This is a genomic window from Kitasatospora sp. NPDC101108, assembly GCF_055584725.1.
This window is the reverse complement of record NZ_JBVJLM010000012.1, coordinates 152283-208820: the sequence shown is the minus strand read 5'-3', so window position 1 is coordinate 208820 and position 56538 is coordinate 152283. Positions and strand designations below refer to the sequence as shown.

The window sequence follows — 56538 nt, the reverse complement described above, 5'->3', positions numbered from 1 at the left end:
GCGGCACGGTGGCGATCGGCTTCATCGCGGCGCGCACCCGCAGCACCTCACCGGTGGTCAGGCCGCCCTCGGTGCCGCCGGAGCGGCCGGAGGTGCGCTTGACGCCCTCGGGGGTCGGGACGATCTCGTCGTGCGCCTTGGAGCCCGGCACCCGGGCCAGCTCGAAGCCGTCGCCGACCTCGACGCCCTTGATCGCCTGGATGCCCATCAGCGCGGCGGCCAGCCGGGCGTCCAGCCGGCGGTCCCAGTGCACGTGCGAGCCGAGGCCCACCGGCACGCCGTACGCGAGCACCTCGACCACGCCGCCGAGGGTGTCGCCGTCCTTGTGGGCCTGGTCGATCTCGGCGACCATCGCCTTCGAGGCGTCCGCGTCCAGGCAGCGCACCGGGTCGGCGTCCAGCCGGGCCTCGTCCGAGGGCACCGGCACCACACCGGCCGGCGCCTTGGCGGCGGCCAGCTCGACCACGTGGCTGACGATCTCGATCCCGGCCACCTCGCGCAGGTACGCGCGGGCGACGGCGCCCAGCGCGACCCGGGCGGCCGTCTCCCGGGCGCTGGCGCGCTCCAGGATCGGCCGGGCCTCGTCGATCGAGTACTTCTGCATGCCGGCCAGGTCGGCGTGGCCGGGCCGGGGGCGGGTCAGCGCCTCGTTGCGGGCCAGGCCCGCCAGCACCTCGGGGTCGACCGGGTCGGCCGACATGACCTGCTCCCACTTCGGCCACTCGGTGTTACCGACCATGATCGCGACCGGGCTGCCCATGGTCAGGCCGTGCCGGACGCCGCCGAGGAAGGTCACCTCGTCCTGTTCGAACTTCATCCGCGCCCCGCGGCCGTAACCGAGCCGGCGGCGCGCCAGCGCGTCGGCCACCACGTCGGTGGTGACCGGTACACCGGCGGGCAGGCCTTCCAGCGTCGCGACGAGTGCGGGGCCGTGCGACTCCCCCGCCGTCAGCCAGCGCAACGTACCCAACGGAGCTCCTTCATCAGCGGACCGGCCCACGGCACCGCCGCGGCCCGCCCGAGCGTGCCTTCTGTCCGAATCCTTTCATGCCCCGGCGGCACCCGGGGGCCCAGTCCGCGTGACGGACGGCAACCGGTCACCCAACGAAACGATCTGGCCGCGGCAGGATCCGCCGGACCGGCCCTACCTGTCGGCGAGCGCCTTCTCGCCCGCCTCGCGCATCGCCGCCAGCGGGCCGGGCGTGCGCCCGGTGAAGGCCTCGCTCTGCAGCACCGCCTGGTGCACCAGCAGGTCCAGCCCGCCCAGGACGGTCGCCCCGCGCTCGGCGCAGGCGGCGGCCAGGGCCGTCGGCCACGGGTGGTACAGCACGTCGAACAGCGCGCCCGGGGCTGCCGTCAGCGCGCCGGCGAAGGCGTCGGTCGCCCCGACCGGCGTGGTGGAGACGGTCAGCGGACGCTCCAGCGCCTCGGCGCCGCGCTCCCAGTCGGCGGTGCGCACCGCGACGCCGAGCCGCTCGCCCAGCTCGGCCATCTCCCGGGCCCGCTCGGCGCTGCGCACATAGACCGTCACCTCGCCGGTGCAGACCTGGGCCAGCGCCGCCAGCGCCGAGGAGGCGGTGGCCCCGGCGCCCAGCACGGCGGCGGCGGACACCTCGGTGATGCCGCGCTCGCGCAGCGCGTTGACCAGCCCGGGGACGTCGGTGTTGTCCCCGGTGCGCCGCCCGTCGGCGGTGAACACCACGGTGTTCACCGCGTCCACCGAGCGGGCCGTCGCGCTGACCTCGTCCAGCAGCGGGATGACCGCCCGCTTCAGCGGCATGGTCAGCGACAGCCCCGCCCACTCGGCCTCGTCCAGCCCGGCGAGGAAGCCGGGCAGGCCGGCCTCGTCGACCTCGAAGCGGTCGTAGCGCCAGCCGTCCAGCCCGAGCGCCGCGAAGGCGGCCCGGTGCAGGTCCGGCGAGAGCGAGTGGGCGATCGGCGAGCCGAGGACGGCCGCCCGGTGCTTGCTGGTCAACTCTGCCTCTCGGTAAGCGAGTTGCTCGCGGCTGCTACTTGGTGGTGCAGTGGCCGCGGGCCTCGTCGAAGCCCTGTCCGGCGTTCGTGCAGTACTCCTTGACGTTGGCGTAGTGCTCCTTGGCCGTCTCGGCGAACCGGGTCTCGGTCGGGGACATCGCGATGAAGTACAGCCACTTGCCGTCCGCCGGGTGCAGCACCGCGTTGATCGCCTCGTCGCCGGGGTTGGAGATCGGCGTCGGCGGCAGGCCCGGGTTCAGGTAGGTGTTGAACTTGTTGGACGCGTTGTCCATGTCGCTCTTGTTGAGGTCCTTGCGACCGAGCGAGTACTGCAGCGTGGTGTCCATGCCGAGGCGGTGGTGCGTCTCCGGCTCGTTGGCCAGGCGGTTCTGGATGGTCTTGGCCATCTTCGCGAAGTCCGCGGTGTTGTTGCCCTCGCGCTGCAGGATGCTCGCCTCGATGATCACCTCGTAGCCGTTCTTGAGGCCCACCGAGGCGGCCTGGCCGTCCAGGTTCGCGTACTTGTCGGTGGCGTTCTTCACCATCTGCTTGAGCAGGTCCTCGGGCTTCATGCCGTCGGCGATGTTGTAGCGGGTCGGCCAGAGGAAGCCCTCGATGTTGCCGTTCGCGTACGCGGGCAGGCCGAGGTCGTTGACCTGCGCCTTGGCGACGCCGGCCGTGGTGCCCTTCTGCAGCTTCAGCTTGGTGTCGATCATGGCGTAGATCTCGGAGGAGTTCTTGCCCTCCGGGAACACGATCGCCGCGCCGCCCGCCTGGTCCAGCAGCTCCTTGAGCGCGGCCGCGGCCGGCAGCTCCTTCTTCATCCCGTAGAAGCCCGGCTGGATGGTGCCGCACTTGGGCTCGGCGTCGCAGGCCTTGGAGAACGCGTCGACGCTCTTGACCACGCCCGCGTTCTTCAGCGCGAGACCGATCTGCCCGCCGACCGCACCTGGCTTGACCTCGACCTGCACGGAGCCGGTGCCCTCACCGGTGAAGTCCGGCGGCGGGCCGAAGTGGTCCTGGTAGAAGCCGTAGCCCCACCAGCCGGCGCCGCCGAGCAGCCCGACCAGCACCAGGGCGACCACCAGGCAGGCGCCGCCGTTGCGACGGCCCGCCTTCTTGCCCTTCTCCTTGCGCTTCTTCTGCGCCTCGCGGGATTCGTCCTGCTCACCGAGGAAGCCGACCTCCTCGGCCCCGGCGTGCTCCTCCAGGTAGCCGTCCTCGCCGTGGTGGCCGTCCTCGTGGGTGCCGTCCCACTCCTCGGCCTCGGCCTCGTGCGCCCCGGCGACCGGGTCGGCGCCGGACTCCAGCGCGGCGGCCTCGGCCTCCCAGTCGATCCCGTCCGGTCCCGGACCGGAGGCGGGCCCGGGCGCCGGGGCCTGCGGGGCGGCCTGCGGCTGGCCCTGCTGCGGCTGGCCCTGCTGCGGAACGGGCTGCTGCTGGACCTGCTGGTGCTGGACCTGCTGGTGCGGCATGCCCGGCTGCTGCACCGGCATCTGCTGCTGCGGATAACCCTGCTGGGACATCCCCTGCTGCACCGGCATCTGCTGCTGGGGGTAGCCCTGCTGCGGCATCCCCTGCTGCTGGTACCCCTGATCGAAACCCTGCTGCGGATAGCCCTGCTGCTGGTACCCCTGCGGGTACCCGTCCTGCGGCATGCCCTGCTGCATCGGCTGCATCGCCTGCTGCTGCCCGTACCCGCCGTACGGCTGCTGGATCTGCTGGCCGTGCTGCCCCTGCTGCGGGTACGGCTGCTGCCACTGGCCGTCATGCTGGCCGGGGACCGGCTGCTGGCCGCCGTACCCGGGATCACCGGGGTGCCACGGCTCGCCCTGGGGGCCGTAGCCCCGACCCAGATCGGTCATTGATCCCCTTAACCGACGGTGACGACCGGAGGATCGGACCGGCCGTCCGGGACGAGGCCGTCCCGGCTGATTCTCGAACCGGCGTGCTAGCGCAGCGCCTGGGAGGAGACGTTACCGTACCGCAGCCGTACCCCCGCCCGGGCGAACACACGGTCAGTGAGCGACCTCACCCCGGCACACGCGCCGTCACGGCGTGCCCGCGCCCTGCGTCGAGGGCGTGGCGGCGGCCGGGGCGCTCGGCTTCGCCGCCCGCGCGGCGTTGAACTCCGCCACGTTGCGCTGGTGCACGTCGTAGTTGTCGGTGAAGCGGGTGTCGCCCGGCTTCACGGTCACGAAGTACAGCCAGTCCCCTGGCGTCGGGTCCAGCGCCGCCATGATCGCCTGGCGCCCCGGGTTGGAGATCGGCGACGGCGGCAGCCCCGGGTGCAGGTAGGTGTTGTACGGGGAGTCCAGCTTGGTGTCGGTGACCGTGGTGTTCAGGGTCGAGCGCCCGAGCGCGTAGTTGATGGTGGAGTCCAGCTGCAGCGGCATCCCCTTGGCCAGCCGGTTGTAGATGACCCGGGCCACCTTGCCCATGTCCTCGGTGTTGTCGGCCTCGCCCTGCACCATGCTGGCGACGGTGACCAGCCCGTACAGGCTCTGCCCGAGGTTCTGCGCGACGACGTTGGCGTCGTCCCGGCTGAACTCCTTGCCGGCCCGGTCGACCATCTGCTTCAGCAGGTCGACCGGGGTGGTCCCGTCGGTGACGGCGTAGGTGGCGGGGAACAGGTAGCCCTCCGGGCTGCCGTTGGCGAAGTCCGGCAGGCCGAGCTCGGTGCCCTGCTCCTTGGCGGCCTTCTGGGTGGTGCCGTCGGGGAGCTTCAGCTTCTTGTCGATCGCCGCGTAGATCTGGTAGCCGCGCCAACCCTCGGGGATGGTGAGGCCGTTGGCGTTGGCCGGGTCGATCAGGATGGACAGCGCGGCCGCGGCCGACATCTTCTGCTTGAGGGTGTACGTCCCGGGCTGGATCCGCCCGGCGGCCGCCGCGCTGCCCTTCGCCGCCCGGGTGAAGGCGAGCGAGCTGGCCACCACCCCGTTGCGGACCAGCGCGGAGGCGATCTGGGACAGGCCCGCGCCCTCGGGCACCGAGACCTGGACGCTGCCGCTCCCCTGGCCCGCGTAGTCGGCGGCCGCCGGGGGTCTGCGCTGGCGCTGGAACCAGGTGTAGCCGGTGACGCCGATCCCGCCGAAGACCGCGATCAGCGCGAAGGCGGTGAGCGCGCAGGCCAGTCCGTTACGCCGTCGGTGCGGATCCGGCGCATCGGGGCGCGGCCGGGGCGCGCCCGGCGGACGGCCCTCCCGTTCGAGCACCGGAGCACCGAGGTGGCCCGGGGTCAGTCCTGGAAGGAAGTCCTGGTCGGTCATGGCTCGCGGCCCCCTCGGCGGTCCCGAATCGCTGCGAATCGCTCCGATCCGTCCCGCATCGATTCCTGTCGACACGAAACGGACACGGAGCGGACGAAAAGGGTCCGTGCGGACGCGTCCGCACGGACCCCTCATCGGGACGTTAGAGCAGGCCGGTCAGCCGACCGCCTCGACGCTCTCACCGGGCGGGCGTCCGCTCACCCGTTCGGACTCAAGGGCGGTCTGAAGGATCACCACCGCGGCGGCCTGGTCGACCACCGAGCGGCCCTTCTTCGCCTTGACCCCCGAGGCGCGCAGCCCGTGGGTCGCGGTGACGGTCGACATCCGCTCGTCCACCAGCCGCACCGGCACCGGGTAGAGCCGGTTGGCGAGCCTGGCCGCGTACGCCCGGACCTTCTCCGCCGCCGGGCCCTCCTTGCCGCTGAGCGAGCGCGGCAGCCCGACGATCACCTCGATCGCGTCGTACTCCTCGACGATCGCGGCGATCCTGGCCTGCGACTTCACCCCGGCCGGGACGGTCTCCACCGGCGTGGCGAGCACCCCGTCGGGGTCGCAGGACGCGACCCCGATCCGGGCGTCCCCGACGTCGACGGCGATCCGCCGTCCACGTCGGAAGGGCCTCTCCTCGAACTCCATCAGCTGGCGCGCTCCGCGACCAGGCCGCGCACCGCGGCGATGGCCTCGCCGACCGCCGCCGGGTTGGAGCCGCCGCCCTGGGCGACGTCGTCCTTGCCGCCACCGCCGCCGCCGAGGGTCTTGGCCGCGGTGCGGACCAGCTCGCCGGCCTTGATGCCGCGGCCACGGGCGTCCTCGTTGGTCGCGATCACGGTCAGCGGGCGGTCGTTGGCCACGGTGAACGCGGCGACAACGGCCGGGCGCGAGCCCAGGCGGCCGCGCACGTCCAGGACCAGCTTGCGCAGCTCGTCCGCGCCCACGCCGTCGGCGACCTGAGCGGCGACCACGGCGATGCCGTGCACGTCCTCGGCCGCGTCGGCCAGGCCGGCCGCGGCGGCCAGCACCTTCTCGGCGCGGAAGCGCTCGATCTCCTTCTCGGCGTCCTTGAGCTTGGTGAGCATGCCCGAGATCTTCTCCGGCAGCTCCTCCGGACGGCCCTTCACCAGCTCGGTCAGCTGGGCCACCACGGTGTGCTCGCGGGCCAGGAACTTGTACGCGTCGACGCCGACCAGCGCCTCCACGCGGCGCACGCCGGAGCCGATCGAGGACTCGCCGAGCAGCTTCACCAGGCCCAGCTGGGCGGTGTTGCCGACGTGGGTGCCACCGCACAGCTCCTTGGAGAAGTCGCCGATGGAGACGACCCGCACCTCGTCGCCGTACTTCTCGCCGAACATCGCGATGGCGCCGGCCTTGCGGGCCTGGTCCATCGTCATGACCTCGGCGGTGACCTCCAGCTCGCGGCCCAGCACGTCGTTGATCTTCTGCTCGACGTCCACCAGCACGCTGCCCGGAACGGCGGCGGGCGAGCCGAAGTCGAAGCGGAAGCGGCCCGGGGCGTTCTCGGAGCCGGCCTGGGCGGCCGTCGGGCCGAGCGCGTCGCGCAGCGCCTGGTGGGTCAGGTGGGTGGCCGAGTGGGCGCGGGCGATCGCCCGGCGGCGCTCGGTGTCGATCGTGGCGTACGCCGAGGCGCCGAGCACGACCTCGCCGAACAGCACGCCGCCGGAGTGCACGATGACGCCCGGGACGGGCTGCTGCACGTCGCGGATCTCCACCACCGCGCCGGACTCCAGCCGGATCCGGCCGTGGTCGGCGAGCTGGCCGCCGCCCTCGGCGTAGAACGGGGTGCGGTCGAGGATGATCTCGACCTCGTCGCCCTCGGAGGCGGCCGGCGCCGGAACGCCGTCCACCAGCAGGCCGACCACGGAGGCCTCGCCCTCGGTGAGGCTGTAGCCGGTGAAGACGCTCGCGCCGGACTTGTCGGCGACCTCGCGGTACGCGGCGACGTCGGCGTGGCCCATCTTCTTGGCCTTGGCGTCCGCCTTGGCGCGGTCCCGCTGCTCCTGCATCAGGCGGCGGAAGCCGGCCTCGTCGACCTGGAGGCCCTGCTCCTCGGCCATCTCCAGGGTGAGGTCGATCGGGAAGCCGTACGTGTCGTGCAGCTTGAACGCCTGCTCGCCGGAGAGCACCACGCCGCCGGACTGCTTGGTCTCGGTGACCGCGACGTCCAGCAGGTTGGTGCCGGCCTTCAGGGTCTGGAGGAAGGCCGCCTCCTCGCCGATGACGACCGTCTCGATGCGCTTGCGGTCGCTCTCCAGCTCGGGGTACTGCGGGGCCATCGCCTTGATGGCGACGTCGATGAGCTCCTTGGCCACCGGCTCGGTGGCGCCCAGCAGCCGCATGTTGCGGATGGCGCGGCGCAGGATGCGGCGCAGCACGTAGCCGCGGCCCTCGTTGCCGGGGGTGACGCCGTCGCCGACCAGCATCAGCGCGGTGCGGATGTGGTCGGTGACCACGCGCAGCGAGACGTCCGACTTGTGGTCGGCGCCGTAGGTGTGGCCGGTGAGCTCGGCGGCGCGGTCGAGGATCATCCGGCTGGTGTCGATCTCGAAGAGGTTGTCGACGCCCTGCAGGATGGCGGCGAGGCGCTCCAGGCCGAGGCCGGTGTCGATGTTCTTGCTCGGCAGGTCGCCGAGGATCTCGAAGCCGTCCTTGCCGTCGCCGTGGCCGCGCTCGTACTGCATGAAGACCAGGTTCCAGATCTCCAGGTAGCGCTCGCCGTTGACCGCCGGGCCGCCCTCCTCGCCGTACGCGGGGCCGCGGTCGTAGTTGATCTCCGAGCACGGGCCGCACGGGCCGGGCACGCCCATCGACCAGAAGTTGTCCTTCATGCCGAGGCGCTGGATGCGCTCGGAGGGCACGCCGATGACGTCGCGCCAGATCTGCTCGGCCTCGTCGTCGTCCTTGTAGACGGTGATCCAGAGCTTCTCCTTCTCCAGGCCGTAGCCACCGTCCGCGACGGGAGTGGTGAGCAGCTCCCAGGCGAACTTGATGGCTCCTTCCTTGAAGTAGTCACCGAAGGAGAAGTTGCCGCACATCTGGAAGAAGGAGCCGTGCCGGGTGGTCTTCCCGACCTCCTCGATGTCCAGGGTGCGCACGCACTTCTGGACGCTGGTGGCGCGCGAGAACTGCGGCTTGACCTCGCCCAGGAAGTAGGGCTTGAACGGCACCATGCCGGCGTTGACGAGCAGCAGGGTGGGGTCGTCGGCGACCAGGGACGCCGACGGAACGACGGTGTGGCCGCGCTCCTCGAAGAAGCGCAGCCAGCGGCGGCGGATCTCAGCCGACTCCATTAGTGGTCCTTCCGGTTCGTTCCGCCCCGCGGCAGGGCTCGGCGGGGCGTTTCTTCCATGGTCTGTGGGGTGGTGCGGGCACTGCCGTCGGGCAGGGCGCGGGCGGGGGGCAGGGCGGCGGCCGGACGACCGGGCGCCGCCGAGATAGCTCGGTACTGCGGCTCGCCACGCAGGACCGGGCGGGTGCTCCGGGGCTCGACCACGGCGGTGCCGTGCAGTCCGAGGTCCTCCTTCAGCTGCTCCTCGCGCTCGGCCATGCCGGAGCGCACGTCCTGGGCGAACTGCTTGGCGAGGTCGCCCAGGTGCAGCGCACCGCGCGCGGCGGTGCCGGAGAGGCTGTCCGGGGTGAGCCGCTGCACCGCGTCGTTGGCCTTGTTCATGGCCCACACGGCGGCGCCGGCGCCGACCGCCATCCAGAAGATCCGTGCCATGCCGTCAGCCCCTCACCGCACGCCGGACCCGGGAGAGGAAGCCGCCCCTGGGCGCGGTCGCGGCGCGCACCTCGGCCCGGATCAGCCGCGCCAGCTCGTCGCGCTCGTTGGCCTGCAGCGGCACGTTCGGCAGGGCGCCCTGCTGCTTGGCGACGGCCTTGCGGACGCCGTAGCTGAACGCGGCGACCTTCATCAGCGGTCCGCCCAGCGTGGCGGCGGCGGTGGACGACAGTGCCTTGGCGTTGGCGGCGGCGTCCTGCACGTTGGCGGTGATCTCGTCCACCCGGTCCAGCTGCTCGTTGGCGCTGCGCACGGCGGCGCCGGCCTCGGTCAGCAGGGGCACGGCCTGTTCGGTGACGGCGGAGACCAGGACGGTGGCCTCCTTCAGCACCTGGGAGAGCCGGACCAGCACCACGGCGAGCAGGGTGACCAGGACCGCCCAGAACACGGCGACGAGCAAGCCGGCCAGCTCTCCCACGGACACTCTGCGCGCTCCTCGCCTTGTTGCTCTTCAGGGGAACCCTATCGCGCCGACGCCCGCTTTCCGGACCGGGTCACGGCCGTGGCCTCGTCCGGGTGTGCGAACCGCGCGCGTAACCTACCGGCCGGTCACCTCGTTCTGCCTGGCGGGCCGTCGGGCCGTACGGCCCGACGCACGTCCGGACCGCCGCGGTCCGGGCACGGGACGACGGGGAGCAGCGCGTGGCCGGCGACTGGACAGCAGAGCCCGCGGCGTGGCCGCGCGAGCCGGAGCCCGGCCGGCTGCCGGCCGAGGTGACCGGCTTCGTCGGGCGGCGGCGGGAACTGGCCGAGCTGGCGGGCCTGCTCGCCGCGGCCCGGCTGGTGACGGTGACCGGGCCCGGCGGGGTCGGCAAGAGCAGGCTCGCGCTGCGGGCGGCGGCCCGGGCGGCCGGGGCGTTCCCGGACGGCACCTGGCTGGTGGACGTCGCCCCCGTGCAGGACCCGCTGCTGCTCGGCCACGCCGTCCTGGAGGCCCTGCGGCTGACCGACGGCACCGCCCGTCCGCCGCTGGACGTGCTGGGCGAGCACCTGGCGGGGCGCCGCCTGCTGCTGGTGCTGGACGGCTGCGAGCACCTGGTGGAGGCCTGCGCCGAGCTGACCGACGCGCTGCTGCGGGCGCTGCCCGGCCTGCGGGTGCTGGCCACCAGCCGCGCCGCCCTGCGGGCCTCGGGCGAGCATCTGCTGACGCTGGCGCCGCTGCCGGTCGGCCCGCTGCCCGCCCAGCGGGTGGCCCCGGGCCCGCTGCCGGACGCGGTGCGGCTGTTCGCCGACCGGGCCCGGGCCGTGCTGCCGTCCTTCGAGGTGACGGAGGCGAACGCGGAGGCCGTCGGCCTGCTCTGCCGCCGGCTGGACGGCATTCCGCTGGCCGTGGAGCTGGCCGCCGGGCGGCTGCGGGCGCTGTCGGTGGAGCAGATCACGGCCCGGCTGGACGACCGCTTCCGGCTGCTCACCGGCGGCTCCCGGACGGCCCTGCCGAGGCACCGGACGCTGCGCACCACGATCGGCTGGAGCCATGAGCTGTGCACAGTGCAGGAACGTTTACTCTGGGCCCGCCTGTCGGTCTTCGCCGGCGGTTTCGACCTGGAGGCCGCCGAGTACGTCTGCGCCGGCGAGGGCATCGAGCCCGAGGAGGTGCTCGACCTGCTCGACGAACTCGTCGCCAAGTCCGTGGTGCTGCGCGAGGAGAGCGGGTTCGGCGTCCGCTTCCGGCTGCTGGACACCCTGCGCGAGTACGGCGGCCACTGGCTGCGCGCCGCCGGCGAGGAGCCGCGGCTGCTGCGCCGCCACCGCGACTGGTACCTGGGCGTCGCCACCTGGGGCGAGGTCGAGTGGTTCGGCCCCCGGCAGCCCGAGACCGCCGAGCGCACCCGGCTCGCCCACACCAACTTCCGCGCCGCGCTGGAGTTCTGCCTCGCCGAGCCCGGCGAGGAGCAGCTCGCCCTGCTGCTGGCCGGCACCCTCTGGTTCTACTGGGTCGGCTGCGGCCACCTCGGCGAGGGCCGGCACTGGCTGGACCGCGCGCTCGCCCTGGACCGCGAACCCACCGAGGCCCGGGCCAAGGCCCTGTGGGTGACCGGCTACATGGCCACCCTCCAGGGCGACCTCGGCACCGCCCGGCCCGCCCTGGAGGAGTGCCGCCGCCAGGCCCTGGAAACCGGCGACGACCGGGCCCTCGCCTACGCCGTCCACCGCCAGGGCTGCGCCGCCCTGATCGGCGACGACCCGGCGCGCGCCGCCGAGCTGTTCGAGGAGGCGCTCTGGCACTACCGGACCATCGGCGAGCTCAACAGCAACGTGGTGATGGCGATGATCGAGCTGGGCCTCGCCTACCTGTTCCAGGGGGAGCCGGACAGCGGCGAGCTCTGGTTCGGGCAGGCCCGCGAGGTCTGTGAGGAGCACGGCGAGAAGTGGGCCTACGCCTACGTGCTGTACGCGACGGCGTACTCCCACTACCTGGCCGGCGAGGTCCGGCCGGCCCGCGCCCTGGCCCGCGAGTGCGTCCGGCTGAACCACCACTTCCGCGACCTGCTCGGCATCGTGCTGGGCATCGACCTGCTGGCGCTGCTGGAGACCGAACCGGCCGGCCCCGGCGAGTCGGCCGACCTGTGCGAGGCCCGGGTGCTCCAGGGCGCCGCGCACCGGATCTGGCGCGCGGTCGGCAATCCGTTCATGGGCTCGCGCTCCTTCTTCGGCACCCACCAGGAGTGCGCCGAGCGGGCCCGGGCCGGGCTCAGCGAGCAGGAGTACGAGGAGTGCTACCGGGCGGGCGCGCGGCTGGACCTGGACGCCGCCGTCTGCCGGGCGCTCGGCGACGGGGGCGCGCCGGGCGGCCCGGCGCGGGGCCCCGGCCCCTTCTCGGTGCCGCCCGCTCCCGCGACCGCGCCGGCCCGGAATAGCTGAAGCTTGCGGATTGCTTGAGGAGGCAAGGATCCGCCCGGAAGGAGCACCATGGCCATCCACGACGAGTACCGCCTCGCGAACTTCTACTTCGAGTCCAAGGCGTACACCGACGCCGCCCGCATGCTCGAAGGCGTGCTGGCCGAGGAGCCGGCCAACCTCTCCGTCCGGCTGCTGCTGGCCCGCAGCTACTTCCACTCCGCCCAGCTCGGCCGCGCCGAGGCCGAGCTGCGCCGGATCCTCGACCTCGACCCGGCCGAGGACTACGCCCGGCTGATGCTCGGCCGCACCCTGGAGCGCCAGGGCCGCGCCGAGGAGGCCCGCCCGCACCTGCGGCTGGCCGCCGCGATGACCGGCGAGACCGTCTGACGGCGTCGACCGTCGGCCGTCGGCCGTCCACTGTGCCGGCCGGACGCTGTCGGCCGGACGCAGCGAACCCCCGCCGCCTCGAAGGGCGACGGGGGTTCGCTGTGGTTTCGCGGTCTGCGGAACCGAGCGCGGGTCAGCGCGAGTAGTACTCGACGACCAGCTGCTCGTCACAGATCACCGGGACCTCCTTGCGCTGCGGCGCACGGTCCAGGCGGAAGGCCAGGGCCTTCAGGTTGACCTCAAGGTACTTCGGGGTCTGGCCCTCACCCGCGTAGCCACCCTCACGGGCGACCTGGAAGGGGACCTTCTCCTTGGAACGCTCGCGGACGGTGACCACGTAGCCCGGCTTCATCTGGAACGACGGCTTGTTGACCTTGCCACCGTTGACCTCGATGTGGCCGTGGACGACCATCTGGCGGGCCTGGTAGATGGTGCGGGCGATGCCCGAACGCAGCACCAGCGAGTCCAGACGGGTCTCCAGCTCGGCGACGAGCGCCTCACCGGTCTTGCCCTCGGCCTTCTTCGCGCGGTCGAACGCGCGCGACAGCTGCTTCTCGCTCAGGTCGTACTGGGCGCGAAGACGCTGCTTCTCCAGCAGACGGACCTTGTAGTCCGAGTTCTGCTTGCGGCCACGGCCGTGCTGGCCGGGCGGGTACGGGCGGGCCTCGAAGTACTTGACGGACTTCGGGGTCAGCGGCACGCCGAGCGCACGCGCGATCTTGACCTTGGGACGCTTCTGGTTCGCCATGAACCAAACCTTCCTTGCTTACGAATACGGCTTTCACCAGGTGTTGACGGAGGTCGCATGTCGCGACCCGGAGAAAACCCCGCCGCCTGCGCGAAGGGATCAGCCGCTCTCCGGAGCCGGGCACGAGAAGTGCTGGTCACACGAAGGGCCCGGGGAACCGGGCCGTCCGCGACACCGAAACGGTGCGCGACGCTCCTGGTGCGGGCCTCCCGAAGGAGGCCTACGGCCGAAGTCCCGCTGGTGCGGCCGGTCGGTGGGGTCTCCCCCGCCGCCGTCCCGGGACATGGCACTCCGACCGAGTATACCCGTGGATCACTCGCCCTTTTCCCCGGGCTGCTCCGCCGCCTTCTCGGCCTTCTTCTCCGCCCGGCGCTCCCCCCGCAGCCGCCCGCGCGTCCACTCCACGGTGTCCGCGTACCGGACCTCGCCGCCGCGCCGGTTCGGCTGGTAGTACTCCCGCCCGTGCACCGAGTCCGGCGCGTACTGCTGGGCCGCGATGCCCTCCGGCAGGTCGTGCGGGTACTGGTAGCCCTTGCCGTGCCCGAGCTTGCCCGCCCCGCCGTAGTGCGAGTCCCGCAGGTGCGGCGGGACGGCGCCGGCCAGCCCCTGCCGGACGTCCGCCAGCGCCGCGTCGATCGCCAGGTAGGCCGAGTTGGACTTCGGCGCCAGGGCCAGCGCGATCGCCGCCTGGGAGAGGATGATCCGGGCCTCCGGGAAGCCGATCAGGGCCACCGCCTGGGCCGCGGCCACCGCCGTCTGCAGCGCCGTGTGGTCGGCCAGGCCGACGTCCTCGCTGGCGGAGATCATCAGCCGCCGGGCGATGAACCGCGGGTCCTCCCCCGCCTCGATCATCCGGGCCAGGTAGTGCAGGGTGGCGTCCACGTCGCTGCCGCGGATCGACTTGATCAGCGCGCTGGCCACGTCGTAGTGCTGGTCGCCGTCCTTGTCGTAGCGCACCGCGGCCTGGTTGACGGCCGTCTCGGTGGTGGCCAGCGTGATGCTCGCCTCGCCCTTCTCCAGCGCCGCCCCGGCCGCCGCCTCCAGCGTGGTGAGCGCCCGCCGGGCGTCACCGCCGGCCAGGCGCACCAGGTGGTCCTCGGCCTCCGCGGTCAGCTCCAGCGCGCCCTCCAGCCCGCGCTCGTCGGCCACCGCGCGGCGCAGCAGCGACCGGACGTCGTCGTCGGTCAGCGACTCCAGGGTGAGCAGCAGCGAGCGGGAGAGCAGCGGGGAGATCACCGAGAAGTACGGGTTCTCGGTGGTCGCCGCGATCAGGGTGACCCAGCGGTTCTCCACGGCCGGCAGCAGTGAGTCCTGCTGGGCCTTGGAGAAGCGGTGGATCTCGTCCAGGAAGAGCACCGTCTCCCGGCCGGACATGCCGACCGCGCGCCGGGCGCCGTCGATCACCGCCCGCACCTCCTTGACCCCGGCGGTGATCGCGGACAGTTCGACGAAGCGGCCCTCCACGGCCTGGCTGATCACGTGCGCGAGGGTGGTCTTGCCGGTGCCGGGCGGCCCCCAGAGGATCACCGAGCTGGTGGCCGCCGGGCCGCGCGAGTTCGCCACCAGGCGCCGCAGCGGCGAGCCGGGCTTGAGCAGCTGCCGCTGCCCGGCCACCTCGTCCAGGGTGCGCGGGCGCATCCGTACGGCCAGCGGCGCCCGGCCGGGCTCCCTGGTCTGGCGTTCCTCGGCGGCAGCGGTGAAGAGGTCCGGTTCGTCCACACCGGAAGCCTAGTTCAGCCCACCGACGCTACCGCCCGGCCTGCGTCGGGCGGTCCAGCAGCACCACGTCGAACTCCTCCAGCGACCGCAGGGTGCCGCCCAGCGCGGCCAGCGCCTGCGCCCGGGAGTCGGCCGCCGGACCCCGCGAGGCCTCGAAGCCCTCCTGGTCGGCGTAGATCGCGCCCACGGTCAGCCGGCCGGTCGCGCGGTCGGCCAGCATCGCGGCCGTCACGAACCCGTCCGTCTTCCCCAGCACCGGCAGCACCCGGTCCCGGAAGACCTGGGCGGCCTCGTCCGTCCTGGCCGGGTCGACCTCGCTGCGCGTCAGCCGGAACCCGCCGCCGGGTCCGGCTTCGCCGGGCGGGGCCGTCACCAGGGCCTCCCAGACGTCGATGGTCACGGTGCCGCCCAGCGGGGCCAGCAGCTCGCCGCGCCGCTGCGCCAGCGCCGCGTCGCTGTCGCGCTCGGCCTCGGCGGACTCCCACCACGAGCCCATCGTGATCTTGCCGAGGGCCCGGTCGGTGAACAGTCCGTAGCCGCGGTACCCGGGCCGGGCGGTCAGCAGCACGAGGGCCTCGGTGCGGAACCTGTCGAGGGTCTGCTCGATCCGGTCCGGGTGACCGGTCGCGTAGACGGTACGAACGAACATGAGCGCGCCTCCTGTGGACGCCCGGGCGCCACACGGGGCCGTTCTCATGAGCAGCGCCCGGCGGGCCCCGTCTACTCCAGTCTGGCAGCGTGGTCCGGAACGTACTTCTGCAGGTCGCGCGGGGGCCGCTGGTAGCCGCGCGGCGACGGGCGGGGCGGCAGCTCGATCCGGGGCGGGGCGACCTCGTGGTAGGGCACGGAGGCGAGCAGGTGGGCGATCATGTTGATCCGGGCCCGCCGCTTGTCGTCGCTCTCCACCACGTGCCAGGGCGACTGCGGGACGTCGGTGTGGACGAACATCTCGTCCTTGGCCCGCGAGTAGTCCTCCCAGTGGGTGATCGACTCCACGTCCATCGGGGAGAGCTTCCAGCGCTTCATCGGGTCCTCCAGCCGCTCCCGGAACCGCCGCTCCTGCTCGGTGTCGCTCACCGAGAACCAGTACTTGCGCAGCAGGACACCCGCCTCGATCAGCATCCGCTCGAAGGTCGGGCACTGGTGCAGGAACTGCCAGTACTCCTCGTCGGTGCAGAAGCCCATCACCCGCTCGACCCCGGCCCGGTTGTACCAGCTGCGGTCGAACAGCACGATCTCCCCGGCCGCCGGGAGGTGTTCGACGTACCGCTGGAAGTACCACTGGGTCTTCTGCCGCTCGGTCGGGGTGGGAAGCGCCGCGACCCGGGCGATCCGCGGGTTCAGGTACTCCGTCACCCGCTTGATCGCTCCGCCCTTGCCGGCCGCGTCCCGCCCCTCGAAGACCACCACCAGGCGGGCGCCCTCGACCCGCACCCACTCCTGGAGCTTCACCAGCTCGTGCTGCAGCCGCAGCAGCTCCCGCTCGTACGGCTTCTTCGCCAGTCGTCCCGGCTTCGCGGTCCGCTGCTCGCCCACCTCGGATCCTCCGTCCAGCTGCTGCTGATGACCCTTCACCGTAGGCGCAGAACGGCGGCCCCGCAGGTCGGAGCGAGGGAACGGACGGGCTACACGGCGACGAAGGGCTCCGGGTAGCGGCACAGCCCGCGCGGGCCGCCGTCGTAGGCCGCCAGCGGCAGCACCTGGAAGTACGCGTCCGGCACCTCGAAGGGGCCGGTGACCTCGTGCCGCCCGGCCGGGATGAAGCCGAACCGCCCGTAGTACCCCGGGTCGCCGAGCACGACCACCAGCTTCTCCCCCGCCTCCTCGGCGGCCGACAGCGCGGCCCGGACGACGAGCTCGCCGACGCCCTGGCGCTGCCACTCGGGCGCGACCGCGACCGGCGCGAGCGCCAGCGCGTCACCGGTGCCGCCGCCGTCGCCGACCCGCAGCCGGGTCAGCAGGGCGTGCCCCACCACCAGGCCCGCGTCGTCCACCGCGACCAGTGACAGCCCGGGCAGCCAGGCGGGATCGCGCCGCAGCGCGTCCACCAGGTCCGCCTCGTCCGGGCCGGGGAACGCGGCCATGTGGACGCGTCTGGTCGCCGGGGCGTCCTCCGGACATTCGACTCTCGTGGTGACCTGCATGAGTCAACCCTCCCTGTGTCACACGACGTTGTGGACCGGCCCCGGACGGAGGACCGTCCGGGGCCGTTGCAGGTTAGCGTGGATGACGGAGCGTCAGCTCTTGGGCTGGGCCTCGGACTTGGCGTCCTCACGGACCTTCGGCTGGGCGTCCACGCCGGCCTCGCGGCGCTGCGCCGGGGTGATCGGGGTCGGAGCGCCGGTCAGCGGGTCACCACCGGTGGACGTCTTCGGGAAGGCGATGACGTCGCGGATGGTGTCGTAGCCGCCGAGCAGCGTGACGATCCGGTCGAGGCCGAAGGCGACCCCGCCGTGCGGCGGCGGGCCGTAGTTGAAGGCGTCCAGCAGGAAGCCGAACTGCGAGGCCGCCTCCTCCTCGGAGAGGCCGATCGCGTCGAACGCCCGCTTCTGGACGTCCCGCTGGTGGATACGGATCGAACCGCCGCCCAGCTCCGAGCCGTTGAGGACCAGGTCGTAGGCGTTGGACAGGGCCGAGCCCGGGTCGGTGTCGAAGCTGTCCAGCGACTCCGGGGTCGGGGCGGTGAACGGGTGGTGCACCGCGTGCCAGCCCTGGAACTGGCCCTTGTCGTCCTCGATCGGCTCGAACATCGGGAAGTCGACGACCCAGAGGAAGGCCCACTTGGACTCGTCGATCAGCCCGCAGCGGCGGCCGATCTCCAGGCGGGCGGCGCCCAGCAGCTCCTGCGAGGCGCGCTCCTTGCCGGCCGCGAAGAAGACCGCGTCGCCGTTCTTGGCGCCGGCCGCGGCGGCGAGGCCGGCCAGGTGCTCCTCGGAGAGGTTCTTGGCGACCGGGCCGCGCAGCTCGCCGGTCTCGGCGTCGATCAGCACGTAGGCCAGGCCCTTGGCGCCGCGCGCCTTGGCCCAGTCCTGCCAGGCGTCCAGCTGCTTGCGCGGCTGCGAGGCGCCGCCCGGCATGACCACGGCGCCGACGTACGGGGCCTGGAAGACACGGAACTCGGTGCCCTTGAAGTACTCGGTGAGGTCGGTGAGTTCCTGGCCGAAGCGGACGTCCGGCTTGTCGGAGCCGTAGCGGCCCATGGCGTCCGCGTAGGTCATCCGCGGCAGCGGGTTGGGGATCTCGTAGCCGTGGACCTCGCGCCAGATGGCGCCGACGATCTTCTCGCCGAGGGCCAGGATGTCCTCCTGGTCGACGAAGGAGGCCTCGATGTCCAGCTGGGTGAACTCCGGCTGCCGGTCGGCGCGGAAGTCCTCGTCGCGGAAGCAGCGGGCGATCTGGTAGTAGCGCTCCATGCCGGCCACCATCAGCAGCTGCTTGAACAGCTGGGGCGACTGCGGCAGCGCGTACCAGTGGCCGGGCTGCAGGCGGACCGGGACGAGGAAGTCGCGGGCGCCCTCGGGGGTCGAGCGGGTGAGGTACGGCGTCTCGATGTCGAGGAAGTCGTTCTCCTCCATCACCCGGCGGATGATGTTGTTGACCTTGGAGCGCAGCCGCAGGCCCTTGGCCGGGCCCTCGCGGCGCAGGTCCAGGTAGCGGTAGCGCAGCCGGACCTCCTCGTTGACCGTGCCGGGCTCGTACTCGGCGACCGGGAACGGCAGCGGGGCGGCCTCGGAGAGCACCTCGATGTCGCTGACGACGACCTCGACGGCGCCGGTCGGGATGTCCGGGTTCTCGTTGCCCTCGGGGCGGACCCGGACGTCGCCGACGACCTTGACGCAGTACTCGGCGCGCAGTCCGTGCACCGAGTCGAGGTCGCGGACCACGATCTGCACGGTGCCGGAGGCGTCGCGCAGGTCGATGAAGGCGACGCCGCCGTGGTCGCGGCGGCGGGCGACCCAGCCGGCCAGGGTGACGGTGGTGCCTGCGTGCTCCGGGCGGAGCGTGCCCGCGTCGTGCGTGCGGATCACAGCTGCTTCTCCTTCAGGGTGGTGACGAGTGCGTCGAGGGCGACGGGTGTCTGCTCTCCGGTGCTCATGTCCTTGAGCTGGACGACGCCCTCGGCGAGGTCCCGGTCACCGGCGATCAGGGCGAAGCGGGCGCCGGACCGGTCGGCGGACTTCATGGCGTTCTTGATGCTCTTGACGCCGAAGGCGAGGTCGGTGGCCACGCCGGCCCGGCGCAGCTCGACCACCTTGGCGAACAGGACGTTCTTGGCCTCCTCGCCGAGCGCGACGGCGTAGACGGCGGTGGCGGCCGGCAGGTCGAGGTCGACGCCCTCGGCCTCCAGCGCCAGGTACGTGCGGTCCACGCCGAGCGCCCAGCCGACGGACGGCAGCGCCGGGCCGCCGATCATCTCGGACAGGCCGTCGTAGCGGCCGCCGCCGCCGATCGCGGACTGGGCGCCGAGGCCGTTGTGCACGAACTCGAAGGTGGTGCGGGTGTAGTAGTCCAGGCCGCGGACCAGCTTCGGGTCGTCGACGAAGGCGACGCCGTTGGCGGTGAGCAGCTCGCGCACCTTCTCGTCGTACGCCTTGCACTCCTCGCACAGGAAGTCGCGCAGCATCGGGGCGGCGACCAGCTGCTCCTGCACCGACTCGCGCTTGTCGTCCAGGACGCGCAGCGGGTTGATCTCGGCCCGGCGGCGGGTGTCCTCGTCCAGGTCCAGACCGGCGAGGAACTCGATCAGGGCGGCACGGTAGACCGGGCGGCACTGCTTGTCGCCGAGGCTGTTGAGCAGCAGCGAGTAGTTGCTCAGGCCCAGCGAGCGGAAGGCGTCGTCGGCCAGGATGATCAGCTCGGCGTCCAGCGCCGGGTCCTCGGCCCCGATCGCCTCGGCGCCGACCTGGGAGAACTGGCGGTAGCGGCCCTTCTGGGCGCGCTCGTAGCGGTAGTACGAGCCGGAGTACCAGAGCTTGACCGGCAGGTTGCCCTGCTTGTGCAGGTTGGCCTGGAGCGCGGCGCGCAGCACCGAGGCGGTGCCCTCCGGGCGCAGCGCGAGTTCGTCACCGCCCTTGGTGGTGAGGGTGTACATCTCCTTGGAGACGATGTCGGTGGACTCGCCGACGCCGCGCGAGAACAGCTTCACGTCCTCGAAGACCGGGGTCTCGACGTAGCCGTAACCGGCTCGGCGGGCGGGCGCGGCGATGCGCTCGCGGACCGCCAGGAAGGTCGCGGAGCTGGGGGGCAGCAGGTCGTAGGTGCCCTTGGGGGCGGTGAAGGTGCTCAACTTCTCTTCCGTCACATTCCTCGTCGCGGGACAGCCGGGGCGCCGGCCGCCCCCGCTGCCTGTCGGAGGTAGGGGTTGGTGGCGCGCTCGCGGCCGATGGTGGTCTGACCGCCGTGGCCGGAGAGGACCACGGTGGAGTCGTCGAGGGGCAGGCACACCCGGGCCAGCGAGCGCATGATCGCTTCGCCGTCCCCACCCGGGAGGTCGGTACGCCCGATGGAGCCGGCGAACAGCAGGTCGCCCGAGAACAGCACCGGGGGGAGGTCCTCGGCACCGGGCGTCCGGAAGGTCACCGACCCCCCGGTATGGCCCGGGGCGTGGTCCACGGTGAGCTGCAGGCCGGCCAGCTCCAGCACGCTGCCGTCGGTGAGCTCGCGCACGTCGTCGGGCTCCCCGACGGTGATCTCGCCCATCAGCTGGGTGCCCAGGGAGCGGCCGAGCGACTTCTCCGGGTCGGACATCATGTACCGGTCCTCGGGGTGAATCCAGGCCGGGACGCCGCGGGCGCCGCAGACCGGGACCACCGAGGCGACGTGGTCGATGTGGCCGTGGGTGAGCAGCACGGCGACGGGCTTGAGCCGGTGCTCACGGACGAGCTCCTCGACGCCGCGGGCGGCCTGGTGGCCGGGGTCGACGATGACGCACTCCTCGCCCGCCGCCGGCGCGACCAGGTAGCAGTTGGTGCCCCAGGCTCCAGCGGGGAATCCGGCGATGAACACGCGCGTCCTTCGGGTCTGTGCGGCGGGGGCTGCGGTGGCTACCAGTGGTGATGACGTAGATGACGTAAGGGAAGCCTACCGGCGGTCCGGGTCCGGTTGCGAACCAGATCCGCGGTGAACGGCTCGCCCGCCGACGCGTTCACCGCGTTCTTAGGGCCCGGTCCCTACACTTGGCCGCCGATGGATGCGATGATCCGCTCCGGAACCATCCACTTTCCCCGCACATGCTCAGGAGACACGGCCGGTGGTCAGCAGCGAACAGCGGCGGCGGCAGCTCGCCCGCGAGAAGTACGAGCGCCAGATGCAGCGCCGCGCCGAGGCGGCGTCCGCCCGCAGGCGCCGCAACACGATCCTGGGCGCCTCGCTCGCGGTCGTGGTGCTGGCCGGCGGCGGCACCCTGTTCGCCACCGGCGCGTTCAGCTCGGACGACAAGGACAAGAGCGCCTCGGCCGCCTCCTCGGCCCAGGCCGCGCCGACCCAGGCCGCACCGACCGCCGCGCCGACCCGCAAGCCGGTCGAGGGCTGCGCCACGCCGGCGCCGGGCTCGCCCAACGGCAAGCAGTTCAAGGCCGAGCCGGCCATGTCGATCGACCAGGGCGCCTCGTACACCATGGCGCTGGACACCAACTGCGGGAAGGTCACGGTCGCGCTGGACGCGGCCAAGGCCCCGCACACCGTGAACTCGTTCAACTTCCTGGCGGGCGAGCAGTTCTTCGACCACACCAAGTGCCACCGCCTGACCACCGACGGCATCTTCGTGCTCCAGTGCGGTGACCCGACCGCCAGCGCGACCGTGCCGGGCGGCACGGGCGGCCCCGGCTACAAGTTCGCGGACGAGAACCTGACCGGCGCGACCTACCCGGCGGGCACCGTGGCGATGGCCAACTCCGGCCCGGGAACCAACGGGAGCCAGTTCTTCCTGGTCTACAAGGACACCCAGCTCCCGCCGAACTACACCCCCTTCGGCAAGATCACCGGCGGCCTGGACGTGGTCCAGAAGATCGCCGCCGCGGGCACCCTGGAGGGCGCCCCGGACGGCCACCCGATGGCCGACGTCACCTTCAACTCGGTTACCGTGTCCAAGGGTTGACCGATCCCGGGGCCGTGAGCGGCGGGCGCACGAGGCGCTCCCGCCCGGCCCCGGACCGAAATCGCCCGGCCCGGATGCGGACAGCACCGGGCCTGGTCGCCTATGTTGGCGTTGTATAGGGTGCCCGCACCCGCCTGGCCGTCACCCTCGGCAGCAGGACACGGCGGACGGGGACGGCGGACTCATCGGTCCGCCGCACATCAACTGTGGACGACGGTCGCGCGCCGCCCCGGCGCGGGCGCGACGTCATGTGGAGGACGCGCTATGAGCAGCGACCCGTGGGGCCGTGTGGACGAGCAGGGCACGGTGTACGTCAGGACGGCCGACGGCGAACGCGTGGTCGGTTCCTGGCAGGCCGGCTCGCCCGAGGAGGCCCTCGCCTACTTCGAGCGCAAGTACCAGGGCATCGAGGTGGAGATCGGCCTGCTGGAGAAGCGGGTGCGCACCACCGACCTGGCCGCCAAGGACGCCCAGACCGCGCTGGAGCACCTCCGCGCACAGGTGACCGAGGGGCACGCGGTGGGCGACCTGGACGCGCTGGCCAAGCGGCTGGACGCGCTCGCCGGTGAGATCGAGAGCCGGCGGGAGGAGCGCAAGGCCGCCCGCGCCAAGGCCCAGGACGAGACCCGCGCCGCCAAGGAGGCCCTGGTCTCCGAGGCGGAGCAGCTCGCCGAGTCCACCCAGTGGCGGGAGGCCGGGGACCGGCTGCGCGCCCTGGTGGACACCTGGAAGGGCCTGCCGCGACTGGACCGCAAGAGCGACGACGAGCTGTGGCACCGCTTCTCGCACGCCCGCTCGGTCTTCTCCAAGCACCGCAAGGCGCACTTCGCGACGCTGGACGCCGAGCGCGAGCAGGCCCGGCAGACCAAGGAGGCGCTGGTCTCCGAGGCCGAGGCGCTGTCCTCGTCCACCGACTGGGGCTCCACCGCGGCCGCGTACCGCGACCTGATGGCGCGCTGGAAGGCCGCCGGACGGGCGCAGCGGGACGTCGAGGACGAGCTGTGGGCGCGGTTCCGCGGCGCGCAGGACGTCTTCTTCCAGGCCCGTTCCGCGGTGTTCAGCGAGCGGGACGCCGAGCAGGTGGAGAACCAGAAGCTCAAGGAGGCGCTGGCCACCGAGGCCGAGGCGATCCTGCCGATCACCGACCTGAAGGCCGCCAAGGCCGCGCTGCGCGAGATCAACGAGCGCTGGGAGGCCATCGGCCACGTGCCGCGCGACGCCCGTCCGAAGCTGGACGGCCGGCTGAACGCGGTCGAGCGGGCCATCCGCGAGGCCGAGGACGCCGAGTGGAAGCGCTCCAACCCGGAGGCCAAGGCCCGCGCGGCCGGCATGGTGGGCCTGTTCCAGGCGAAGGCCGACAAGATCCAGGCCGACCTGGACAAGGCCCGCGCGGCCGGCAACGCCGGCCGGGTCGCCAAGCTGGAGTCCGAGCTGGCCGGCGTGCGGACGCTGCTGGAGCAGGCGCACAAGAGCCAGGAGGAGTTCAGCGGCTGATCTTGGGCCGTGGAACGGTGAAGGCCCCCGGGGGATCCCCGGGGGCCTTCCTCATGCCGTGGTCACTTGCGGGCCGAGGTGACCCGGTAGACGTCGTAGACGCCCTCGACGCCGCGCACCGCCTTGAGCACGTGACCGAGGTGCTTCGGGTCGCCCATCTCGAAGGTGAAGCGGCTCATCGCCACCCGGTCCCGGGAGGTCTGGACCGCCGCCGACAGGATGTTGACGTGCTGGTCGGAGAGCACCCGGGTGACGTCCGAGAGCAGCCGGGAGCGGTCCAGCGCCTCGACCTGGATGGCCACCAGGAACACCGAGGACTGGGTGGCCGCCCACTCGACGTCGATCATGCGCTCGGGCTGCTGGCTCAGCGACTCGACGTTGACGCAGTCGGCGCGGTGCACCGAGACGCCGTTGCCACGGGTGACGAAGCCGACGATCGGGTCGCCCGGCACCGGGGTGCAGCAGCGGGACAGCTTGACCCAGACGTCCTCGACGCCCTTGACGATCACGCCCGGGTCGCCCTTGGCCCGGCGGCGCACCGCCCGGCGGTTGTCGTGGGTCGGGGTGGCCGTCTCGGCGAGGTCCTCGGTGGCGCCCTCCTCGCCGCCGAGCGCCTGGACCAGCTTCTGGACGATGTTCTGCGCGGCGACGTGGCCCTCGCCGATGGCGGCGTAGAGCGAGGAGATGTCGGGGTAGCGCATCTCGTGGGCCAGGGTGACCAGCGAGTCCCCGGTCAGGATCCGCTGGATCGGCAGGCCCTGCTTGCGCATCGCCCGGACGATCGCCTCCTTGCCGTGCTCGATCGCCTCCTCGCGGCGCTCCTTGGAGAACCAGGCGCGGATCTTGTTGCGGGCGCGCGGGGACTTGACGAAGCCCAGCCAGTCCCGGGACGGGCCGGCGTTCTCCGCCTTGGAGGTGAACACCTCGACGGTGTCGCCGTTCTCCAGGGTCGACTCCAGCGGCACCAGCCGCCCGTTGACCCGGGCCCCTATGGTCCGGTAACCGACCTCGGTGTGCACCGCGAAGGCGAAGTCGACCGGGGTGGCACCGGCCGGCAGCGCTATCACGTCGCCCTTGGGGGTGAAGACGAAGACCTCGTTGCTGGCCAGGTCGAAGCGCAGCGACTCCAGGAACTCGCCCGGGTCGGCGGTCTCCTTCTGCCAGTCCAGCAGCTGCCGCAGCCAGGCCATCTCGTTGACGGCGCCGGCCTTGTCGTCCTTGCGGACCTGGGTCGGGGTGTCGGTGCGGACCTTGGAGGCCCCGGCGACGGCGCGCTGCTTGTACTTCCAGTGCGCGGCGATGCCGTACTCGGCCCGCCGGTGCATGTCGAAGGTGCGGATCTGGAGTTCGACGGGCTTGCCGCCGGGACCGATCACCGTGGTGTGCAGCGACTGGTACATGTTGAACTTGGGCATCGCGATGTAGTCCTTGAACCGCCCCGGCACCGGGTTCCACCGCGCGTGGATGGTGCCCAGTGCCGCGTAGCAGTCGCGGACGGTGTCGACCAGGACCCGGATGCCCACCAGGTCGTAGATCTCCGCGAAGTCCCGGCCACGGACGATCATCTTCTGGTAGACCGAGTAGTAGTGCTTCGGCCGACCGGTGACGGAGGCGGTGATCCGGGCGCCGCGCAGGTCCGCCTGGACCTGGTCGATGACGGTCGCCAGGTACTCGTCCCGCTTGGGGGCGCGCTCGGCGACCAGCCGGACGATCTCGTCGTACATCTTGGGGTAGAGGATCGCGAAGGCGAGGTCCTCCAGCTCCCACTTGATGGTGTTCATGCCCAGCCGGTGCGCCAGCGGGGCGTAGATCTCCAGCGTCTCGCGGGCCTTCTTCTCCTGCTTCTCCCGCTTGAGGTAGCGCATGGTGCGCATGTTGTGCAGGCGGTCGGCCAGCTTGATCACCAGGACCCGCGGGTCCTTGGCCATCGCGACGACCATCTTGCGGACGGTCTCGGCCTGGGCGGCCTCGCCGAACTTGACCCGGTCCAGCTTGGTGACGCCGTCGACCAGCAGGGCCACCGAGTCGCCGAAGTCCTTGCGCAGGGTCTCCAGGCCGTAGTCGGTGTCCTCGACGGTGTCGTGCAGCAGCCCGGCCATCAGCGTCGGGGCGTCCATGCCGAGTTCGGCGAGGATGGTGGCGACGGCCAGCGGGTGGGTGATGTACGGGTCGCCGCTCTTGCGCTTCTGCCCGCGGTGCCACTTCTCGGCGACGGCGTAGGCGCGCTCGATGTCACGCAGCAGCGCCGGGTCGGCCTTGGGGTCGTTCGCCCGGATGGAGCGGAACAGCGGCTCCAGGACGGGGTTCAGCACGCTGGAGCGCTGGCCGCCCAGGCGGGCCAGCCGGGCGCGCATACCGCCGCCGGAGCCGGAGCCGCGACCGAGCGGGGCGGAGGGACGCGAGGAGGTCGGCGTCGGGCGTGCCGGGGTGGCCCCCGAGGGCGTGGGACGGTCTTCGGGGGTGGCCGCTGCGGCCGTGGGCACAACCTCGTCGGGCAAGGACACTCCTCGGGGCACCGGGGCCGACCCCTGCCGGGCCCGTGACGTCCGGGCACAACCGGGAGGGGATGAATCTTCATGGTACCGAGCCGGGCGGCCCGGTGTTCATCCGGCCGGGCCCGGGAACGGAAGGACGGCGGTCGGATGATCCGACCGCCGTCCTTCGAGCCCGTTGCGGAGCCCGTTGCGGAGCCCTTGGTGGAGCCCGTAGCGAGCCCCGGTGGAGCCCGTCCCTCAGACCGTGACCAGCGTCTCCAGCGGGGCGCCGCCCAGGTGCCCGGCCAGCCGCTCGCGGCCGTCCAGGAAGCCCAGCTCCATCAGCACCACGACGCCCGCCAGCTCGGCGCCGGCCTCCTTCACCAGGTCCAGCGAGGCACCGATGGTGCCGCCGGTGGCCAGCACGTCGTCCACCACCAGCACCCGCTCACCGGGCGCGAAGGCGTCGCACTGCACCTCCAGCGTCGCCGAGCCGTACTCCAGCTCGTACGAGCGCCGGAACACCTCGCCGGGCAGCTTGCCCTGCTTGCGGATCGGCACGAAACCGAGCCCGGCCGCGAAGGCCGCCGGGGCCGCCAGCACGAAGCCGCGCGCCTCCAGACCCACCACCTTGGTCACCCCGAGCTCCTTCGCCCGGTCCGCCAGCGCCCGGGTGAGGGCGCCGAAGGCCTCGGCGTCGGCGAGCAGCGGCGCGATGTCCTTGAACAGCACGCCCGGCTTCGGGTAGTCCGGGACGTCCCGGATCCGGCTGTTCAGCAGCTCGGCCAGTGCGGTGTCGGCGGTGGTCACGGTGGTGGGTTTCCTTCGGTTCGGGTTCAGCGCTTGGTGGACGGACGGCCCTTGGCACGCGTGGTGCCGGCCGACCTGCCGCGCTGACCGACCATACCCGCAGGCTGATCCTCGTCCGCCACCGCGTCCGTCACCGCCTCGCCCGAGGCCTCCGCCTTGGCGGCCGCGGCCCGGTGCTGCAGGACGCGCTTGCGCAGCGCCTTCATCTCCGGCTGCTCCTCCTTGAGCTGCGCCAGCAGCGGGGTGGCGACGCAGATCGAGGAGTAGGCGCCGGCCGCGAGGCCGATGAACAGCGCGAGCGAGATGTCGTTCAGGGTGCCGGCGCCCAGGAGGCCGCCACCGATGAACAGCAGCGCGGCGACCGGCAGCAGCGCCACCACGGTCGTGTTGAGCGAGCGCACCAGGGTCTGGTTGAGGCCCGCGTTGGCCGCCTCGCTGTAGGTGAGCCTGTTCTGCTTGGTGATCCCCTTGGTGTTCTCCTTCACGGTGTCGAAGACGACGACCGTGTCGTAGAGCGAGTACCCGAGGATGGTCAGGAAGCCGATCACCGTACCGGGGGTGACCTCGAAGCCGACCAGGGCGTAGACGCCGATGGTGATCAGGAGGTCGTGGATCAGGGCGACCAGGGCGGCCACCGCCATCCGCCACTCGAAGGCGATCGCCAGGTAGACCGTCACCAGGACCATGAAGATGATCAGGCCGGTGATCGCCTTGTCGGAGATCTGCTTGCCCCAGCTGGGGCCGATGACCTGGGCCTCGACGGTGTCCAGCGGCACGCCGATCTTCTCGGCGAGCTGGGAGCGGACCTCGTCGGAGCTCTTCGCCTCGTCGGTGCTGACCTGGATGCGGATCTTGTTGTTGTCGGTCGACTGCACCAGCGGGTGCGAGGAGACGACCTGGTCGGCCTTCTCCTGCGCCTGCGAGACCGTCAGGCCCGGCTTGGTCACGGTGTAGACCGAGCCGCCCTTGAACTCGATGCCCAGGTGCAGGCCCATGGCCAGGCCGATCGCCGCGACCAGCACGATCACACCGGAGATGGAGTACCAGAGCTTGCGGCGCCCGACGAAGTCGAAGCTGACCTCGCCCTGGTAGAGCCGGTGGCCCAGATTGGAGAAGCGTGACACGGTGTCAGGCCTCCTTCACGGCGGCAGAGGAGGGGCTACGGCGACGGCTGCTGCGCAGCGGCGGGCGGGCGCCCAGCCGCTTCGGGTCCAGGCCGGACCACGGGTGGCCGTCGGCGAAGAACTTGCGCCGGGCCAGCAGCGTGATCAGCGGCTTGGTGAAGAGGAAGATCACCACGACGTCGAGCGCGGTGGTCAGACCCAGGGTGAACGCGAAGCCCTGGACCTTGCCGACCGACACCACGTACAGCACCGCGGCACAGAGGAAGGACACGAAGTCCGAGACCAGGATGGTGCGCCGGGCGCGCGGCCAGGCCCGCTGGACCGCAGCGCGCAGCGGGGCACCCTCGCGGACCTCGTCGCGGATGCGCTCGAAGTAGACGATGAAGGAGTCGGCGGTGATGCCGATCGCGACGATCGCACCGCAGACCGCCGGCAGGTTCAGCGCGAAGCCGATCCCGCCGCCGAGCAGGCTCATGATCGAGTAGGTCAGGATCGCCGAGACGATCAGACCGGCGATCGAGACCAGGCCGAGGCCGCGGTAGTAGACCAGCGAGTAGGCGACGACCAGCAGCATGCCGATCGCGCCGGCCACCAGACCGGCCTTGAGCTGGTCGCTGCCCAGCGCCGGGGAGACGGTGGTGATGTCGCTCTTGGCGAACTCCAGCGGCAGGGCGCCGTAGCTCAGCACGTTGGACAGGTCCTGCGCCTCGGCCTGGCTGAAGCGGCCGGTGATGACCGCGCTGCCGCCCGGGATCGGGCCGTTGACCTGCGGGTGCGAGACGACCTGGTTGTCCAGCACGATGGCGAACTGGTTGTTCGGCGGGGTCTGGGTGGCCAGCTGGCCGGTGACCTTGGTGAAGGCGTCGGTGCCGGCGCCGTTGAACTGCAGCTGCACCTGCCAGCCGGCACCGGTCTGGGTGTCCAGGCTCGGCTGGGCCTTGGAGACGTCCGAGCCCTTCACGGCCACCGGGCCGAGGGCCAGCTTCTCGTAGTAGCCGTTCTCCGGCTTCTGGGAGCAGGCGACCATGGCCTTGTCCTCGGCGCCGGTCTGGGCCGCGCGGACCTCGGGCTTGGAGCAGTCCAGGTTCGCGAAGGCGGCCTGCAGCTCCGGCGGGACGGTGCCCTGGGTCATCGCGGCGCTCAGGTCGGCGGCGCTCGGCTGGGTGGCCTGGGCGCTCGGGGTGCCGGAGGCGGACGGGGCGGCCGAGCCGGACGGAGCGGTGCTCGCGCCCGTGGCGGCGGCGGACGGGGCGGCGGCGTCGGCGGCCAGCGCCTCACCGACGGAGCGGCCCTGCTTGGTGGCGCTCGCGGAGGCGCTCGGCGTGTGGCCGGCCGAGGAGCTCGCGCCGGCCGAGGCCGACGGGGTGGCGCTGCCCGAGGGGGCGGCACTCGGGCTGCCGGAGGCGCCGGCGGACGGGGTGCCGGTGGGCGCGGGGGCGGTGATGCCGCTGGGCGCCACGGCCAGGACCGGACGGAAGAACAGCTTCGCGGTGGTACCGACCTGGTCCGCCGCGTTCTGCCGGTCGCCGCCCTTGGGGATGTTCACGATGATCGTGTCCGAGCCCTGGGTCTGGACCTCCGCCTCGGAGACACCCATTCCGTTGACCCGGCGCTCGATGATCCCGGTGGCGATGTCCATGTTGGACTTGTTGACCGCCTTGGGATCGGTCGACTTCGCGGTCAGCGTGATGCTGGTGCCACCGGCGAGGTCGATACCGAGCCGGGGCTTGGTGTTGCCCGTCCCGAACATGAGGGCGACCAGTCCGACGGTGACGACCAGGATGAGGGCCAGCGCCCGCCCTGGGTAGCCGTCGCGCGGGCGCGACTTGGGTGTTGCCACCTTGCTCGTTTCTCCCTGTCCATGCCACCTCCCCGACCGGACCCCCGTCCGGCTCGTGGCGGGACGGGGGCATGGCGGTTCTGCGGCCCTGAGGTCCTGTGGGCTCGCGGCACTGCGCCGCGCGGACGGGCGGGTTGCCCGTCCGTACTACTTGCTCGCGGGAGCCCCGCCCTCGGCGTCGCCCTTCTCGGCACTGTCCTTGGTCAGCGACAGCGGCTTGTCCTCGGCCGGCGCGGCGTCGGCGACGTCCTCGGCCTCCGGCTCGGACAGCTCGTCGCCCTCGGGGCGACCGTTGATGATCGCGTCGTACTCCTGGGGTTCCAGGACGGCCGCGACGGCACTCTTCGTGAAGTGGGTGACCACGCCGGGAGCGATCTCCAGCTCGACGGTCTCGTCGTTGACCGCCTTCACCTGGGCGTACAGGCCGCCGATGGTGCGCACTCCCGCCCCGGGCTCCAGCGCCGTCTGCATCTGCTGCATCTGCGACTGGCGCTTCTTCTGCGACCGGAACATGAGCACGATCGCGATGATCGGGAGGAGAAGGATGATGAGGTTCACTGCAGCCAGGGTCCTTTACGGGCCGCCGGCCGGCGGCCTGTGTGGTATGGGTCGGCCCGTCAGGTGAGAGGGGCGGTCCGGCGGAGTCTAGGCGACCCCGAACTGATCGGACAACGCCAAGCATCGCATCCTGCCGCCGAAAGTGGCGACCCTCCGCCTGCACGGTTTCCCCGGACTTCCACCCCGGCACCTCCAAGGGGCGCGGCTCCGGGCCGGGCCGGGAACCGGAGGCCACCTCTCACCCGTTCGGCCCAGGCCGGTCAACTTCCGTCCGCCGGGAACAGCTCCGGCTGGGGCGGCGCGCTGCCGCGGGAGGTCTGGACCGGAGGGGTCATCCCCAGGTGTTGCCAGGCCGCGGCGGTGGCGATCCGCCCGCGCGGGGTGCGGGCGAGCAGGCCCTCGCGGACCAGGAAGGGCTCGGCGACCTCCTCGACCGTCTCGGCCTCCTCCCCCACGGCGACCGCGAGTGTCGACAAACCGACCGGCCCGCCGCCGAACAGCCGCAGCAGGGCGTCCAGCACCGCGCGGTCCAGCCGGTCCAGACCGCGGGCGTCCACCTCGTAGACGTCCAGCGCCTGGCCGGCGATCTCGGCGGTGACCACACCGTCGTGCCGGACCTGCGCGTAGTCGCGGACCCGGCGCAGCAGCCGGTTGGCGATGCGCGGGGTGCCGCGCGAGCGCCCGGCGATCTCGGCCGCGCCCGCCGGGTCTATCTCCACGTCCAGCAGCGAGGCCGAGCGGTGCACCACCCGCTGCAGCTCGGCCGGGGCGTAGAACTCCATGTGCCCGGTGAAGCCGAAGCGGTCCCGCAGCGGCGGCGGCAGCAGGCCGGCCCGGGTGGTGGCGCCGACCAGGGTGAACGGCGGCAGCTCCAGCGGGATGGCGGTGGCACCGGGGCCCTTGCCGACGATCACGTCGACCCGGAAGTCCTCCATCGCCATGTAGAGCATCTCCTCGGCCGGCCGGGACATCCGGTGGATCTCGTCGAGGAAGAGCACCTCCCCCTCGGTGAGCGAGGAGAGGATCGCCGCGAGGTCCCCCGCGTGCTGGATGGCCGGGCCGGAGGTGATCCGGATCGGGGCGCCCAGCTCGGCGGCGATGATCATGGACAGGGTGGTCTTGCCCAGCCCGGGCGGGCCGCTCAGCAGCACGTGGTCGGGCGCGCTGCCGCGCTTGCGCGCCGCCTGGAGGACCAGGGACAGCTGCTCGCGCACCCGCTCCTGGCCGATGAACTCGTCCAGCAGCTTGGGGCGCAGCGCGGCCTCCACCGCCTGGTCCTCGCCGTCGGCGGCGGCCGTGACCAGCCGGTCAGCGGGTTCCTCGTACATCCTCGCGGGCTCCAGGGGTCTCAGCGGTGTCGACGGTGTCCAGGGTGTCGACAGTGTCGACGGTGTCGACAAACGGACAGGTCGTCAGATGGGTTCAGCGGGCGCGGTTCAGGCCGCGCAGGGCGAGCCTGAGCAGCGCGCCGACGTCCGGTGTCTGCTGCGCCTCCGCCTCCGGGGTGACTGCCGCGACCGCCTCCTCCGCCTCGCGCGGGGCGTAGCCGAGGCCGGTCAGCGCGGAGTGCAGCTGCTCGCTCCACGGAGCCGGGCCGCTCGCGACCGGCTTCTGCGCGGGCACCGCGCCGTGCGGGGCGCCCAGCTTGTCCTTGTACTCCAGCAGTAGCTTGGCCGCCTTCGCCTTGCCGATGCCCGGCACCGCGACCAGCGCCTTCTCGTCCCCGTTCGCCACCGCGGCGCGCAGCGCGTCGGGGCTGTGCACGCCGAGGATCGCCTGGGCCAGCTTGGGGCCGACGCCCGGCGCGGCCTGGAGGATCTCGAACACCGCCCGCTCGTCGTCGTCCGCGAAGCCGAACAGGGTCAGCGAGTCCTCCCGGACCACCAGCGAGGTCGCCAGTCGGGCCGGCTCACCCAGCCGCAGGCCGGCCAGGGTGTTCGGGGTGCACTGGACGGCCATGCCGACCCCGCCCACCTCGACCACCGCGACTCCGGAGGCGATGGCCGCAACGGGTCCTTGCACGAAGGCGATCACCGGACAGTGCCTTTCACAGGAGAGGTGCCTTTCAGGGAAGCGGTCCTCGGCGGGGAGGTACGGGCGGCCTGGACGGCGGCCTGCAGCCGGTTGGTCGCCCCGCCGCGCCAGATGTGGCAGATCGCCAGCGCCAGCGCGTCGGCGGCGTCGGCGGGCTTGGGCGGGGCGTCCAGCCGCAGCAGGCGCTGCACCATGGCCGTGACCTGGGCCTTGTCCGCCCGGCCGGAGCCGGTGACGGCGGCCTTGACCTCGCTGGGGGTGTGCAGGGTGACGGGGATCCCGCGCCGGGTGGCGCAGAGCATCGCGACCGCGCTCGCCTGGGCGGTGCCCATCACCGTCCGCACGTTGTGCTGGGCGAAGACCCGCTCGACCGCGACCAGGTCGGGCCGGTGCTCGTCCAGCCAGCTCTCCAGGCCCTGCTCGACCAGCAGCAGCCGCTGCCCGATCTCGGCGTCGGCCGGCGTGCGCACCACGCCCACCCCGGCCATCCGCAACGGCCGCCCGGCAGCGCCCTCGACCACCCCGACCCCGCACCTGGTCAGTCCCGGGTCCACACCCAGCACCCGCACGTCACGCCCCGTCTCTCTCGGTGACCCGCCACTCGCCCCGAGGCGAACGACCTGCGAAGGCTACCGCCCGGGTACGACAGCCCCGCGGACGACACCGGCCCGGCGGTCCTGGGACCACCGGGCCGGGCAGTGAGTACGGTCACTCGCCGTCGATCGATCGAAGCCGTGCCTACTCGGCGTCGAGCTCCGCACCGACCTCGTCCGGGATGTCGAAGTTGGCGAAGACGTTCTGCACGTCGTCGCTGTCCTCCAGCGCGTCGATCAGCTTGAGGATCTTGCGGGCGCCGTCGACGTCCAGCTCGACCTGCATGCTCGGGAGGAAGTTGGCCTCGGCCGAGTCGTAGTCGACGCCGGCGTCGACCAGCGCGGTACGCACGTCGACCATCTTGGAGGCCTCGGAGACGATCTCGAAGGAGTCGCCGAGGTCGTTGATCTCCTCGGGGTCCTGGTCGAGGACGATCTCGAACAGCTTGTCCTCGTCCACGCCGTCCGCCTTGGGGACGATCACGACGCCCTTGCGGGTGAACAGGTAGGACACCGAGCCCGGGTCGGCCATCGAGCCGCCGTTGCGGGTCATCGCGACGCGCACGTCGGAGGCCGCGCGGTTGCGGTTGTCGGTGAGGCACTCGATCAGGACGGCGACACCGTTCGGGCCGTAGCCCTCGTACATGATGGTCTGGTAGTCGGCGCCGCCGGCCTCCAGACCGCCACCGCGCTTGACGGCGCGGTTGATGTTGTCGATCGGGACCGAGCTCTTCTTCGCCTTCTGGATGGCGTCGTAGAGGGTCGGGTTGCCCGCCGGGTCGGGACCGCCGGTGCGCGCCGCCACCTCGATGTTCTTGATCATCTTGGCGAAGAGCTTGCCGCGCTTGGCGTCGATCACGGCCTTCTTGTGCTTGGTGGTAGCCCACTTAGAGTGGCCGGACATCGCCAGCTCCTTTACGTCGCCAAATGGAAATGAAACAGCTGAGATCTTACCGGTGTCGTCACCGGTGGGGCACACACGGCCACGGGGGCCCTACTCGGCGGCGAGGTGCTCCTCGACCATCTTCACGAAGTAGGCGTGCACGCGGTGGTCGCCGGTGAGCTCCGGGTGGAACGAGGTGGCCAGCAGGTTGCCCTGGCGCACGGCCACGATCCGGCTCTCCGGCCCGTCCGCGCCGGGCAGTTCGGCCAGCACCTCGACGCCCGCGCCGACCGACTCGACCCAGGGGGCGCGGATGAAGACGCCGTGCACCGGCGCGTCGTCCAGACCCTTGAAGGCGATCCCGGACTCGAAGGACTCGTTCTGGCGGCCGAACGCGTTGCGGCGCACCGTCATGTCGATGCCGCCGACGCTCTCCTGGTCCTCCCGGCCGTCGAGGATCTTGTCGGCCAGCATGATCATGCCCGCGCAGGTGCCGTACACCGGCATCCCGGCGGCGACCCGCTCGCGGACCGGGTCCATCACGCCGAACAGCAGCGCCAGCTTGGACATGGTGGTGGACTCCCCACCGGGGATCACCAGCGCGTCGACCTCGGCCAGCTCCTCGGCGCGGCGCACCGGACGGGCGAGCGCGTCGGCCTCGGCCAGCGCCACCAGGTGCTCGCGGACGTCGCCCTGCAGGGCGAGGACGCCGATGACGGGAGTGCTCACGGTCTTCAACCTCAATCGATCGTTACTACGGGCGTACGCGGCGCGGCCCGCCGCACACCGAGGCGCTGCGGCGGGCCGGCGAAGGGGAGGGAGCGATTACCAGCCGCGGTTGGCGTAGCGCTCGGTCTCCGGCAGGGTGTCGCAGTTGATGCCGACCATGGCCTCGCCCAGGTTGCGGGAGGCGTCCGCGATGATCTTCGGGTCGTCGAAGAAGGTGGTGGCCTTCACGATGGCGGCGGCACGCTTGGCCGGGTCGCCCGACTTGAAGATGCCGGAGCCGACGAAGACGCCCTCGGCGCCCAGCTGGCGCATCAGCGCGGCGTCGGCCGGGGTGGCCACGCCACCGGCGGAGAACAGCACGACCGGCAGCTTGCCGAGCTCGGCGACCTCCTTGACCAGCTCGTACGGGGCGCGCAGCTCCTTGGCGGCGGCGTACAGCTCGTTGTGGTCCAGCGCGCGCAGGTGGCCGATCTCGTTCTTGATCTGGCGCAGGTGGCGGACGGCCTCGACGACGTTGCCGGTGCCGGCCTCGCCCTTCGAGCGGATCATGGCCGCGCCCTCGGCGATGCGGCGCAGGGCCTCGCCCAGGTTGGTGGCACCGCAGACGAAGGGGGTGGTGAAGGCCCACTTGTCGGAGTGGTTGACCTCGTCGGCCGGGGTCAGCACCTCGGACTCGTCGATGTAGTCGACACCGAGCGACTGCAGGACCTGGGCCTCGACGAAGTGACCGATGCGGGACTTGGCCATCACCGGGATGGAGACCGCCTCGATGATCTCCTCGATCATGTTCGGGTCGGACATGCGGGCCACGCCGCCGTCCTTGCGGATGTCGGCCGGAACCCGCTCCAGGGCCATGACGGCCACCGCGCCGGCGTCCTCGGCGATCTTCGCCTGCTCGGCGTTGACCACGTCCATGATCACACCGCCCTTGAGCTGCTCGGCCATGCCGCGCTTGACCCGGGCGGTACCGATCTGCGGCTGGTCTGCGGTGGTGGGGGTGGTGGACACGTGAGACCTCACTCGAAGATGAACCAGTGCTATCGCCCTATGGTAGGCGGAACGAGTGGCCCAACGATGTGCCACCAAGTCCAGCCCGGGCGACGGGATGCGACAAACGGGCCGTATCCGGGGGACAGCCTAGGGTCTGTCCTCGCACCCCCGTCGTCCGCCCGCAGGCGGGAGTTCGAGGACAGACCCTACGCGGGCGCCCCCTCCGGCGTGAGGGCGGGCGGCGGAGCGTCGTCCATCTCGAAGGCCATCGGGAACGGCGCCTTGCCCGCCAGCCGGAAGTACCGCACCAGCCGGTGCTCCCGCACCGCCCGCGCCGCCCGCACCGCGTCGTTGTGGAACCGGCGGGCCATCGGCACCCGGCGCACCGCGGCCGTCAGATCGCGAACCGCCTCCTCGCCACCCGGCTCGGCCACCAGCGCCGCCACCTGCTCCGGCTCCTCCAGCACCGCCCGCAGCGCCAGGCTCAGCTGGCTCTCCGCCACCTCGCGCTGCTCGTCCTCGGCCTGCCGGGCCGCGTGCGCCGCGTCCAGCAGCAGCAGCGAGGCCGCCGGATCCAGCAGCGAGGACGTCGCCAGCTCCATCGCCACCGAGGCCCGGCGGACCAACTGCGCGTCCAGCGCCGCGCGCGCCGCGTCGATCCGGGCGTGCAGCCGGTCCAGGCGTCCGGCCGTCCAACTCAGGTACATGCCGAACAGCACCACGGCCACGCCGGCCCAGATCCAGGTAGTCACGGACCGCTACGTTACCGGGTGTCACCGGCGGCCCCGCGCGGCGTCAGCCCCGGGGCGCTCAGGCGGTGGCGTGGCGGTAGCTGTCCCGGTCGATGTCCTCGATGTTCACCGCGGTGAACAGCCGGCCCCCCGGCAGCGGGGCGACGTGCTCGGCCAGCAGCGCCATGACGCCCTCGCTCAGCGCCGCCTTCGCCTCCGGCGTACGGCCCGGGAAGATCTGGAACTCGACGTACACCTGGGCGTCGCCCTCCAGCCCGGTGCTGCCGACCACCAGCTCCTCGCTCTGCCGGAACAGCGTCTTGCAGGACTCCGGCTTCGCGTCGATGGTCTCCTCGGCCAGCCGGTTGATCGCCAGGCCCAGCGCCCGGCGGTCGAAGGTCCCGGCCAGGCCGGACGAGTAGTCGACGGAGATCTGCGGCATCGTTTCCCCCATGGGTCACAGTGGTGCGTTCGGCCCGACCCTAACGCCGCTGATACGCCGCCCGGTCCCCGGTCCCCGGGACCGGCCCGGCGCTCAGTCCCTCGCGCGCCGCCCGCTGCGCACGTCCTCCTCGACCACCGCGACGGCCCCGGCCGTCACCGTCTCGTACACCGCCAGGATGTCCGCGCCGACCGTCGACCAGTCGAAGCGCCGCACGTGCCGCGAAGCCGCCTTGCCCAACTCCTCCAGCCGCGCCGGATCCCCCAGCAGCCGCAGCGCCGTACGGGCCAGCGCGTCCGCGTCCTCCACCGGGAACAGCTCCCCGGCGTCCCCGCCGTCCAGCACCTGCTTGAACGCGTCCAGGTCGCTCGCCAGCACCGGGGCGCCCGCCGACATCGCCTCCACCAGGATGATCCCGAAGCTCTCGCCCCCGGTGTTCGGCGCCACGTACAGGTCCACGCTGCGCAGCAGCCGGGCCTTGTCCCGGTCCGAGACCATGCCCAGGAACTCCACCTGCGCGCGGACCTCGGGCGCCAGGCCGGCCACGGCCTCCTCCTCGTCGCCCTTGCCCGCCACCAGCAGCCGCACCCCCGGCCGCTCGGCCAGGATCCTCGGCAGCGCCGCCAGCAGCGTCGGCAGGCCCTTGCGCGGCTCGTTGATCCGGCCGATGAAGCCGATCGTGCCCGGCTCCCCCGCCGCCGCGCCGCCCGTCCACCGCTCGTCCGGCTCGGCCCCCGCGAAGAACCCGACGTCCACCCCGTTCGGGATCACCACCGCGTCCCCGCCCAGGTGCTCCACCAGCGTGCGCCGGGCGTACTCCGACACCGCTATCCGGGCCCGCATCTTCTCCAGCCCGGGCTGGAGGATCGGCGAAGCCGCGATCATCGCCCGCGAGCGCGGGTTCGAGGTGTGGAAGGTGCCCACCATCGGCCCGGTCGCCGACCAGGCCGCCAGCATCGACAGGCTCGGCGAGGCCGGCTCGTGCACGTGCAGGATGTCGAAGCGCCCCTCGCGCAGCCACCGCCGCACCCGCGCCGCCGACAGGATGCCGAAGCTCAGCCGCGCCACCGATCCGTTGTACGGCACCGCCACCGCCCGTCCCGCCGAGACCACGTACGGCGGCAGCGCCTCGTCGTCCTCGGCCGGCGCCAGCACCGACACCTCGTGCCCCAGACCGATCAGGTGCTCGGCGAGGTCCCGGATGTGGAACTGCACCCCGCCGGGGACGTCCCAGTCGTACGGGCAGACGATGCCGATCTTCACGGGTTCCTCAAGCTCCTTCGGGCAGGTCGTACGGGCCGGGGCTCAGGCTCCGGAGGCCTCGGCGGCGGGCTCCTGAGCGGGCTCGGGACGCGTCCCCGCGGCGCCGCCCCCCACCGTCTCACGGGCCGGCAGGTCGGCCAGCCAGAACTTCTGCAGCATGTGCCAGTCCTGGGGGTGCTCGGCGATCCCGCGCTGCCAGATGTCCGCCATGGCCTGGGTCATCGCCAGCGTCCGCGCCTTGCGGTCGCCCTCCTCGGGCACCGGCACCTCGGGGTGGATGGTTCCGCGCAGCACCGGGCCGTCGTACCACAGGGTCACCGGCAGGAGCGCCGCCCCGGTGCGCTGGCTCAGTGCCGCCGGCCCGGCCGGCATCCGGGTCGGCTCACCGAAGAACGACACCTCGATGCCCGCCTCCGAGAGGTCCCGGTCCCCCACCAGGCAGACCAGCTTGCCCTCGCGCAGGCGCCGCGCCAGCGTGCCGATCACGTTCATCCCGCCACCGGTCAGCGCCAGGACCTCCATGCCCTGGCCCTCCCGGAACGCGACGAACCGGTCGAACAGCCGCTCCGGCTTCAGCCGCTCGGCGACCGTGGTGAACGGGTGTCCCAGGTGCGCGATCCAGGTGCCCGCCAGGTCCCAGTTGCCCATGTGCGGCAGCGCCACCAACGCGCCCCGCCCGGACTCCAGCGCCTCCTCCAGGTGCTCCAGGCCGTCCACCTGGACGTCCCGGAGAACCCGCTCCCGGCTCCACACCGGCAGCCGGAAGGACTCCATCCAGTACCGCAGGTACGACCGCATCCCGGCCCGCGACAACCGCCGCAGCGCCGCCTCGTGCAGCCCCGGACGCACCCGGCGCAGGTTCGCCTCCAGCTGGAGCACCCGCGGACCCCGCCGGCGCCACGCGTAGTCCGCCAGCCGGTCGAACAGCCACCGCGCCACCGGCTCCGGCAGGTGCTTCAGCACCGCCCACCCCAGCGCGTACGCCCAGTACACCAGTCGGTCCGTCACCGCAGGACGCCCCCCGTCAACTCCCGGCCGCCGCTCGGTCGGCCTCGAACGCCTCCCGGCGAACGGTCAGCATCCGCTGGAACACCGTCACCAGGCTGCCCGCCGCCACCAGCCACAGCGCCACCGGCAGCAGCCACTCCACGTACGGCACCCCGAACTCGTGCAGGCCCGAGATCCCGGCCGCCACCAGGCTGATCACCAGCCGCTCGGCCCGCTCCACCAGGCCCGACACGTCGCACGGCAGGCCCTGGCTCTCCGCCCGCGCCTTCGTGTACGACACCACCAGCCCACTGGCCAGACAGAAGATCGCCACCGCGCACAGCAGGTTGTTGTCACCCTTGCCCGCGTACCACATCGCCAGGCCGCCGAAGATCGCCGCATCCGCGACCCGGTCCAGCGTGGAGTCCAGGAACGCCCCCCACTTGCTGCTCCGGCCCAGCTGACGGGCCATGTTCCCGTCCACCAGGTCCGAGAAGATGAACAGCGTGATCGTGATGGTGCCCCAGAAGAACTCCCCGCGCGGGAAGAACACCAGCGCACCGGCCACCGAACCGGCGGTACCGATCAGCGTCACGGCGTCCGGGCTCACGCCCAACCGGATCAGGAACGCGGCGAACGGGGTCAGAACACGTGTGAAGAAGGCACGCGCGTATTTGTTGAGCATGGCCTTCCCAGCCGCTCCGATCTCCCAGGTACCCGCCTGGCGCAGCACACGGCGGCAGACGGCCGGACGAATGAGCCCGCCCGGCGCACCCATCGTAGCCACGCCCGGGACGGCCTCCGTCGCACGCACCGCCGGACGGCACCCCGGGCACCGCCCACACCCGAACGGTCACACGACACGCGCCCCGCGGGACCCGACCCTAGACTGCCAAAGACAGCCTCGGCGCCACGGGAGGAGACCCCGATGCCCGACCGCAGCACCGTACGAGCCGGCCAGGCGCCCGCCGTCACCGGCCCGCAGGACCTGCGCAACGTCGTCCTCATCGGCTCCAGCGGTGTGGGCAAGACCACGCTCGCCGAATCCCTCGCCCTCGCCGCCGGCGCCATCGGCCGCGCCGGACGCGTCGCCGACGGCACCACCGTCTCCGACCACGAGGACATCGAGCACCAGCAGCAGCGCTCCGTCCAGCTGTCGCTGCTCCCGCTCGAATGGAAGGGCGTCAAGATCAACCTGATCGACCCGCCCGGCCACCCCGACTTCGCCGCCGACCTGCGCGCCGCCCTGCGCGCCGCCGACGCCGCCGTCTTCGTCGTCTCCGCCACCGACCCGGTCACCGCCCCCACCCGCGCCCTCTGGCGCGAGTGCGCCGCCGAGGGCATCCCCCGCGCCGTCGCCGTCGCCAAACTCGACCTCGCCCGCACCGGCTTCGACGACATCCTCACCGCCTGCCACGACGCCTTCGAACTGGGCCCGGACACCCTGCGCCCGCTCTTCCTGCCCGTCCTCCACGACGGACACCCCGACGGCAGCGTCGACCTCCTCACCGGCGACACCTACGGCGACGCCACCCCCCTGCCCGACACCGGCCCCGCCCACGACAGCCTCGTCGAAGCAATCTCCGGCCAGGACGACACCCTCATGGAGCGCTACCTCTCCGGCGACCCCCTCGACACCGACGCCCTCGAAGCCGGAATGCGCCGCGAGGTCCTCTCCTGTGCCCTCCACCCCGCCGTCCCCACCAGCGAGAACGGCCTCGGCGCCGCCGAACTCCTCGACCTGATCGCCCACACCTTCCCCAACCCCACCGAACGCACCCGCCCCGCCCCCGCCTGCGACCCCGACGCCCCGCTCGCCGCCCAGGTCGTCCGCGTCACCGGCGACGCCTACGTCGGCCGGATCAGCCTGCTGCGCCTCTACGCCGGCACCCTGCGCCCCGACACCAAGATCCACCTCGTCAGCCCCGCCCACACCGCCGACCAGAACGGCGACGAACGCGTCACCGGACTCACCAGCCCCTTCGGCAAACTCCAGCGCCCCGTCCCGCACGCCGTCGCCGGCGACCTCGTCTGCGCCGCCAAACTCACCACCGCCCGGGCCGGCGACACCGTCCACGACCCCGGCCACCCCGTCGAACTCGACGCCTGGACCCTCCCCGAACCCCTGCTCCCGATCGCCGTCGAAGCCCACAGCAAGGCCGACGACGACAAGCTCTCCCAAGCCCTCACCCGGCTCGGCGCCGAAGACCCGGCCCTGCGCCTCGAACAGAACCCCGACACCCACCAGCTCGTCCTCTGGTGCACCGGCGAGGCCCACGCCGAGGTCGTCCTCGACCGGCTGCGCACCCGCCACGGCGTCCACGTCGACACCGTCGAACCCAAGGTCGCCCTGCGCGAGACCTTCGGCACCGCCGCCGCCGGCCACGGCCGCCTCGTCAAGCAGTCCGGCGGCCACGGCCAGTACGCCATCTGCGACCTCGAAGTCGAACCCCTCCCGGCCGGCTCCGGCTTCGAGTTCCAGGAACACGTCGTCGGCGGCGCCGTCCCCAAGCACTTCATCCCCTCCGTCGAGAAGGGAGTGCGCGCGCAACTCACCAAGGGCGTCGCCACCGGCCACCCCCTCGTCGACATCCGGGTCACCCTCACCGACGGCAAGGCCCACTCCGTCGACTCCTCCGACGCCTCCTTCCAGAACGCCGCCGCCCTCGCCCTGCGCGACGCCGCCGAGCACGCCGTCATCCGCCTGCTCGAACCCGTCGCCGCCGTCAGCATCCTGCTGCCCGACGAGTACCTCGGCGCCGTCCTCGGTGACCTCTCCGCCCGCCGCGGCCGCGTCCTCGGCACCGAGACCGGCGGCCAGGGACTCACCCTGCTGCGCGCCGAGGTCCCGGAACTCGAACTCGTCCGCTACCCGGTCGACCTGCGCTCGCTCACCCACGGCACCGCGGAGTTCTCCCGCGCCTACCTGCGCCACGAACCCATGCCCACCGCCCTGGCCGACCGCTACACCGACTGAACGGGCCCCCGCCTCGGCAGCGCACACGCGGCCGTGCCCCCCGGCATCCGGTGCCGGTTGCGCGACACCCAGCGGTACACCACGCCCGCCACCGGACGCACCGGCCCCAACGTCAACAGCGCACCCAGGTACGCCCACGCGCCCCCGGAGCGCATCAGCAGCCGCGCCACCGCCTGCGCGCCCCCGTACACCCGGCCCGCCGGCGTCACCCACAGCACCTCGCGCTCGGCCCGCTCCGGCGACACCTCACCCCGGCCACCCGCCAGCGCGTCCAGCTCCGCCAGCTCCGCGAACTGGAACGGCACCGCCTCCCAGCCACCCGAGGCCAGCGTCTGCCGCAGGTACCTCTCACCCCAGCGCACGCAGGACGAGCAGAACGCGCAGTCCCCGTCGAAAACCAGCACCGGATCCTTCACGGCAACCCCCTTCATCGATTTCACCGTCCATCCTCCTCCGCCCCCGCCCGACGGCGCCGGGCGGGTATCGACCCGACCGAAAGCGGGCATCATGCCCCTCGGACGGAGCGCGGCCGGAACGTGACGGTTCGTCACGGTACTTCGGACGATCATCCGCGCGGGGGTGCCACGGCACGGTAACCTGCCGCTGACAAGGGGAGGAGGGGACGCCACCGTGACCACACTCGACATGACCCCGGGTGCGCAGATACCCCGGACCGACGCCGGCCCGCAGACCGCCGTCACCCAGGCGCTCTCCTCGGCCGCCTACCGCGACGGCTCGGTCAAGGACTTCGTCAAGGAGGTCACCGACGCGAAGCACAAGAAGGGCCGCTTCGCGCTCTTCGAGCCCAACGTCGGCGAGGCCTTCAGCAAGGCGCTGATCTCCCGCGCCCTCGGCGGCGACCGCAAACCCCTCGTCCCGTCCTTCGGCGTCGACACCCGCCAGGTCGTCGAACACTGCCTGGCCGCCGAGGAACTGCGCCACGCCCGTGACCGGCAGCTCAGCACCGTCTCCGTCGTCACCGGCGTGCTGTTCCTCCCCGGCACCCTGATCTGGCTCGGCGCCTTCCAACTGCGTGCCTGGCTCAAGCGGGACAACGCCCGCGGCGCCGACACCTACGGCGCCCTCGCCCTGATCGCCGCCGCCGTCCTCGCCGGCTACCTGGTGCTCCTCCCTCCGGCGGCCGGCGTCCTCGGCATCTACCTGCGGATCACCATGCTCGCCCCGGTGCTCGGCTGGTACCTCGCCCGCCGCATCGTCGAGCGCTCCGCCAAGGACCTCCGCGGCCGCTGGCAGGACCTGGTCGAGGGCACCGCCGTGGCCGCCACCGTCGCCAAGGCCGTCCCCCGCGACGACCTCGACAAGAAGGCCAACGAGCTGCGCGACAAGCTCGGCCGCCTGGACGCCGAGCAGGACACCAACGTCCACCACTACGCCGGCCCCAAGGGCATCCTCGGCGCCGGCCGCCGCTGGGGCGAGTGGCGCCTCGCCGACACCCTCCACCCCGCCGAGGGCCACGTCGACTTCCGCGCCTTCCACCCCTGGGACCTGGTCCGCCGGATCTCCGCCCACCTCAAGGGCCTCGGCGTCAGTCACGTCGCCAACAGCGGCATCCCCAACGTCGCCATCAAGCAGTGGGCGGTCTTCGACATCAGCGAGGGGGCGGACGAGATCAGCCGCCCCGTCGGCGCCGACATGGACGGCGAGCGGATGCGCGACTTCGCCGTGCAGAGCCTCGCCGACAAGCAGACCTTCCCCGGCGGCCCCCGGCACTACCTGGCCACCCAGTTCATCACCCACGACGGCAAGCTGGTCATCACCTTCACCGTCACGGTGACCCTGCTCGCCAACGTGCTGAGCATCTCGGTGGCCGGCTACGCGCTCGGCCCGGTCAAGGGCGTCTTCTTCGACAAGCCGAAGGACAAGGAGAAGACGATCTCCAAGACGGTGAAGTTCTGGGAGGAGCGCACCGTCAAGCTGCCGTTGATCGACAACGACGAGGTGGTCCGCCAGGCCGTCCGCGCCCCCTTCCACAAGATGCCCGGCCTGCTCGGCTGGCTCGGCGGCGGCCTCGGCCTGCCCGAGCCCTTCGGGCTGCGGCACGCCTGGGTCGCCACCGCGTGGAACAACCGCTCCATGGTCGACAACGCGCTCAACGCCTCCGTGCCGGTGCTCAACGCGGTGCACACCGCCACCCTGGAGTTCCTCCAGGAGCACGACCTGGACGCCGACCGCTTCTTCAAGAACCGCACCTCGATCATCAAGTCCGAGGCGCAGGGCAGCCGCCCGTACAAGGTCGACCAGTTCGACGCCGGCTGATCCGGACGTACGAGGGGCCTGCCACCGAACTCGTCGGTGGCAGGCCCCTTTTCGTCTCCTGAGGGCACTCAGCCCTGCGGCCAGACCTCGGCCAGCATCTTGCGGGTGTCCGCCAGCAGCTGCGGCAGCACCTTGGTGTGGCCGACCACCGGCATGAAGTTGGTGTCCCCGCCCCAGCGCGGCACCACGTGCTGGTGCAGGTGCGCCGCGATCCCGGCCCCGGCCGCGGCGCCCTGGTTCATCCCGATGTTGAACCCGTGCGCCCCCGAGGCCGCGCGCAGCGCGGTCATCGCCCGCTTGGTGAAGTCCGCCAGCTCGACCGTCTCCGCCTCGTCGAGGTCGGTGTAGTCGGCCACGTGCCGGTACGGGACCACCATCAGGTGCCCGCCGTTGTACGGGTACAGGTTCAGCACCGCGAACACGGAGCTCCCCCGGGCGATGACCAGCCCGTCCTCGTCGCTCAGCGAAGGGATCGAGCAGAACGGACAACCGTCGTCCGGAGCCGGGCCGGTCGGCTTGTTCTCACCCTGGATGTACGCCATCCGATGGGGGGTCCACAGGCGGCGGAAGCCGTCCGGCTCACCGACACCCCGCTGCAGTTCCGGCTCAGTCGTCATGCTGATCAGCATATTCGCCCAGCCGTGCTTGCAAAGCCGCGCGGGGCAGACTCTTGAAGAGCCTGCCCCGCGCGTGGTCGTCCGACTACGGCGTCACACCTGGACGCGGCTGTTCACGGCCTCCACGATCTCGGCGACGGCGTCCGCGACCGGGATGCCGTTCTTCTGCTCGCCGTTGCGGTAGCGGAAGGAGACCGCACCCGCCTCGACGTCGTCGTTGCCGGCGATGAGCATGTACGGGACCTTGCTCTTCTGGGCGTTGCGGATCTTCTTCTGCATCCGGTCGTCCGAGGTGTCCACCTCGACCCGGATCCCGTGCTTCTTCAGCTCGGCCGCGACCTCCAGCAGGTACGGCACGTGCTCGTCGGTGATCGGGATGCCGGTCACGGTGACCGGGGCCAGCCACGGCGGCATGGCGCCGGCGTAGTGCTCCAGCAGCACGGCGAAGAAGCGCTCGATCGAGCCGAACAGCGCGCGGTGGATCATGACCGGCCGCTGACGCGAGCCGTCCGCCGCGGTGTACTCCAGGTCGAAACGCTCGGGCAGGTTGAAGTCCAGCTGGATGGTCGACATCTGCCAGGTGCGGCCGATGGCGTCCTTGGCCTGCACCGAGATCTTCGGGCCGTAGAAGGCCGCGCCGCCCGGGTCCGGCACCAGCGGGAGCCCCTGCTTCTCGGCGACCGAGGCGAGAACGCGGGTGGCCTCCTCCCAGGCCTCGTCCGTCCCGACGAACTTCTCCGGGTCCTTGGTCGACAGCTCCAGGTAGAAGTCGGTCAGACCGTAGTCACGGAGCAGGTTGAGCACGAAGGTCAGCGTGGAGTCGAGCTCCTCCGCCATCTGCTCGCGGGTGCAGTAGATGTGGGCGTCGTCCTGGGTGAAGCCGCGGGCACGGGTCAGGCCGTGCACGACGCCCGACTTCTCGTAGCGGTACACCGTCCCGAACTCGAAGAGGCGCAGCGGCAGTTCACGGTACGAGCGGCCGCGCGCGTCGAAGATCAGGTTGTGCATCGGGCAGTTCATCGGCTTGAGGTAGTAGTCCACGCCCTCGTCGAGCTGCATGGGCGGGTACATACCGTCCGCGTACCAGTCGAGGTGGCCGCTCTTCTCGAAGAGCTTCCCCTTGGTGGCGTGCGGGGTGTAGACGAACTCGTAGCCCTCTTCCTCGTGCCGCTTGCGCGAGTAGTCCTCCATGGCACGGCGGATGATGCCGCCCTTGGGGTGGAAGACGGCGAGGCCGGAGCCGATCTCCTCGGGGATGGAGAAGAGGTCGAGCTCGTTGCCGAGCTTGCGGTGGTCGCGCTTCTCGGCCTCGACCAGGAAGTCCAGGTGCGCCTTGAGTTCGTCCTTGGTCGGCCAGGCGGTCCCGTAGATGCGCTGCAGCATCGGGTTCTTCTCGCTGCCGCGCCAGTAGGCGGCCGCGTTGCGCATCAGCTTGAACGCCGGGATGTGGCGCGTGCTGGGCAGGTGCGGGCCGCGGCAGAGGTCGCCCCAGCACTGCTCGCCGCTCTTGGCGTCCAGGTTGTCGTAGATGGTGAGCTCGCCGGCGCCGACCTCGACGTCGGCGCCCTCGCCGGCGGTCGCGGCGGAGCCCTTGAGACCGATCAGCTCCAGCTTGTACGGCTCGGCGGCCAGCTCCTCGCGGGCGGCCTCGTCGGTGACCACGCGGCGGGAGAACTTCTGCCCGCGCTTGATGATCTCCTGCATCTTCTTCTCGATGGCCTTGAGGTCATCGGGGTGGAAGGGCTTCTCGACGTCGAAGTCGTAGTAGAAGCCGTCCTTGACCGGCGGGCCGATGCCGAGCTTGGCCTCGGGGTAGAGCTGCTGCACGGCCTGGGCCATGACGTGCGCGGTGGAGTGGCGCAGGATGTCGAGGCCGTCCTTGCTGTCGATCGCGACCGGCTCGACCTCGTCGCCGTCCTGGACGGCGTAGGCGAGGTCCTTGAGCTGGCCGCCGACGCGGGCGGCGATGATCGAGCGGTCGTCGGCGAAGAGCTCGGCGGCCGTAGTGCCCGTCGTCACCACGCGCTCTTCCCGATCGGGTTCGCGGCTGATGATTACCCGGACGTCCGTCACCGGTCTCTCCTGACGTGCTGGATTCAGAGGACGCAACACTGCGCTGCGCGTGACGATGGTACCGAGAGCGCCACCCGCACCGCGCACTCAGGACCGCTCTCCCCTTTCCTGGAGCCCCTTGAGCAGCCGCTCGCGCTCGTCCTCCCCCCATCCGCACAGCTCCAGGCCGTGGGGCCTGGTCAGCCGGCGGAATCCGTCGCGCCGCTCCAGGCGTCCGGACACCCGGACCGGGAGGCCGGAGAGGTGGGCCTCGGCGGCGAGCCGGTAGTCGGCGTCGGGCAGGCGCAGCTTGAGTTCGCGGACGTCGGCGCCGTCGAGCACCCGCAGCCGGACCGACCCCGGTCCGGAGGGGTCGGCGCGCTTGAGCCGGACCACCACGGCGAGGACGGTGACGTCGACGGCCGGTTCGAGCCGTTCCAGCAGTTCGGCGGCCTCGGTGAGGGCGGGCAGGTCGCCGGGTGAGAAGTCGAGGTCGATGCGGCGGTCGCCGAAGCCGCCCGGGGTTCCGGCGGCGGGCGACCAGGCGACGGTGAGCCGGGCGGCGGTGGCCCCGCGCACCAGGTCCTCGACGGACCGGACGAGTTCCCGGCTGACTCCGGAGCCGACGGCGTTCTCGAAGGCCTCGGGCCCGCCGCTGACCCGGCGGTAGTCGACGGCGTCGCGCAGCGCCTCCAGGGCGCGGACGAGTGTGGTGACGGCGGTCCGGCCCTCGGGGGCGGGGGTGTAGGCGGTGAGGGCCGCGCCCTGGTCGACGACGCCCTGTTCGACGAGCAGGACCCGGTCGAGGAAGTCCCCGGCGAGGCCGTCCAGCCGGGCGCCGTAGTAGGCGGCGGTGGCGCGGCCGGCCTTGGCCCCGGCGGCGAGCATCGCGCGGGCCGCCCGCTGGAGCACTTCCGCGTCGTCCCAGGGGGCGGCGTGGGCGGCGCCGGGCAGTTCGCGGCGCCAGCTCAGCTCGTCGCCGGGGACGGCGAGGGCGAGCAGGATCGAGCGGGCGGAGGGGGTGCGGGAACGGGAGAGGGCGGTGACGGCGTCGGTGAGGAGTTCGACGGCGTCACCGAAGCCGTCCGCGGTGGGGACGAGGAGGCTGGTGCCGGGTTCGCCGTCGGGTGGGGTCCAGCGGCCGTACCGGGCGGCGGGTCCGCCGCGGCGGGTCCAGCCGTGCCGGGCGAGCAGGGTGGCGAGCACGGCGGGGTCGACGGTGGCCGGGTCGGGCAGGGCCGGGGCGTGGCCGTCCGGTCGGTGCGGCAGTGTCATGGGCGTGGTTCCTCGCTGCCGGGGCCGGGTGGTCACGGGCTGTCGCCCGCGCCGACCCGGGCCATGATGTCGCAGAGGGCGCGGTCGTCGAAGACCTTGTCGGTGGGCACCCGGACGTTGGTGCGCCGCTGCCCGGTGACGGGATGGCCGGCCAGGTTGACCCAGTAGCAGCAGTGCCGCAGTTCGAGGGCGTCCGGGCGGGCCCGGAGCCAGTGGTCGACCCGGCGGGGCAGCAGCATCACGACCAGGATGCGCGGGACGGCGACCCGGGCGCGGGCGAGCTTGCGCAGGTGGTCGTTGTCGAGGGTGAAGCTGAAGAACGGTCCGGCGGGGTCGGGCGCGATCTGCTGGGTCGCCTTGAGCTGGATCTTGATGGTGACCTCGTCGTCCACCTCGTGCTCCCGGGAGCCGTGGCTGACCTGCCAGTCGATGCCGTTGTCCGGGAACGGTTGGGAGAGCGAGCAGCCGGCCGCGGCGGCGACCGCGTGCAGGTAGCCGACCTGCAGCGTCTCCATGCACGCGGTGACCGCGAGGTTCCCCCTGAGTGCGGCCGCCGCCCCGTCGGGCTGCGGCTGGGTCAGTGCCATCGCCCCGTGGCCTCCCCCGGCTCCGGGCCCGTCCGGATTCGGACGGGACTGTCGTGGGCAGGATCCCCGGTCGGGGCTGGGCCAAACGGGTTGAGCGGGCGTCAGAAACGGGTATCACCCGGGCGCGGAACGCACGCCTGAGGGGCAGTCATGCAGCAGCACTGGTACACCGGCCCACTCGCTTCCTTCGACACCGAGACCACCGGCGTGGACGTGGAGACCGATCGGATCGTCTCCGCCGCCCTGGTCGTCCAACTCACCCCGGGCGCACCGGCGCAGACCACCACCTGGCTCGCCGATCCGGGCGTGCCGATCCCGGACGGGGCCCGGGCGGTGCACGGCATCACCGACGAGCGGGTCCGGGCGCACGGCCGGCCGGCCCGGGTGGTGGTGGCGGAGGTCACCCGGGCGCTGGCGGCCCAGGCGCGGGCCGGACGTCCGGTGGTGGTGATGAACGCGCCGTACGACCTGACCCTGCTGGACCGGGAGTTGCGCCGCCACCACGGGCTGACGCTGAACGCCGGGCTGGAGGGGGCGGGGATGGTGGTGCTGGATCCGCGGGTGCTGGACAAGCACGTGGACCGCTACCGCAAGGGCCGCCGGACGCTGACCGACCTGTGCGCCCACTACGGGGTGGATCTCACCGGGGCGCACGACGCGGCGGCGGACGCGACGGCGGCCATGTCGCTGATCCGGCGAATAGGCGCCCGCTATCCGGCGGCGCTGGGCGGGCTGTCGGCGGCGGAGCTGCACCTGCGGCAGGCGGTCTGGCACGCGGCGCAGGCGCGCGGGCTGCAGGCCTGGTTCGACCGGTCGGGGACGCCGGAGCGGGTGGACCTGTCCTGGCCGCTGCGGCCGGCCCGGTGCGTGTGCGGCCGCCGGATGGAGCCGGAGCACGGGTGCGAGGCGGCGGCCTAGGGCCCGCCCCAGGGCCCGGGAACGCCGCAGGCCCCGACCGGTTTCCTGGTCAGGGCCTGCGTGCTGTCCGGTGGGCGATACTGGGATCGAACCAGTGACCCCTTCGGTGTGAACGAAGTGCTCTCCCGCTGAGCTAATCGCCCGGGCAACGAGAAGAACTGTAGCACCATTCGGGGGTGGTCGTACAACTCGCTCTTCCGGGGGACGGCCGACGGAGCCACAGAACTCGCGCCCCGCGCGGAAGGTGACTGAGCCTCAGCAGGATTTGCGGCCGGTACTTCGGCGGACATTCCGGAAATACATGTGAGGCCCAGCCGATAATCGACTGGGCCTCACATATCACAATGCATTCCGGTGGGCGATACTGGGATCGAACCAGTGACCCCTTCGGTGTGAACGAAGTGCTCTCCCGCTGAGCTAATCGCCCGGGTGCAGGGAAAACATTACCGCATCCCGGAGGGTGCTCCGAACACACCGCCCGCCGACCGCCCCCGCCCCGGGCGCCCGGGCGGCACCCGCCCGGGCCGGCCCCGGCACCCAAGGGCCCCGGCCCGTACCCCCGCCCACCTCCGCCGCCCACGCCGCCCACGCCGCCCGTCCGCGCGCACGACTCGTCGGGCCCGGCCGCACCACCCGCTCCCCTGTTCCCGGCCCCCGGGCGCTCCGTACGGACCGGGTACGGAGCGGCCCGGAATCCCGGGCCGAGAAGAACCGCCGGTAATGCCCCGGGCGGGTACTCCGTGACGATTCCGCAATGCGCCGTAAGGGGTACGACTCGCGCCCGAATCGGGACAGAGGGGTTTACATCGGTCTTGGGGGTGGGATGGTCCGTTCGCCGACGTGCGATTCCCCGAGCGCACACTGAGCGAAAGGCCATGGCGCTTATGAACACCACGGTCAGCTGCGAGCTGCACCTGCGCCTCATCGTGTCCAGCGAGTCCTCACTGCCCGTCCCCGCGGGCCTTCGCTACGACACCGCCGACCCCTATGCCGTGCACGCCACGTTCCACACGGGCGCCGACGAGACCGTGGAGTGGGTGTTCGCCCGAGATCTCCTCGCGGAGGGGCTGCACCGACCCACCGGTACCGGCGACGTCCGGGTGTGGCCGTCGCGCAGCCACGGGCAAGGGGTGGTCTGCATCGCACTGAGTTCTCCGGAAGGAGAAGCCCTGCTGGAGGCCCCGGCCCGGGCGCTTGAGTCGTTCCTCAAGCGGACGGACGCCGCGGTGCCCCCCGGCACCGAACACCGTCACTTCGACCTCGACCGGGAGCTGTCCCACATCCTCGCCGAAAGCTGACCCCGACCGTAGGCGGTCCAGCCCCGCTGTCGGCGGGGCCGTACTTCCTGCTGTCATCGCAGCCGTCCTACTCGGGGGCACGGCAGCGGACTCAGCCGCGCACGACGCGGCCTCGGGGCCGGTGGACGGCCCGCTCCCCCCGGAGCGGGCCCGCAGCACCACAGGCGCCCGGCACCGGAGCCGGCCATCCAGACGGGTGGCCGGCCTTCGGTGCGTCCGTCGTTCCCGGGGCCGTACGGCGGGGCCGGAGCGGGGTCCGGCGATCGCCCGGGGACACCGGGATGCGCACACGTCTTCGAACGAACGCGCCGCCCTTACGCCGCAAGGGCCGGTATGGTCTGGGGTAACCGTGGACGCGGGGTACCGGAGTCCCCCTGCGCGAGGAGTCCCAACGTGCTGATCACCCATGACACCGAGTGCGCGCTGAGCATCCTCGTCGATCTGCTCAACACCGCGCCCGAGGTGTGCGGCGACGAGCGGCTGCCGGACGTCGCCGCGCTGGACGCCTTCGTGAGCCGCCAGGAGATCAGCGAGATCGACTCGCTCACCGAGGACGACCTGCGCCAGGTGCAGGAGCTGCGCACCCGGCTGCGCGACGTGTTCGGGACGGAGTCCACCGAAGAGGCCGCCGAACTGGTCAACGCGATCGTCGCCGCCGCCGGGACGACGCCCCGGCTGGTCAACCACGACCACCACGACTGGCACATCCACTACTTCGCGCCGCACGCCGCGCTCGGCCCCCACCTGGCGGCGGAGCTGGGCATGGCGCTGACTTTCATCCTGATGGCCGGCGAGCGGGAGCGGCTGCGCCGGTGCGAGGCGCCTGACTGCGCGCGGGTCTTCGTGGACCTCTCGCGGAACCGCTCGCGGCGTTACTGCGACAGCCGCACCTGCGGCAACCGGCTGCACGTCGCCGCCTACCGGGCGCGGCAGCGGTCGGCGGAGGCCGTCGCCTCCGCCTGACGCCCTCCGGCTGTGTGCCGCGCGTCCGTCCGTCCGCGGGCCTGCGGCTCAGATGCCGCGCTTGCGGAGGATCTCCTCGATGTCGGCGAAGTCGCCGAGGCCGTCGTCCCGCTTGCCCTGCTGCTGCTTCCCCGGCGTCTTGGGCGCCTTGCCGGCCTGGGCCACGGCGGGGCGCTCGGGGGCCGCTCCGGCGGCCGGACGCTCCGCCGGGGCCTCCACGGCGCCCCGGCGGCCCACCCAGCGGGTGGTCAGCAGCAGGGCGGCGGAGACGCCGAGCAGCACGATGCCGGCCCACACCCGCGGGTCGAGGACCAGCTTGGCCGCCCAGTCGGCGAACTCCCGGCCGATGGTGCTCGCCAGCGGGAACAGCCCGGTCAGGTAGAGGCCGGCGGGCAGCAGCGCCACCGCGAACCAGCGGGTGGCCGAGAGGAAACGCCGCCGCCAGGCACGCAGGCCGGCGACGGCCACCCCACCGGCCGTGAGGAGGAAACTGATCGCGGCGGTCAGCACGAGTGGGCCCCTTCGCTTCCGATCGTCCTGGTCATCGGTGCCTCCCTGTCGGTCCGCCCCCGGGCGCACCGCCGGGCGGGAGCGGGCACCCACTAGTGGAACACTGGGGGGATGATCGATGGTTCCCTCCCCCGCCTTGAGTTCTGGTGCGACCTCCAGTGCCCGGACTGCCGTACCGCACTGGACGACGTACGGGCGCTGCGCGCGCAGTACGGGGACGCGCTCTCCGTTGAGCTTCGGCACTTCCCGCTGGAGAAGCACAAGCACGCCTATGCCGCGGCGGAGGCGGCCGAGGAGGCGTTCGACCAGGGGCTGGGGTGGCCGTTCGTGGAGGCGCTGCTGGCCCGGGTCGAGGACTTGGACGCGCGGGGGCAGCAGGTGCTGCTGGAGGTGGCCCGGGAGGTCGGGGTGGACGTCGAGGAGGTCGACACCGCGCTGGTCGACGGCCGGCACATGCTGACCGTGGACGCCGACCAGGCCGAGGGCAAGGCGATCGGGGTCACGGGCACGCCGACGTACGTGATCGGTGGGCAGCGGCTGGACGGCGGGAAGAGCCAGGAGGGGCTGCGCGAGCGGATCGTCGCCGTCATCGAGGCGGCGCGGGCTTCCTGACTCGGCGGACTGACGATGCGTCAACTCCTCACAGCTGCTTGCCGTAGCAGCGGTTGACCACCCGGTAGCCGAGCGAGGCGTAGAGCCGCAGGGCGACCTCGTTGCCGGAGAAGACGTTCAGGCCGAGTTCGCGCACTCCGGCGGCCAGGCACTCCCGCTCGGCGAGCAGCATCAGGGCGCGGCCGTGTCCCCGGCCCCGGTGGGCCGGGGACACCTCGACCACCATGACCCAGGCGAGCGGGGTGCCGTCCGGCAGGTCGCGCAGGTGGAGGTCCACCCAGAGCGAGCCGAGCGGTTCGGCGGGCGCCCGGTCGTCGCCGTCCGCCGGGTAGAGGTGGCGCAGGGCGACGCCGGGGGTGTCGGCGCCCTGCTGGAGGACGTTGCGGTGGTCCAGGGCCGATTTGGCCCGGGCCTGGTCCTCGGTGAGGCCGGAGTCCGTCAGTGAGCGGACGTACTCCCGGGCCGACCGGTCCAGCCAGGACCGGAACTCCCCGGCGCCGATCGGGCGGACGGTGACGCCGCCGGGCAGGGGCGGGGCGGTGGTCAGGTGCTTGCCCAGGTTCCGCATCCGCTCGGTGTAGCCGAGGGTGGCGGCGAGCCCGCGGGCGGCCCGGGCGGACTCGGGGACGACCACGTCCACCCGGGCGCAGCCCCAGTTGCGCAGCACTTCCTCCGCGGCCAGCGCGCCGAAGGTGCCGCGCCCCCGGCCGCGACCCTCGGTGATCTCCAACTCCGATATCTCGCCCCACAGTTGGCTGCCGGTACGGGTGGCGGTGGTGCGCAGCGCGCCGACCTGGTGCCCGTTGGTCAGGATCCGCCAGCGTCTGGTGCGGCCGCCGGCCGCGGTGGGTGTCTCCGGGCCCTCGGGGCGCAGCGTGGTGGTCATGTGGTGGTCCCTTCCCCTCGCCGGGAAGGTTATCCGCGCCGCCCGTGGCGTCTGCCCGGGGCGCTGCCCCGGGGGTGGGATCAGGGGTCGAGGTCGTCGCCGCTGCGCTCGGCGAAGACGGTCATGGCCTTGGCGGTGACCGGGCCGGTGCCGGGCAGTTCGCGGTCGTCGACGCGGGTGACGGCCTGGACGTCGCGGGTGGTGGAGGTCAGGAAGATCTCGTCGGCGTCCTGGAGGGCGCTGAGCGGGAGGTCGGCCTCCTCGGCGCCGCACCAGTCGATGACCAGCTGCCGGGTGATGCCGGCCAGGCAGCCGGAGGCGAGGGTGGGGGTGAGCAGGCGGCCGCCGATGACCACGAAGACGTTGGAGCCGGTGCCCTCGCAGAGCCGGCCGGCGGTGTTGGCGAACAGTGCCTCGGAGGCGCCGGCGCGGTGGGCCGCGGCAAGGGCGACGACGTTCTCGGCGTAGGAGGTGGTCTTGAGGCCGGCGACGGCGCTGTGCTCGTTGCGGCGCCAGGGGACGACGGAGACGGCGGTCTCGTCGGGGCGGCGGTTGATGGCACCGAAGGCGACGACCAGGGTGGGGCCGGTGGTGCCGCGCTCGGAGCCGAGCGGGGCGTTGCCGCCGGTGTAGGTGACGCGCAGGCGGCCGAGCGGGGCCGGATTGGCGGCGAGGACCTGGGCGCAGGCCTCGCGGACCAGGTCGTGGTCGGGGTCGGGCAGGCCGAGACCGCGGGCCGAGCGGGTGAGCCGGTCGAGGTGGCGGGTGACCGCGAAGGCGCGGCCGTCGACGGCCTTCAGGGTCTCGAAGACACCGTCGCCGGTGGTGAGGCCGTGGTCGAGGACCGAGACGGCGGCGTCGGCGGAGTCGACGAGGGTGCCGTTGACCCAGCTCGTGGTGCGGTTCTGCATCGGGGGCTGCTCCTAGACGCGGTGCGGCTCGTGGTCGGTGCCGGTATCGGTGTCACTGCCGGTTTCGCTGCCCGACGCTATCGCGACCAGGCGGGCGGCCTTCAGTTCGGTTTCCGCCCATTCGCGCTCGGGATCGGAGCCCCAGGTGATGCCGGCGCCGGTGCCGAAGCGCAGGACGGGTGCCTGCGGGTCCCGCCGGTCGAGCCAGAAGGTGCGGATGCCGACGGCGAGTTCACCTTCGCCCCGGTCGGCGTCGACCCAGCCGACGGCGCCGCAGTAGGGGCCGCGGGGGGCGGTCTCCAGGGCGTCGATGATCCGCAGGGCGCTGGACTTGGGGGCGCCGGTGACCGAGCCGGGCGGGAAGGTGGCGGCGAGCAACTCGGCCCAGCCCGCGCCCTCGCGCAGGGTGCCCTCGACCGTGGAGACGAGGTGGACCAGGCCGGGGTGCTTCTCGACGACGCAGAGATCGGGGACGGTGACGCTGCCGGTCTCGCAGACCCGGCCGAGGTCGTTGCGGACCAGGTCGACGATCATCACGTTCTCGGCGTGGTCCTTGTCGAGGAGGTCGTCCTCGGTGCGGCCGGTGCCCTTGATCGGACCGGAGGAGACGGTGCCTCCGCTGCGATGCAGGTAGAGCTCGGGGGAGGCGGTGGCGATCTCGACGCCGTGCTCGGGCAGACGGATGGTTCCGGCGTACGGAGCGGGGTTGCCGTGGGCGAGAAGGCCGGTGAGGGCGTCGATGTCGCTGCGGTCGGGGTCGGGCAGCGGCGCGGACAGCACTCGGCAGAGGTTGGCCTGGTAGACCTCGCCGGCGGCTATGTGCTCGCGGATGCGGCGTACGCCCGCGGTGTAGGCGGCACGGTCGAGGGAGCTGTGCCAGCTGCCGGCGTCCGGGCCGTGCCAGCCGGCGCCCGAGGGCGGGCCGGGGGCGGGGCGGACGTCGTCGAAGCGGGCGCAGGTGAGCCGGCCCTCGAAGTCGTGGGCGACGGCCCAGTAGCCGGAGGATTCGAGCGCGGCCGGATCCGAGGTGACGTCGCGCAGCCCGGTGGCCACGCGGCCTCCGAAGCGGGCGAGCGGGGTGCGGGGGTCGGGGTGGCCGGACACGGTTCTCCTGCGCGGGGTGGTGCTGGGCGGCGGTGCCTGAAGTGTAGGTCGGGGGGCGCGGCCGCGGTCGGGCGCGGAGCCGCCCGCGCCCCCGCGTACGAGCGGCTGAGTGCGTCGGGCGGGTGTGCGCCCGGTGACCTGCGGATGATCGTCCGGGAGCGCCGCAGGTGGTGGTCGGTGACCGGCCGGAAGCGCTGACGGGACGGCACTCGACGGGGCATCCCCTCGGCACGCTGCGGGAACGGATTTTTAGCTGGCCCGGGAATCCGCTAGAGTTCAACACGTCGCCGGGGAGCGCAGCCGAAGAAAAGCGGTGAAGATCCCGGGAGACAGGCGGACGTGGCTCAGTTGGTAGAGCATCACCTTGCCAAGGTGAGGGTCGCGAGTTCGAATCTCGTCGTCCGCTCGATGGAGAACAGTGTAAGATCGTTCTTCATGTGTTGCCTGGTGGAGTGGCCGAGAGGCGAGGCAACGGCCTGCAAAGCCGTGTACACGGGTTCAAATCCCGTCTCCACCTCCAAGAGGCTCCCCCGGTTCTTCCGGGAGACCTCCCCGCGCGATTAGCTCAGCGGGAGAGCACTACCTTGACACGGTAGGGGTCACTGGTTCAATCCCAGTATCGCGCACGTCGGGTCCTCCGGGACCTGCTGCAGGAACGCCTTACCAGGCGCGATTAGCTCAGCGGGAGAGCACTACCTTGACACGGTAGGGGTCACTGGTTCAATCCCAGTATCGCGCACAGTAACGGGCCCTTCGAGGCCTGCTGCAC

Annotated in this window: 51 protein-coding genes and 6 tRNA genes (1 of these 57 cut by a window edge); 14 read left to right on the top strand and 43 right to left on the bottom strand. The window is 72.2% G+C overall.

All coding sequences use genetic code 11. The features are described 5' to 3' along the window. The 8 genes from aroC to ACZ6Z8_RS25485 all read right to left on the bottom strand — a co-directional run. Positions 1-970 carry the 5' portion of a chorismate synthase gene (gene aroC, locus ACZ6Z8_RS25520; RefSeq protein ID WP_465612375.1) on the bottom strand. It extends 215 nt beyond the left edge of the window, so the window shows 970 of its 1185 coding nt (coding positions 1-970); the start codon lies at positions 968-970; the stop codon falls past the left edge of the window. Positions 971-1144: 174 nt separating this feature from the next. Beyond that, complete coding sequence (locus ACZ6Z8_RS25515) at positions 1145-1975, bottom strand: shikimate dehydrogenase (protein ID WP_465612374.1); 831 nt, start codon at positions 1973-1975, stop codon at positions 1145-1147. Positions 1976-2009: 34 nt separating this feature from the next. Then, the gene (gene mltG / locus ACZ6Z8_RS25510; protein ID WP_465612373.1) at positions 2010-3839 is read right to left on the bottom strand and encodes an endolytic transglycosylase MltG; all 1830 of its coding nucleotides are present in this window, start codon (positions 3837-3839) and stop codon (positions 2010-2012) included. Between the two features lie 186 nt (positions 3840-4025). Next, positions 4026-5243, bottom strand: coding sequence for an endolytic transglycosylase MltG (mltG, locus tag ACZ6Z8_RS25505; protein ID WP_465612372.1), 1218 nt, complete (start codon positions 5241-5243; stop codon positions 4026-4028). Positions 5244-5399: 156 nt separating this feature from the next. Next, positions 5400-5879 carry a Holliday junction resolvase RuvX gene (gene ruvX, locus ACZ6Z8_RS25500; RefSeq protein WP_030286390.1) on the bottom strand — a complete coding sequence of 160 codons (480 nt, stop codon included), beginning with the start codon at positions 5877-5879 and terminating at the stop codon, positions 5400-5402. Beyond that, positions 5879-8548: an alanine--tRNA ligase gene (gene alaS / locus ACZ6Z8_RS25495; RefSeq protein ID WP_465612371.1), complete on the bottom strand. Its 2670-nt coding sequence runs from the start codon at positions 8546-8548 to the stop codon at positions 5879-5881. Before alaS ends, ruvX begins: the two co-directional genes overlap by 1 nt. Continuing rightward, a complete protein-coding gene (locus ACZ6Z8_RS25490; protein ID WP_465612370.1) occupies positions 8548-8979 on the bottom strand; it encodes a DUF6167 family protein in 432 nt (143 codons plus the stop codon). Before ACZ6Z8_RS25490 ends, alaS begins: the two co-directional genes overlap by 1 nt. A 4-nt stretch (positions 8980-8983) precedes the next feature. Then, positions 8984-9463, bottom strand: a complete 480-nt coding sequence (locus ACZ6Z8_RS25485; protein ID WP_465612369.1) for a DUF948 domain-containing protein — start codon at positions 9461-9463, stop codon at positions 8984-8986. 218 nt (positions 9464-9681) lie between these two features. Here ACZ6Z8_RS25485 and ACZ6Z8_RS25480 point away from each other — a divergent pair, with 218 nt between their 5' ends. Together ACZ6Z8_RS25480 and ACZ6Z8_RS25475 are read left to right on the top strand one after the other, a co-directional pair. Further along, positions 9682-11901, top strand: coding sequence for an ATP-binding protein (locus ACZ6Z8_RS25480; protein WP_465612368.1), 2220 nt, complete (start codon positions 9682-9684; stop codon positions 11899-11901). 48 nt (positions 11902-11949) lie between these two features. Beyond that, positions 11950-12267 (top strand): tetratricopeptide repeat protein, encoded by a 318-nt coding sequence (locus tag ACZ6Z8_RS25475; protein WP_402816404.1) that lies wholly within the window; start codon positions 11950-11952, stop codon positions 12265-12267. A gap of 133 nt (positions 12268-12400) precedes the next feature. On the opposite strand, the gene rpsD is transcribed toward ACZ6Z8_RS25475, so the two are convergent. The 8 genes from rpsD to ACZ6Z8_RS25435 form a co-directional block, all read right to left on the bottom strand. Continuing rightward, entirely contained in the window at positions 12401-13015 is a 615-nt protein-coding gene (gene rpsD / locus ACZ6Z8_RS25470) for a 30S ribosomal protein S4 (protein ID WP_270148363.1), read from the bottom strand. Positions 13016-13327: 312 nt separating this feature from the next. Further along, positions 13328-14734, bottom strand: a complete 1407-nt coding sequence (locus ACZ6Z8_RS25465; RefSeq protein WP_465612367.1) for a replication-associated recombination protein A — start codon at positions 14732-14734, stop codon at positions 13328-13330. 28 nt (positions 14735-14762) lie between these two features. After that, positions 14763-15383: a hypothetical protein gene (locus tag ACZ6Z8_RS25460; protein ID WP_465612366.1), complete on the bottom strand. Its 621-nt coding sequence runs from the start codon at positions 15381-15383 to the stop codon at positions 14763-14765. Positions 15384-15454: 71 nt separating this feature from the next. Next, positions 15455-16270, bottom strand: coding sequence for a polyphosphate kinase 2 (gene ppk2 / locus ACZ6Z8_RS25455; protein ID WP_465612365.1), 816 nt, complete (start codon positions 16268-16270; stop codon positions 15455-15457). Between the two features lie 89 nt (positions 16271-16359). Continuing rightward, positions 16360-16878, bottom strand: a complete 519-nt coding sequence (locus ACZ6Z8_RS25450) for a GNAT family N-acetyltransferase (protein WP_465612364.1) — start codon at positions 16876-16878, stop codon at positions 16360-16362. A gap of 93 nt (positions 16879-16971) precedes the next feature. Further along, positions 16972-18762: an aspartate--tRNA ligase gene (aspS, locus tag ACZ6Z8_RS25445; RefSeq protein ID WP_465612363.1), complete on the bottom strand. Its 1791-nt coding sequence runs from the start codon at positions 18760-18762 to the stop codon at positions 16972-16974. Then, positions 18759-20021 (bottom strand): histidine--tRNA ligase, encoded by a 1263-nt coding sequence (gene hisS / locus ACZ6Z8_RS25440; protein ID WP_465612362.1) that lies wholly within the window; start codon positions 20019-20021, stop codon positions 18759-18761. Before hisS ends, aspS begins: the two co-directional genes overlap by 4 nt. An 11-nt stretch (positions 20022-20032) precedes the next feature. Further along, positions 20033-20740: an MBL fold metallo-hydrolase gene (locus ACZ6Z8_RS25435; protein ID WP_465612361.1), complete on the bottom strand. Its 708-nt coding sequence runs from the start codon at positions 20738-20740 to the stop codon at positions 20033-20035. Between the two features lie 244 nt (positions 20741-20984). On the opposite strand from ACZ6Z8_RS25435, the gene ACZ6Z8_RS25430 reads away from it, so the two are divergent. Together ACZ6Z8_RS25430 and ACZ6Z8_RS25425 are read left to right on the top strand one after the other, a co-directional pair. Then, positions 20985-21830 carry a peptidylprolyl isomerase gene (locus tag ACZ6Z8_RS25430; RefSeq protein ID WP_465612360.1) on the top strand — a complete coding sequence of 282 codons (846 nt, stop codon included), beginning with the start codon at positions 20985-20987 and terminating at the stop codon, positions 21828-21830. A 264-nt stretch (positions 21831-22094) separates the two neighbouring features. Continuing rightward, complete coding sequence (locus ACZ6Z8_RS25425) at positions 22095-23324, top strand: DUF349 domain-containing protein (protein ID WP_465612359.1); 1230 nt, start codon at positions 22095-22097, stop codon at positions 23322-23324. 62 nt (positions 23325-23386) lie between these two features. On the opposite strand, the gene ACZ6Z8_RS25420 is transcribed toward ACZ6Z8_RS25425, so the two are convergent. From ACZ6Z8_RS25420 to pgsA, 16 genes are all read right to left on the bottom strand, one after another. Further along, positions 23387-25840 carry a RelA/SpoT family protein gene (locus tag ACZ6Z8_RS25420; protein WP_465612358.1) on the bottom strand — a complete coding sequence of 818 codons (2454 nt, stop codon included), beginning with the start codon at positions 25838-25840 and terminating at the stop codon, positions 23387-23389. Between the two features lie 216 nt (positions 25841-26056). Next, positions 26057-26608 (bottom strand): adenine phosphoribosyltransferase, encoded by a 552-nt coding sequence (locus ACZ6Z8_RS25415; protein ID WP_465612357.1) that lies wholly within the window; start codon positions 26606-26608, stop codon positions 26057-26059. A 26-nt stretch (positions 26609-26634) separates the two neighbouring features. Next, the gene (secF, locus tag ACZ6Z8_RS25410) at positions 26635-27732 is read right to left on the bottom strand and encodes a protein translocase subunit SecF (protein WP_465612356.1); all 1098 of its coding nucleotides are present in this window, start codon (positions 27730-27732) and stop codon (positions 26635-26637) included. A gap of 4 nt (positions 27733-27736) precedes the next feature. Beyond that, entirely contained in the window at positions 27737-29572 is a 1836-nt protein-coding gene (gene secD, locus ACZ6Z8_RS25405) for a protein translocase subunit SecD (RefSeq protein ID WP_465612355.1), read from the bottom strand. Positions 29573-29719: 147 nt separating this feature from the next. After that, a complete protein-coding gene (gene yajC, locus ACZ6Z8_RS25400; RefSeq protein ID WP_465612354.1) occupies positions 29720-30130 on the bottom strand; it encodes a preprotein translocase subunit YajC in 411 nt (136 codons plus the stop codon). Between the two features lie 260 nt (positions 30131-30390). Then, positions 30391-31458 carry a Holliday junction branch migration DNA helicase RuvB gene (gene ruvB, locus ACZ6Z8_RS25395; RefSeq protein WP_465612353.1) on the bottom strand — a complete coding sequence of 356 codons (1068 nt, stop codon included), beginning with the start codon at positions 31456-31458 and terminating at the stop codon, positions 30391-30393. Between the two features lie 94 nt (positions 31459-31552). Next, positions 31553-32164 carry a Holliday junction branch migration protein RuvA gene (ruvA, locus tag ACZ6Z8_RS25390; protein WP_465612352.1) on the bottom strand — a complete coding sequence of 204 codons (612 nt, stop codon included), beginning with the start codon at positions 32162-32164 and terminating at the stop codon, positions 31553-31555. Next, positions 32161-32733, bottom strand: coding sequence for a crossover junction endodeoxyribonuclease RuvC (gene ruvC, locus ACZ6Z8_RS25385; RefSeq protein WP_465612351.1), 573 nt, complete (start codon positions 32731-32733; stop codon positions 32161-32163). Before ruvC ends, ruvA begins: the two co-directional genes overlap by 4 nt. A gap of 169 nt (positions 32734-32902) precedes the next feature. After that, entirely contained in the window at positions 32903-33661 is a 759-nt protein-coding gene (locus ACZ6Z8_RS25380) for a YebC/PmpR family DNA-binding transcriptional regulator (RefSeq protein WP_402816388.1), read from the bottom strand. A 90-nt stretch (positions 33662-33751) separates the two neighbouring features. Continuing rightward, entirely contained in the window at positions 33752-34369 is a 618-nt protein-coding gene (pdxT, locus tag ACZ6Z8_RS25375; RefSeq protein WP_402816387.1) for a pyridoxal 5'-phosphate synthase glutaminase subunit PdxT, read from the bottom strand. 96 nt (positions 34370-34465) lie between these two features. Further along, complete coding sequence (gene pdxS / locus ACZ6Z8_RS25370; protein WP_030286348.1) at positions 34466-35377, bottom strand: pyridoxal 5'-phosphate synthase lyase subunit PdxS; 912 nt, start codon at positions 35375-35377, stop codon at positions 34466-34468. Between the two features lie 188 nt (positions 35378-35565). Next, entirely contained in the window at positions 35566-36066 is a 501-nt protein-coding gene (locus tag ACZ6Z8_RS25365; RefSeq protein WP_396241412.1) for a hypothetical protein, read from the bottom strand. Between the two features lie 103 nt (positions 36067-36169). Next, positions 36170-36532 (bottom strand): 5-carboxymethyl-2-hydroxymuconate Delta-isomerase, encoded by a 363-nt coding sequence (locus ACZ6Z8_RS25360; protein WP_465612350.1) that lies wholly within the window; start codon positions 36530-36532, stop codon positions 36170-36172. 93 nt (positions 36533-36625) lie between these two features. Beyond that, entirely contained in the window at positions 36626-37795 is a 1170-nt protein-coding gene (locus ACZ6Z8_RS25355) for a glycosyltransferase family 4 protein (RefSeq protein WP_465612349.1), read from the bottom strand. A gap of 42 nt (positions 37796-37837) precedes the next feature. After that, positions 37838-38803, bottom strand: a complete 966-nt coding sequence (locus ACZ6Z8_RS25350; protein WP_465612348.1) for a phosphatidylinositol mannoside acyltransferase — start codon at positions 38801-38803, stop codon at positions 37838-37840. A 16-nt stretch (positions 38804-38819) separates the two neighbouring features. Then, positions 38820-39467 (bottom strand): phosphatidylinositol phosphate synthase, encoded by a 648-nt coding sequence (gene pgsA / locus ACZ6Z8_RS25345; RefSeq protein WP_465612347.1) that lies wholly within the window; start codon positions 39465-39467, stop codon positions 38820-38822. 243 nt (positions 39468-39710) lie between these two features. On the opposite strand from pgsA, the gene ACZ6Z8_RS25340 reads away from it, so the two are divergent. Continuing rightward, positions 39711-41759 (top strand): elongation factor G-like protein EF-G2, encoded by a 2049-nt coding sequence (locus tag ACZ6Z8_RS25340; protein ID WP_465612346.1) that lies wholly within the window; start codon positions 39711-39713, stop codon positions 41757-41759. Here ACZ6Z8_RS25340 and ACZ6Z8_RS25335 read toward each other — a convergent pair. Next, entirely contained in the window at positions 41747-42190 is a 444-nt protein-coding gene (locus tag ACZ6Z8_RS25335; protein ID WP_465612345.1) for a thiol-disulfide oxidoreductase DCC family protein, read from the bottom strand. The two genes, ACZ6Z8_RS25340 and ACZ6Z8_RS25335, sit on opposite strands and share 13 nt — an antisense overlap. Before the next feature lie 199 nt (positions 42191-42389). Between ACZ6Z8_RS25335 and ACZ6Z8_RS25330 the strand changes: the two genes are divergently transcribed. Next, the gene (locus tag ACZ6Z8_RS25330) at positions 42390-44036 is read left to right on the top strand and encodes a hypothetical protein (protein WP_465612344.1); all 1647 of its coding nucleotides are present in this window, start codon (positions 42390-42392) and stop codon (positions 44034-44036) included. Between the two features lie 68 nt (positions 44037-44104). Here the strand turns inward: ACZ6Z8_RS25330 and ACZ6Z8_RS25325 are convergent, their stop codons facing one another. From ACZ6Z8_RS25325 to ACZ6Z8_RS25310, 4 genes are all read right to left on the bottom strand, one after another. After that, entirely contained in the window at positions 44105-44665 is a 561-nt protein-coding gene (locus tag ACZ6Z8_RS25325; protein ID WP_030286330.1) for an HIT family protein, read from the bottom strand. 81 nt (positions 44666-44746) lie between these two features. Further along, positions 44747-46726 (bottom strand): threonine--tRNA ligase, encoded by a 1980-nt coding sequence (thrS, locus tag ACZ6Z8_RS25320; protein ID WP_465612343.1) that lies wholly within the window; start codon positions 46724-46726, stop codon positions 44747-44749. 87 nt (positions 46727-46813) lie between these two features. Further along, the gene (locus tag ACZ6Z8_RS25315; RefSeq protein WP_465612342.1) at positions 46814-47980 is read right to left on the bottom strand and encodes a hypothetical protein; all 1167 of its coding nucleotides are present in this window, start codon (positions 47978-47980) and stop codon (positions 46814-46816) included. Between the two features lie 32 nt (positions 47981-48012). Continuing rightward, positions 48013-48567, bottom strand: a complete 555-nt coding sequence (locus ACZ6Z8_RS25310) for a DUF4365 domain-containing protein (RefSeq protein WP_402816378.1) — start codon at positions 48565-48567, stop codon at positions 48013-48015. A gap of 150 nt (positions 48568-48717) precedes the next feature. On the opposite strand from ACZ6Z8_RS25310, the gene ACZ6Z8_RS25305 reads away from it, so the two are divergent. Further along, positions 48718-49485: an exonuclease domain-containing protein gene (locus tag ACZ6Z8_RS25305; RefSeq protein ID WP_465612341.1), complete on the top strand. Its 768-nt coding sequence runs from the start codon at positions 48718-48720 to the stop codon at positions 49483-49485. A 71-nt stretch (positions 49486-49556) separates the two neighbouring features. Here ACZ6Z8_RS25305 and ACZ6Z8_RS25300 read toward each other — a convergent pair. Both ACZ6Z8_RS25300 and ACZ6Z8_RS25295 read right to left on the bottom strand, forming a co-directional pair. Then, positions 49557-49628: transfer RNA gene (locus tag ACZ6Z8_RS25300), tRNA-Val, on the bottom strand. Positions 49629-49840: 212 nt separating this feature from the next. Next, positions 49841-49912: transfer RNA gene (locus ACZ6Z8_RS25295), tRNA-Val, on the bottom strand. Between the two features lie 457 nt (positions 49913-50369). Here ACZ6Z8_RS25295 and ACZ6Z8_RS25290 point away from each other — a divergent pair. After that, positions 50370-50783 carry an SsgA family sporulation/cell division regulator gene (locus tag ACZ6Z8_RS25290; protein WP_030056266.1) on the top strand — a complete coding sequence of 138 codons (414 nt, stop codon included), beginning with the start codon at positions 50370-50372 and terminating at the stop codon, positions 50781-50783. A gap of 393 nt (positions 50784-51176) precedes the next feature. Continuing rightward, positions 51177-51746, top strand: coding sequence for a CGNR zinc finger domain-containing protein (locus ACZ6Z8_RS25285; protein ID WP_465612340.1), 570 nt, complete (start codon positions 51177-51179; stop codon positions 51744-51746). A 48-nt stretch (positions 51747-51794) separates the two neighbouring features. Here ACZ6Z8_RS25285 and ACZ6Z8_RS25280 read toward each other — a convergent pair whose 3' ends face one another. Then, entirely contained in the window at positions 51795-52256 is a 462-nt protein-coding gene (locus tag ACZ6Z8_RS25280; protein WP_465612339.1) for a hypothetical protein, read from the bottom strand. Between the two features lie 111 nt (positions 52257-52367). Between ACZ6Z8_RS25280 and ACZ6Z8_RS25275 the strand changes: the two genes are divergently transcribed. After that, a complete protein-coding gene (locus tag ACZ6Z8_RS25275) occupies positions 52368-52868 on the top strand; it encodes a DsbA family protein (protein ID WP_465612338.1) in 501 nt (166 codons plus the stop codon). 28 nt (positions 52869-52896) lie between these two features. Here ACZ6Z8_RS25275 and ACZ6Z8_RS25270 read toward each other — a convergent pair whose 3' ends face one another. The 3 genes from ACZ6Z8_RS25270 to ACZ6Z8_RS25260 all read right to left on the bottom strand — a co-directional run bounded on the left by ACZ6Z8_RS25270 (position 52897) and on the right by ACZ6Z8_RS25260 (position 55769). Next, positions 52897-53754, bottom strand: coding sequence for a GNAT family N-acetyltransferase (locus ACZ6Z8_RS25270; RefSeq protein ID WP_465612337.1), 858 nt, complete (start codon positions 53752-53754; stop codon positions 52897-52899). Positions 53755-53834: 80 nt separating this feature from the next. Beyond that, the gene (locus ACZ6Z8_RS25265) at positions 53835-54665 is read right to left on the bottom strand and encodes an aminotransferase class IV (RefSeq protein WP_465612336.1); all 831 of its coding nucleotides are present in this window, start codon (positions 54663-54665) and stop codon (positions 53835-53837) included. 12 nt (positions 54666-54677) lie between these two features. Then, positions 54678-55769, bottom strand: a complete 1092-nt coding sequence (locus ACZ6Z8_RS25260; RefSeq protein ID WP_465612335.1) for a chorismate-binding protein — start codon at positions 55767-55769, stop codon at positions 54678-54680. Between the two features lie 333 nt (positions 55770-56102). Here ACZ6Z8_RS25260 and ACZ6Z8_RS25255 point away from each other — a divergent pair. From ACZ6Z8_RS25255 to ACZ6Z8_RS25240, 4 genes are all read left to right on the top strand, one after another. Continuing rightward, positions 56103-56175 (top strand) — tRNA-Gly (locus tag ACZ6Z8_RS25255). Positions 56176-56215: 40 nt separating this feature from the next. Further along, positions 56216-56289, top strand: a tRNA-Cys gene (locus ACZ6Z8_RS25250). A 34-nt stretch (positions 56290-56323) separates the two neighbouring features. Further along, positions 56324-56395, top strand: a tRNA-Val gene (locus tag ACZ6Z8_RS25245). 41 nt (positions 56396-56436) lie between these two features. Then, a tRNA-Val gene (locus ACZ6Z8_RS25240) sits at positions 56437-56508 on the top strand. Positions 56509-56538 lie beyond the last annotated feature (30 nt).

What these genes read in the sequence shown, in the direction of transcription:
- mltG (WP_465612373.1), bottom strand. Translation starts at nt 3,839, where the DNA reads ATGACCGATCTGGGTCGGGGCTACGGCCCCCAGGGCGAGCCGTGGCAC.
- mltG (WP_465612372.1), bottom strand. Translation starts at nt 5,243, where the DNA reads ATGACCGACCAGGACTTCCTTCCAGGACTGACCCCGGGCCACCTCGGT.
- ruvX (WP_030286390.1), bottom strand. Translation starts at nt 5,879, where the DNA reads ATGGAGTTCGAGGAGAGGCCCTTCCGACGTGGACGGCGGATCGCCGTC.
- alaS (WP_465612371.1), bottom strand. Translation starts at nt 8,548, where the DNA reads ATGGAGTCGGCTGAGATCCGCCGCCGCTGGCTGCGCTTCTTCGAGGAG.
- ACZ6Z8_RS25490 (WP_465612370.1), bottom strand. Translation starts at nt 8,979, where the DNA reads ATGGCACGGATCTTCTGGATGGCGGTCGGCGCCGGCGCCGCCGTGTGG.
- ACZ6Z8_RS25475 (WP_402816404.1), top strand. Translation starts at nt 11,950, where the DNA reads ATGGCCATCCACGACGAGTACCGCCTCGCGAACTTCTACTTCGAGTCC.
- rpsD (WP_270148363.1), bottom strand. Translation starts at nt 13,015, where the DNA reads ATGGCGAACCAGAAGCGTCCCAAGGTCAAGATCGCGCGTGCGCTCGGC.
- ACZ6Z8_RS25460 (WP_465612366.1), bottom strand. Translation starts at nt 15,383, where the DNA reads ATGTTCGTTCGTACCGTCTACGCGACCGGTCACCCGGACCGGATCGAG.
- ACZ6Z8_RS25450 (WP_465612364.1), bottom strand. Translation starts at nt 16,878, where the DNA reads ATGCAGGTCACCACGAGAGTCGAATGTCCGGAGGACGCCCCGGCGACC.
- ACZ6Z8_RS25425 (WP_465612359.1), top strand. Translation starts at nt 22,095, where the DNA reads ATGAGCAGCGACCCGTGGGGCCGTGTGGACGAGCAGGGCACGGTGTAC.
- ruvB (WP_465612353.1), bottom strand. Translation starts at nt 31,458, where the DNA reads ATGTACGAGGAACCCGCTGACCGGCTGGTCACGGCCGCCGCCGACGGC.
- ACZ6Z8_RS25380 (WP_402816388.1), bottom strand. Translation starts at nt 33,661, where the DNA reads ATGTCCGGCCACTCTAAGTGGGCTACCACCAAGCACAAGAAGGCCGTG.
- ACZ6Z8_RS25365 (WP_396241412.1), bottom strand. Translation starts at nt 36,066, where the DNA reads ATGTACCTGAGTTGGACGGCCGGACGCCTGGACCGGCTGCACGCCCGG.
- ACZ6Z8_RS25360 (WP_465612350.1), bottom strand. Translation starts at nt 36,532, where the DNA reads ATGCCGCAGATCTCCGTCGACTACTCGTCCGGCCTGGCCGGGACCTTC.
- pgsA (WP_465612347.1), bottom strand. Translation starts at nt 39,467, where the DNA reads ATGCTCAACAAATACGCGCGTGCCTTCTTCACACGTGTTCTGACCCCG.
- ACZ6Z8_RS25340 (WP_465612346.1), top strand. Translation starts at nt 39,711, where the DNA reads ATGCCCGACCGCAGCACCGTACGAGCCGGCCAGGCGCCCGCCGTCACC.
- ACZ6Z8_RS25335 (WP_465612345.1), bottom strand. Translation starts at nt 42,190, where the DNA reads ATGAAGGGGGTTGCCGTGAAGGATCCGGTGCTGGTTTTCGACGGGGAC.
- ACZ6Z8_RS25325 (WP_030286330.1), bottom strand. Translation starts at nt 44,665, where the DNA reads ATGCTGATCAGCATGACGACTGAGCCGGAACTGCAGCGGGGTGTCGGT.
- ACZ6Z8_RS25315 (WP_465612342.1), bottom strand. Translation starts at nt 47,980, where the DNA reads ATGACACTGCCGCACCGACCGGACGGCCACGCCCCGGCCCTGCCCGAC.
- ACZ6Z8_RS25310 (WP_402816378.1), bottom strand. Translation starts at nt 48,567, where the DNA reads ATGGCACTGACCCAGCCGCAGCCCGACGGGGCGGCGGCCGCACTCAGG.
- ACZ6Z8_RS25305 (WP_465612341.1), top strand. Translation starts at nt 48,718, where the DNA reads ATGCAGCAGCACTGGTACACCGGCCCACTCGCTTCCTTCGACACCGAG.
- ACZ6Z8_RS25290 (WP_030056266.1), top strand. Translation starts at nt 50,370, where the DNA reads ATGAACACCACGGTCAGCTGCGAGCTGCACCTGCGCCTCATCGTGTCC.
- ACZ6Z8_RS25275 (WP_465612338.1), top strand. Translation starts at nt 52,368, where the DNA reads ATGATCGATGGTTCCCTCCCCCGCCTTGAGTTCTGGTGCGACCTCCAG.
- ACZ6Z8_RS25270 (WP_465612337.1), bottom strand. Translation starts at nt 53,754, where the DNA reads ATGACCACCACGCTGCGCCCCGAGGGCCCGGAGACACCCACCGCGGCC.
- ACZ6Z8_RS25265 (WP_465612336.1), bottom strand. Translation starts at nt 54,665, where the DNA reads ATGCAGAACCGCACCACGAGCTGGGTCAACGGCACCCTCGTCGACTCC.